The organism is Nocardiopsis sediminis, from assembly GCF_042650565.1.
Classification (GTDB): domain Bacteria; phylum Actinomycetota; class Actinomycetes; order Streptosporangiales; family Streptosporangiaceae; genus Nocardiopsis_B; species Nocardiopsis_B sediminis.
On the sequence record NZ_JBHSBH010000004.1, the window covers coordinates 206260 to 263930 of the forward strand.

Below are 57671 nucleotides of genomic sequence, written 5' to 3' on the forward strand. Positions count from 1 at the left end.
CCGGGGCGGCGGACCAGATCCCCGACGGTGAGCACGGTTCGGCCTCCTCGAAAGCGGTGCGGCGGCCGCCGATCGGGCGGGATGTGCGGAGTGCACATGAGTCGCAAACTGAATTGTACGGATTATCCCGCGCCTTGCGTCGCTCCGGTGTCTACCGTCACACCAGCACCCGAATTCCCCGGATCGATCCGGAAACCAGCAGGTCACATGGGGTGAAACCCACGACCGCCGCACCGCACGCACCCGCCGGCCCGCACCCCGCGCCCGGCACCGTCCCACCGCCGCGCACCGCACGAACCCGCACGGAGTAGCCATGTCCCACCGCCTGCCCCAGGGGTCCCCCCACCCCGCCCGCGCGGCGATCGCCGCCTTCGTCGGCACCACGATCGAGTGGTTCGACTTCTACGTGTACGCCACCGCGGCCGCGCTCGTGTTCGGTCAGCTGTTCTTCCCCGCGGGCACCGACCCGCTGATCGGGCTCATGGCGTCGTTCGCCACCTTCTCGGTGGGCTTCTTCGCCCGCCCGCTCGGCGGGATCCTCTTCGGCCACTTCGGCGACCGCCTGGGACGCAAGTCCGCCCTGGTCACGACGTTGCTGATGATGGGTGTGGCGACGTTCGCCGTGGGCCTGCTGCCCACCTACGAGCAGGCCGGGTTCCTCGCGCCGCTGCTGCTGGTGGTGCTGCGGTTCGTCCAGGGCATCGCCGTGGGCGGAGAGTGGGGCGGCGCGGTCCTCATGGCCGTCGAGCACGCCCCCGAAGAGCGCAAGACCTTCTACGGGTCCTTCGCCCAGCTCGGCAACCCGGCGGGCGCGCTGCTGGCGAGCGGCGCCTTCAGCATCATCACCGCCCTGCCCGGCGACGTGCTGCACACCTGGGGCTGGCGCGCGCCGTTCCTCGCCTCGATCGTGCTGGTCCTGGTCGGCCTGACCATCCGGCTGAAGGTCGAGGAGTCCCCGGTCTTCAGCGCCGTCCAGGCCGAGGCCGGCACCGCGGCGGCGGCGCCCGCGGAGATGCCGCTGCGCGAGGCGGTCCGCACCTCGTGGCGGACCCTCCTGCTCGGCCTGGGCAGCCTGCCCGTCGCGGTCGGCGGCTACTACATCGTCACGACATTCCTCCAGGCCTACGCCACCACCGAGGTCGGGGTGACCGAGCAGGTCATCCTCAACGCGCTCGCCGTTGCGGCCGCTGTGGAACTGGTCGCCACCGTGGGGGTCTCCTGGCTGGGCGACCGCATCGGCACCAAGCGCGTGGTGATCGGCGGCCTGCTGGCCGTCGCGGTCCTCGCCGTCCCGCAGTTCCTGGCCATGGGCGGCGGCACCGCCATGATCTTCCTGTCGCTGGCGGTCATGCGGGTGGCCATGGCGGCGACCTACGGCCCGATCGCCCGCATCCTGTCCCAGATGTTCCCGCCCAAGGTCCGCTACACGAGCGTGTCGCTGTCCTACCAGGTGGCCGGCGCGATCTTCGGCGGGCTCTCGCCGATCGCCTGCACCGCGCTGCTCGCCGCGACCGGCAGCATCTACCCGGTGGCGTTCCTGCTCATCGTGATGGCCCTGGTCAGCGTGGCCTGCCTGGTCAAGGCGCCGAGCTACCGCGACGACGAGATCGTCGCCGCCGGCGCCCCCTGAGGGGCGCACCCGCCGACAGCCGCCGCGCCCGGTGATGCACGCGAGCCCGGGCGCGGCGGCGGCCACGCCATAGCGCACCGCCGGTCATTCATCCCATAACCCCATCTCCCTCAAGGAGGCCCGTTGTCCGCGCTTCTCATCCGCAACGCGAAGATCCTCACCATGGACGACGCCCGGCCGCGCGCCGGCGCGCTGGCGGTCGCCCACGGGCGGATCGCGGCGGTCGGCGACGAGGACCAGGCGCGCGCCGCGGCAGGGCCCGGCGCCCGCGAGATCGACGCGGGCGGACGGACCGTGCTGCCCGGCTTCATCGACCCCCACAACCACCTGCTGTCCACGGCGGAGTCGCTGGCCGCGGTCGACGCGGGCTACCCGGCGGTCACCAGCGTCACCGACCTGGTCGAGGCCATCGCGGCCGAGGCGCGGCACACCCCCGCCGGCCAGTGGATCCGGGCCTTCGGGATGGACGACGCCAAGTACCCCGAGGGCCGCCCGACCCGCCGGCGGCTGGACGAGGCGACCACCGAGCACCCGGTGATCATCTACCACGTCTCCGGCCACCAGGCCGTGGTCAACACAACGGCCCTCCAGCGCGCGGGCATCTCCGAGGACGTCGCCGACCCCGCCGGCGGCGCGCTGCTGCGCGACGAGGGCGGGCGCCTGACCGGCATGGTGATCGACTCGGCGATGGAGCTGCTCCTCCCGCTCGCCGTGGACATCGGCTGCCACGGCCCCAACTTCCACACCGACCTGCCCGCCGACCAGCTCCTGGGCTGGCTGGCCGCCGCACGCGGCCCCTACCTTTCGGCGGGCCTGACCACCATCTGCGACCCACAGGTGTCCAAGCGGGAGCTGCGCACCTACCGCGCGGCGCGGGCGGCCGGGACGCTGCCGCTGCGCACCGTCGGACTGCCGCTGTCCCACCAGCTCGAGGAGTTGAGCGCGATCGGGCTGGCCGGCCCGTTCGGCGACGACTGGCTCCGCCTGGGGGCGATGAAGTTCTACTCCGACGGCACCCTGCTCGGCGGCACCGCGAAGTTCACCGTGCCCTACGGCGAGCACGGCCAGTTCGCCGGAAGCCTGTACTGGGAGCCCGAGCAGCTGCGCGACCTGGTGACGCGCGCGGCCCGCGAGGGGTGGCAGGTGGCCATCCACACCCAGGGCGACGCCGCCATGGAGCACACGCTCGCCGCCATCGACGCCGCGGTGAAGGTGAGCGGCCCCGACCCGCGCCCGCGCATCGAGCACTGCGGCTACCCGACGGTGGAGCAGGCCAAGCGGTTCACCGACTACGGGGTCATCCCGGTCAACCAGCCGAACTTCCTCCACGACAGCGGGGGCGACTTCCTGCGCCGCCTCGGCGACCGGGCCCACCGGTTGCAGCCGATGCGCGAGGAACTGGACCTGGGGCTGCGGCCGGTGCTCTCCAGCGACTCGTTCGTCTCCAGCCTGCGGCCCCTGGACACGATCGCCAACGCGGTGCGCCGGACCACGCGCGAAGGCGCCGAGATCGGTGCCGAGCAGGCGATCACGCTGCACGAGGCGCTGCGGGCCCACACTCTGGACGCGGCCTACGCGCTCGGCATGGAGGACCGGATCGGCTCACTGGCCCCCGGCAAGCTCGCCGATGTCGTGGTGCTCGACCGCGACATCGAGTCGGTGCCCGTGGACCGCCTGAACGAGGGCGCCGCCTGGGTGACCGTCCTCGACGGCGAGGTGGCCCACGATGCCCGGACCGCGGGGGTCTGACCCTCGCGGCTGAGCGGGAAGCCCCGATCGAGCGTGCCTGTGGGGGCGCGGCGGTGGCTGGACTGAGGAGCGGTGTGCGACCGAGGAACGAGGGAGCGCGCCGCGACGAGGGAAGCCGCCGCCCGGAAGCGCCCCCGCCGGCTGAGCGGGAAGCACAGCACCGCCGGCGGCCAATGCCGGCGGTGCCCGCAGCCAGTGCCAGGGGTTTTACCGCAGGAGAAATATTCGATGCCCCTACGAGCATAAGGTATCTTATACTCAGTGCAATTGCAATGCCACATGTGGCTTCGCGGCGGGGTGCGCGAGGCGTGGGGAAGCCCCGGCAAAGGGCGTGGGGGATGGCCGGGGCGTGGAACGGCGGCCGCCGGGATTGGACGATATTCAACCGGTTTTCCCGATCAGCGGTGTCGCCGCGCGGTGCGTCGGCGCGAGCCGGAATCGGGCGATGGGGCCGTCCGTGCGACCGCGTTCGTCGCCGGCATCGCCCTACAGGCTCCGCTGCGCGCGCCCTGCGGGCGCGGGCTTCCAGGTCGGGGATGGCGCGGATTCGCCGTGAGGGGAGCGGGGTCCGCGGTCCGTGGTCGGTCGGGTCGGTTCGCCGGGGTCGGCCGGATCAGCGGTCACTGATCCGTGTAGGTGGACGCCTCCGCCCGTGCTTTCGCCGCGCTTTCCGAACAGCGCCCGAGAAATTCGACGAGTTGTTCGGTCTCTTCGCGGGTGAATGCGTCGCTCAAATGCTGTTCGACGGCGATCGCCGCTTTATCCGCCTGCTTCAGCAAAGCGCGACCGCTTCGCGTCAGCCGGGTTTCGAGAATGTGCGTGTGAATCGGATGCGGCTTGCGCTCGATCAGCTCGCGCCGGTTGAGCGTGGCCAGGACCGAGGACATGGTCTGCGGGGTGACCAGGCACCTGCGGGCCAGGACCGCGCCCGACAGCCCGGGCTCCTCGGAGAGCACGAACAGCACGGTGTATTGGGGGACGGTGAGGTTGAATCGCCGCAGTGCGGCGTGTTTCGCGGCGATCATCTCCTGCTCGGCACGCTTTAGATGATGCCCGATCCTCTGTTCGATGGGGAGCTGCGTCATCCGGCCATGGTATATCAGTTTGCTTATCCTCCTATGGCATCGTGGTCCTCGGGGGGAATCGCTATTCGGTGACGGGCATGAGGGCATCGGGGTAGCGGGCGCCGGAGGTGGCCGCCGCGATGGAGTCGAGCCGGTCCAGATCGCCGGGCGTGAGCCGGAGATCCGCCGCCGCGGCGTTGGACTCCAGGCGCTCGCGCCTGCGGGTGCCGGGGATCGGGACGACCGCGGTGCCCCACACCTGTGCACGGTGGTGGACCCAGGCGAGCGCGACCCGGGCGGCGGGGACCCCGTGCGCGGCGGCGACCTGCTCGACGATCTCCAGCAGGCCGCGGTTGCGCTCGGCGTTGCCGCCGCTGAAGCGCGGCATGTTCCGGCGGTGGTCGCCCGGGGCCAGCCGGTCGGGTGAGGTGGCGGTGCCGGCGAGGAAGCCGCGCCCCAAGGGGGAGTAGGCGACGACGCCGATTCCCAGCTCGGCGCAGAGCGGGACGACGTCCTTCTCGATGTCGCGGGTCCACAGCGACCACTCCATCTGGACCGCGGTGATCGGGTGCACCGCGTGCGCGCGGCGCAGCAGCCCGGCCGACACCTCCGACAGCCCCAGCCGGCGCACCTTGCCCTCGGCCACGAGCCCGGCCATGGCGCCCACGGTCTCCTCGATCGGCACGCCGGTGTCGAGTGCGCGGTGGATGGTGGCGGTGGACTCGGTGTCGTCGCCGGGGCCGTAGAACTCGCTCATGCCCATGCAGCCGAGGCCCTGGGCGGACACGTGGGGGCCGTTGCTGCCGAGTGTGACGACGGTGCGCATATGCGCTTCCTCCGATACGGCCTGGACGCGGCTGGTGGATCCCGGAATCGGAGACTCACCGTATGGTGCGGGCCATATGCGGAATGTGATCACATTGTGCGTGCCTGCACCGATCCCGGAGATGCACCGGCACTTTATCATAAGGATTCGTATAGTCCATCGAACCCTGTTGATCTCCGCCGGTGTGCAGGGCCGGGAGCGGGGCGGCCGCCACCTGTCACGGGTGGCGATGCGGGGGAGGAGCGAAGGCGTGCCGTGCGGGCCTGTCCGGGGGTGCGGTGCCGGGGCCCGTCCGATAGCGGGCCGCCGGGGCCGCGGCGCCGCTGATCGAAAGGGTCATGCCCGCTCGGCGGTCAACGCCGGGGTCTCCTCAGGGCCGAGGGTGTATTCGCGCAGCCGGCCGACCGCGACGACCTCGAACAGTTCGGGTTCCTTCTCCAGCATTCGCGCCAGCCCGAAACTTCCGGTGACGACGTGGTGCCGGATCCATTCACAGGTGTAGGGGTCGGCGTCGACGCCGGGTTCCACACGCACGCGCAAATGCATTCGCGCGTTCTCGGTTCCCGGTTCCATCAGGACGACCTCGGCTTCGCGGACGGTTTCGAGTTGCAAGGCGAGTTCCACCAGGTCATCGGGTGAAACGAGCTGATTGAGGAGTTCGAACAGCGAATCGGTGCGCTGGGAAACCCGGATCGCGCGGTCTGTACGGCCGCAGGTGCAGGTTCCCCAAGAACCGGCCACACCGATGTCGTAGCGGATCAGCGGTACGACGGAATCGTCGTGCAGGGTGGTCAGCAGGAGGCGGCCGTTGTCGATCTCCACGTGTTGGTGGGGGAGCACATGGAAGGTGTTGCGCGCGCACTCAGGTCCGATATGGCCGATCATCCAGGTCTCGGCCGAACCGTAGAGCCCCCACGCCTGCACGTGCGGGAACTGCCGCGAGAGCAGTTCGGCGGTGGCGTCGTCGAACCCGGTTCCGGCCCACAGCAGCTTGTGCAGCCACGGCAGCCGCCGCCCGGTCGATGCGCAGAACCGCAGGATGCGGCGGATGGCATCGGGTGTGGCCGCCAGGGCCGTGGCGCCCAGGCCCTCGTAGAAGTCCAGGCAGCGGCCGAGTTCGGCGTCGTCGGGGGTCTCGAACGGGATGGTCGATGCCCCCGAGCGGCGGCCCAGCGCGTTGTGGAAGTAGTGCGCCGACCACATGTGCCCGGGTGAGAAGAGGCTGATGAGCAGGTCGCCGGTGTCGAGCGGGTTCCAGCGGGTGCGGATCTCGGTGAGGAACATGTCCTCGGGGACGATCCCTAGCCGCGGCTCCGACATCGTGCCGCCCGTGACGTTGAGCAACGTGCCTTCCAGGCGCCCCGGATCGCGCCGGAGCAGATGGTCGATGGCCTTATTGACATCCTCCCTGGTGAGAACCGGCAAATCCCGCAAGGTGGGAACCGTTCGTGAACTGCGGGCGGCGGCATACTTGTCACTCAGAGCTGGCATTCGCATGGCCCGTTCGAGAATCGGGCGCAGCCGGGCCGGATCGGGATCGGCGGGGCCGCGCTTGATCGTTCTGGGCGCCATGAGCATCACACCTTCCTGAACTGATACTGGGCGAACAGGATGTCGAGCCCTTCGGGCCTTGAAAACCTACCTGACTCTTTGTAGGGAAAGGTGGTGATCATATTAACTTTGTGCGGCGGAAGGCACACCTTTCTGCGAGATGCCGTTCCACCTGGTATATCGCCCACGCGGTGCGTTTGGTTCGCCGTTCGCGAGGCCGAATGTGGCCCCCGGGATTTGATCGATCATCGCAACCCGGTCGTACCGGGTAGTAACTGAAGTGCATTCACCGAATGTGATTCTGCGGGAAACGCGCTTGCCGTATCGGCGATCGAACCGGACTCACTTGTCCGATTAATGGTCACGGGCCGAACGGCCACGTCAGAGGCCCCACCGCACTCCGGGGCCTAGGACGGGAACTTGGGAATGGTGCGCGCCTCGCGCGCCGCCGCGACGACCGCCTCCAGTGCGGCGCCGCCGTTGGCGGTGGCCACCGCCGCCACGGCACCCTCCACAAAGGGGGCGTCGACCACCACGACGTCCGCGCGCGGCTCGTCCTCCAGCACCAGGCGGGCCGTGAGCACGGCGCTGCCGATGTCGGGCAGGACCACCACGCCCGCCCCCTGATCGGCCTCGGCGATCGCCGCCCGGATCAGGTCGTGGCTGGTGCCGATCCCGCCGTCGTCGGTGCCGCCCGCCACGGCCACCGGCGCGGCGCCCGATCCCAGCTGGGCGAGCAGGTCGCGCAGGCCGCCCGCCAGGCGATCACTGTGCGACACGAGGACGATCCCGACGCGGCTCTCCATAAAGAACTAGGCTACGACCATGAGCACTTCGTGACCCGTGTCACGCGCCGCGACACCGATCAGCCTGGGAGTCCGATCGTGAAGAAGTTCCTCAACTCCGCAGACTCCTACCTGTCCGACGCCCTCGCCGGCTTCGCCGCCGCCCACCCCGAACTCAGCGTCGACCAGGCGAACCGCGTGGTCACCCGCGCCCGCGGCGCCGTCGCCGGCAAGGTCGGCCTGGTGTCGGGCGGGGGCTCGGGCCATGAACCGCTGCACAGCGGGTTCGTCGGCGAAGGCATGCTCGACGCCGCGTGCCCCGGCGAGATCTTCACCTCCCCGGTGCCCGACCAGCTGCTGGCCGCCATCCGGGCCGCCGACTCCGGCGAGGGCGTCCTGCTGATCGTGAAGAACTACACCGGCGACGTCATGAACTGCCGCCTCGCCGCCGAGCTCGCCGCCGAGGAGGGCCTGCGCGTCGAGACCGTCCTGGTCGACGACGACGTCGCGGTCCAGGACTCCACCTACACCGCCGGCCGGCGCGGTACCGGCGCCACCCTGCTCGTGGAGAAGATGGCCGGCGCGGCCGCCGCCCGCGGCGACTCCCTGGCCGCCGTTGCCGAGGTCGCGCGCCGGGTCGACTCCGCCTCGCGCTCGTTCGCCGTCGCCCTCAGGCCCGGCACCACACCGGGCACCGGGCGCCCGGGGTTCGACCTCGCCGAGGACGAGATCGAGGTCGGCGTGGGCATCCACGGCGAGCCCGGCCGCCGCCGCGAGAAGCTCCGCCCCGCCCGCGAGATCGTCCGCGGCATGGTGCTGGCCCTGCTCGACGACCGCCCGCTGGAGCGGGGCACCGACGCCATCGTGATCGTCAACGGGCTCGGCGGAACGCCGCTCAGCGAGCTCTACCTCGTCTTCAACGAGGCCTCCGGCCGGCTCGCCGACTCCGGCGTGGGCATCGCGCGCAACCTGGTCGGCAACTACATCACCAGCCTGGACATGGCCGGCTGCTCCCTCACGGTCTGCACCGCCGAGGACGGCTTCCTCGACCTGTGGGACGCCCCGGTGAACACCCCCGGCCTGCGCTGGGGGTGCTGACCCGCGCCCGCGGCCGCCGCGGGGGCCCGCCCCCGGCGACCCGGCGGCCACCACCCGTACCGGGCCCGGATCCACCGGCCCGCACCACGCCGACACGCACCTGGAGGAGCCGGTGGACACCGATCTCGCCCGCGCCTGGATCACCGCCATCGCGGCGTCCGTCGTCAACGAGAAGCAGCACCTCACTGACCTGGACACCGCCATCGGCGACGGCGACCACGGCAACAACCTCGAACGCGGGTTCACGGCCGCCGTCACCGCCCTCGCCGGCGAGGATGCCGCCTGCCCCGGCGACGTCCTGGTGCGGACCGGCAAGACGCTGATCGCGCGCGTGGGCGGCGCCGCCGGCCCGCTGTACGGCGTGGCCTTCCGCACGGCGGGCGAGCGGCTGACCCGGCCCGAGGCCGATCTCGGGGCGCTCGCCGAGGCGCTGACCGCCGGGGCCGACGCGCTGCGCACGCTGGGCGGCGCCCACCCCGGCGACAAGACCATGCTCGACGCGTTCGTGCCCGCGGTCGACGCGCTGGACGCGGGCGCGGCCGAGGGCTCCGGCCTGGCGGCCGCCGNNNNCCGACACCGCCGCCGCGGCGGCGGAGGAGGGCGCGCGTTCGACCGTGCAGATGCAGGCCCGCAAGGGCCGCGCCTCCTACCTCGGTGAGCGCAGCATCGGCCACGAGGACCCCGGCGCCGCCTCGACCGCCGTCATCTTCCGCGCCCTGGCCCGCGTCACGGCCTGAGAGCCGCGGCACCGCGGGGGCGGGCGACGGCCGGCCCGAAAGCCCCGGCGCCGTCCACGCCGGGGCGGTCCTGAGCGCGCGCGGCGTCAGGGGACCGGGGCGTCGTCGGCCGCGGGTCGGCGGGCTGAGGGCGACGGACCGTAGGTGAGGCGCCGCAGGGCGGTCTCGGCCGGGCCGCGCCGGTCGGCCCGGCTCAGCAGCTCGGCCAGGACAACGGTGGCCAGCCAGACCGCGGCCCCGATCCCGACCGCCTCCAGGCCGTTGATCCCCCCTGCCAGGTCGAGCGTGTAGGGGGTGAACAGGACCAGCCAGGCCAGCGATTGCAGCAGGTAGCAGGTCATGGAGCGCTGCCCGCAGGCGGCCAGCGCACGTGTCGCGAGCCCCCGCCTGTCGCCGATCGCCACCGCGGCGAGCGCGATCAGCGCGGCGTAGCCGAACCCTCCCGCGTACCCGGTCAGGGTGTGCAGCCACCCGGTGGCCAGCGACGCGGCGACCGGGGGCTCGGCCCAGGCGCCGATGGCGATGAGCGCCTGGGGCAACCCGCCGAGCGCGCCCACCGCGATGCCGATCAGGGCGGTCTTCGTCAGCAGCCCGGTGTGCCGTGCGGGTTCGTCCAGGAGCCGGCGGCGGCCGGCCCACACGCCCACGAGGAACGGGAACACCGCGGTCAGCAGGAACAGCGGAACCGTGACCGGCCAGGACACCAGCCGGACCGCCATGTCGGTGAACGCGTCCTGCGGCGGCGCGGTGCCGGAGGAACCCCCGACCGCCCCCAGGAGCAGGTGGTACAGCACGGAGTAGAGCAGGGAGCCCGCCACGCCCCACGCCGCGGCATGGGCGAGGAGCCGGCGCCCGGGGAAGCGCAGCACGGGGGTGAGGAGCAGGGCGATGACCCCGTAGACCGCCAGGATGTCGCCCGAGAACAGCAGCGCGGTGTGGGCCAGGCCGAAGAGCACCAGCCAGCGCCCGCGGCGGCGCAGCAGGCCGCGGACCTGCGGCCAGTCGCGCCCGGACGCCTGGGCCCGGATCAGGATGCCCGCCAGGCCGTAGCCGAAGAGGGCGGCGAACATCGGGTAGCCGCGCGCCTCTCCGAACACCACCATGGCGAGCGTGGCCAGGGTGTCGGGCGGGGCGGCGGCCGCGCCGGTGCCGGATTGCAGCTGCCAGATCATGTGGGCGTGCACGGTCGCGATGAGCAGCAGCATGACCCCGCGGGCGAGGTCGGGGGCCAGGGAGCGGCCGGACGCCGGGAGCGCGCGCTGTGTCTGCGGTGGCCCGGCGGGCGCGGGGGGTCGCATGAGAAGGTTCCTTTCCCGGCCGCACCGAGAGGTCGGCGTACGATGGAAATTGGATACGTTGTCGTATCTAACGCTAGCACGATTGGATACGCGTGCGTATCCAATGAGGGGTGTGGGGACGTGGACGAGAGCGGCGGGGGGCGGCGCGCCGGAACCCGGCGGCGCGGTGACGAGCTGATCCGGGCCATCCACGAGGCGGCGATCGCCGAACTCCTGGAGACCGGGCTGGGGCGGCTCACCATGGAGGGGATCGCCCGGCGCGCGGGCACCGCCAAGACCTCGCTGTACCGGCGCTGGTCCGCACCGCACGAGCTGCTGCTGGATGCGTTCCAGCGGGAGTTCCCCCAGGAGGTCCCGTCGCCGTCGGCCGACGACCTCCGCGGCGACCTCATCCGGTCGCTGAAGCTGATGCGCGACTGGATGGGCTCACCGATGGCGCGCGCCGTGGCCGCGGTCGTGACCGAACGGGAGCGCCACCCCGAGCTCGTCGACGCCGTCTACCGGCAGGTGTTCGACGCCAAAGGCGGCCGCTTCACCCGCACCGTGCTGCTCCACTACGCCGAGCGCGGCGCGTTCGACCCGGGCCTGGTCACCCCGGTGGTGGCCGACATCGGGGAGGCGCTGCTGTTCAAGCAGGGCTTCGACTCCGACGCGCTGCCCGGCGACGACGTCATCGCCGCCATCGTCGACCAGGCCATCCTGCCCGCCCTGGGCCTGGGCCCGCGCGCGGCGGGCGGCCCGGATCCCGGCTGACGGCTCGCGGGGCCGGCAGGGCGGTCGTCGGCGGGCGCGGGAGAAAAACCCTTGCCCGCGCTCTTATCCTGTAATCCGGTATGAGAACCCCGCCTGCGAGATCACCCCTCGCCGAACTCCGCGACCGCCTGCCCGAGCTGATGCCGGCCGACCGGCACCGGCTGCGCCGCCGTATCGACGGACTCCAGAAGATCCGCGACGACCGCAAGCGCACCGCCGTCGCGACCCAGATCGCCTCCGACATCGACCTCGCCGAACTCCGCCTGGAGCGGCGCCGCGCCGCCGTGCCCTCGATCACCTATCCCGAAGCGCTGCCCGTCAGCCGCCGCAAGGACGAGATCGCCGAGGCCATCCGCGACCACCAGGTGGTCATCGTCGCGGGCGAGACCGGGTCGGGCAAGACCACCCAGCTCCCCAAGATCTGCATGGAGCTGGGCCGCGGGGTCCTCGGCACCATCGGACACACCCAGCCCCGCCGCATCGCCGCGCGCACGGTGGCCGAGCGCATCGCCGAGGAGCTGGCCACGCCCATGGGCGAGGCGGTCGGCTACAAGGTCCGCTTCACCGACCACTCCGGCGACGACACGCTGGTCAAGGTCATGACCGACGGCATCCTGCTCGCCGAGATCCAGCAGGACCGCATGCTGCGGCGCTACGACACCCTCATCATCGACGAGGCGCACGAGCGCAGCCTCAACATCGACTTCCTGCTCGGCTACATCAAGCAGCTGCTGCCCCGCCGCCCCGACCTGAAGGTCGTCATCACCTCGGCGACCATCGACCCCGAGCGCTTCTCCCGGCACTTCGGCGACGCCCCCGTCGTGGAGGTGTCGGGCCGCACGTTCCCGGTGGAGGTCCGCTACCGCCCCATCGAGGGCGACGCCGAGGACCCCGGCCGCACCGGCGAGGACCGCGACCAGGTCCAGGCCATCCTCGACGCCGTCGACGAGCTCCGGGCCGAGGGCAACGGGGACATCCTGGTCTTCCTCAGCGGGGAGCGGGAGATCCGCGACACCGCGGAGGCGCTGGAGAAGCAGCGGCTGCGCGACACCGAGATCCTGCCGCTGTACGCCCGGCTCTCGGCCGCCGAGCAGCACCGCGTGTTCGCCGCCCACCGCGGGCGGCGGATCGTCCTGGCCACCAACGTCGCCGAGACCTCCCTGACCGTCCCCGGGATCCGCTACGTGATCGACCCCGGCACCGCGCGGATCTCCCGCTACAGCCACCGCACCAAGGTGCAGCGGCTGCCCATCGAAGCCGTCTCCCAGGCGTCGGCCAACCAGCGCAAGGGCCGCTGCGGGCGCGTGGCCGAGGGCATCTGCATCCGGCTGTACTCCGAGGAGGACTTCCTCTCCCGGCCGGAGTTCACCGACCCGGAGATCCTGCGCACCAACCTCGCCTCGGTCATCTTGCAGATGGCGTCGCTGGGCCTGGGCGACATCGCGGCGTTCCCCTTCGTCGAGGGCCCCGACCGCCGCCAGATCAAGGACGGCGTGACCCTGCTTCATGAGCTGGGCGCGCTCGACACGGCCGAGGACGGCCCCCAGCGCCGCCTGACCCCTATGGGCCGCAGGCTCGCCCAGCTCCCGGTCGACCCCCGGCTGGCCCGCATGGTGCTGGAGGCCGAGGCCAACGGCTGCGTCCGCGAGGTGATGATCATCGCGGCGGCCCTGTCGATCCAGGACCCGCGCGAGCGCCCGGTCGACAAGCAGCAGGCCGCCGCCGAGAAGCACGCCCGGTTCGCCGACAAGGAATCGGACTTCCTCGCCTACCTGAACCTGTGGTCCTACCTCCAGGAGCAGCAGAAGGAGCTGTCCGGCAGCCGGTTCCGCCGGCTGTGCCGCGACGAGTTCCTGAACTACCTGCGGGTGCGCGAGTGGCAGGACATCTACAGCCAGCTCAAGCAGGTCGCCAAGACCATGGGGATCACGCTCAACAGCGCCGCCCCCGACCCCCGCAACGTGCACATCTCCCTGCTGTCGGGCCTCCTGTCCCACATCGGCCTGAAGGACCCCGAGAAGCACGAGTACCTGGGCGGGCGCGGCGCGCGGTTCGCCGTCTTCCCCGGCTCCTCGCTGTTCAAGAAGCAGCCCCGCTATGTCATGGCCGCCGAGCTGGTCGAGACCTCGCGGCTGTGGGGCCGCATGGTCGCGCGCATCGAGCCCGAGTGGGCCGAGCGGCTCGCCGGCCACCTCGTCAAGCGCACCTACAGCGAACCCCACTGGGAGAAGAACCGCGGCGCCGTCATGGCCTACGAGCGCGTCACCCTCTACGGTGTGCCGATCGTGGCCCAGCGCAAGGTGGGCTACGGCTCGGTGGACCCCGAGGTCTCCCGCGAGCTGTTCATCCGGCACGCGCTCGTCGAGGGCGACTGGCAGACCCACCACCGCTTCTTCCACGACAACCGCCGCCTGCTGGCCGAGGTCGAGGACCTGGAGCACCGCGCGCGCCGCCGCGACATCCTGGTCGACGACGAGACGCTCTTCGCGTTCTACGACGAGCGCGTGGGCGACGAGGCGGTGTCGGCCGCGCACTTCGACGCCTGGTGGAAGCAGGCCCGCCGCAGCGACCCCGACCTGCTGTCGTTCGAGAAGTCGATGCTCATCAACGAGGGCTCCGAGGCGGTCCGGGAGGAGGACTACCCCGACTCCTGGCGCCAGGGCGACCTCGTCTTCCCGCTCACCTACCAGTTCGAGCCGGGCACCGAGGCCGACGGCGTCACCGCGCACATCCCCCTCAAGGTCCTCAACCAGGTCGGCTCCGAGGGGTTCGACTGGCAGATCCCCGGCCTGCGCGCGGACCTCGTCACGGCGCTGTTGCGCTCGCTGCCCAAACCGCTGCGCCGCAACTTCGTGCCCGTGCCCGACCACGCGGCCAAGGTGCTGGGCGCCCTCACGCCGTACAGCGAGCCGCTGACCGAGGCGCTCGGCCGCGAGCTGGGGCGCATGAGCGGGGAGCGCATCTCGCCCGCGGACTTCCAGCTCGACCGCGTCCCCGACCACCTGCGGATCACCTTCCGCGCGGTGGACGACCGGCAGCGGACCCTGGCCGAGGACAAGGACCTCGACGCCCTGCGCGGCCGGCTGCGCCCGCGGTTGCAGAAGGCGATCGCGGCCGAGGCCAAGGGCATCGAGAAGACGGGGCTCACCGACTGGGACTTCGGCCCCCTCCAGCCCGTCTTCGAGCGCAAGTCCGCCGGCCCCGCGGTCAAGGGCTACCCCGCCCTGGTCGACGACGGCGACAGCGTGGCCATCCGGATCTTCGACACCGAGGCCGAGCAGCGATCGGCGATGCGGGCGGGGGTGCGGCGGCTGCTCCTGCTCCAGGTGGACTCCCCGGCCGCAAGGGTCCTGCGGGGCCTCGACAACACGGCCAAGCTCGCGCTCGGCCACAACCCGCACGGCGGCGTCCAGCGGCTCCTCGACGACTGCCTCCGGTGCGCCGTCGACTCCCTCATGGCCGAGGCCGGCGGGCCGGTCCGCGACCCCGAGGCCTTCGCCGCGCTGCGCGACCACGTGCGCGCCGGGCTGCCCGATGCCCTGGAGGCGGTGGTGGCCGGCGCCGCGCGCGTCCTGGCCGCAGCCCACCGGGTGGGGCGCAGCCTGAAGGGGACCACGAGCCTGGCCGTCCTGCCCTCGCTCAACGATGCCCAGGGCCAGCTCGCCGGGTTGATCCACGCCGGGTTCGTCACCGAAGCGGGCCTGCACCGCCTGCCCGATCTGGAGCGCTACCTGCGGGCGATCGACATGCGCCTGGCCAAGCTCCCCGAGAACCCCCGGCGCGACCAGGTCAACATGGCCAAGGTCGAGCAGATGCGGCTGGCCCGCGAGAAGCTCCTCGCCGGCCTGCGGCCGGGCCGCGCCGACGACCCCGACGTGCGCGAGATCCGCTGGATGCTGGAGGAGCTGCGGGTCAGCTTCTTCGCTCAGGAGCTGGGGACCGCCTATCCGGTCTCCGAGAAGCGCATCCTGAAAGCGATCGACGCGGCCGGCGAGGCATAGGGCGCGCACCGGCCGCGGGCCGTCCCGGAGCCGCGCACACTGTGTGACGGACGGCCCCGCCGGGCCCGGCGTGCGGCCGGACCTGGGGTGGGGTGCGGCGGACCGGGGCACGCACCAGAGATGTGATTTTGCTCATATTTCGCCGAAAGGGTATCCCGGCGGGTTCCGCCGCCGGTCACGCCGTCGCAGGTGCGCCGACCAAGATCACTTTCGCGGGCGCCGTGAATCGGGCAGGCGCCCCTTGCGCCCCACGGGAGCCCTGATTGCGCAAGGCTTTCTGTGCTAGCGTGACCGCCGATTCGTTGAGATTAAGGCGGTATTCCCGGCGGTTCGCCCGTCGCGGCCGTGATCACGCAGCGCGATCGGTCTCCCTTGCGGCCCGCTGTTCCCCGGCCGTCCGGAGGACGCGGTGCACCCGGCGCCGACCGAGACGCGTACGCGCGGCCCACCGTCCGACAGTTCCCCCCGTATACGAGGAGATGTGCTGTGGCGCAGGCGCCATCATCGACTGGGCAAGGGAATCAGCCCCAGATGCAGCAGCCATCGGCTGGACAGAACGGGGAGCACCCCCTCACGCACATGATGCGCGCAGAGGGTACCGGCGCCGCTCCGCCGCCCCAGCGCGGACGCTGGAGGCGCTTCACCGAGCGCCTCGGCTTCGGCCGCAGCTCCCGGCAGTCCGGCCAGATGACCGCACAGGAGCTGTTCAACGCGCAGCAGCGGCTCTACGCCCAGCAGCTCGCGCAGCAACAGCAGTACGTGAACCAGCAGCAGGCCGCAGGCCAGCCCTACCCGCAGGCGCCCTACGGGCACCCCCAGCAGCCGCAGCAGCCCGTGGCCTACGTGCCGCAGCAGCAGCCGGTCTACCCCTACCCCCAGCAGCAGCACCAGCCGCAGCAGGCGTGGGGGCAGCCCCAGGCCCAGGCGGCCCCCGCTCCGGAGCAGGCCGCCGCGCCCGCGCCGGTGTCCGACACCGGGCCGCAGCCCGCCGAGCCGGCCGCGGAGAAGGCCGGCCCCGGGCAGCAGGAGCTGGTCACCGGCACCCTGGCCGGGCTGGCGCTGCGCGACCTCGCGCTGGTCGACTCCCTCATCGAGGTCGTCGAAGAGCTGGAGGACAGCAGCGAGGACCCGGAGCTGCTGGAGAAGCTGTTCAAGATCGACAACCTCGCCACGCGGATGCGCCGCAACGGCGAGAACCTGCTCGTCCTGGCCGACCAGGACAGCGGCGACACCTCCACCGAGCCGGTGCCGCTCCTCGACGTGGCCCGCGCCGCGATCTCCGAGATCAGCGAGTACCAGCGGGTCCAGCTGGGCCGGCTCCCGGAGCTGTTCGTCGCCGGCACGGCCGCCGACGACATCAGCCACCTCCTGGCCGAGCTCATGGACAACGCGACGGAGAAGTCGCCCGAGCACGCGCAGGTCGTCGTCAGCGCCCAGCGCATGGGCAGCGACAAGCTGCTCATCACCGTCGAGGACGAGGGCATCGGCATCCCGGCCGCGCAGCTCGAATCGCTCAACTCCCGGCTCCGCGGTGAGCCGGTCCTCGACGACCAGGTCATCCGGCACATGGGCCTCTACGTCGTCAGCCGCATCGCGCACCGCCACGGTGTCCAGGTGCAGCTGGAGGCGCGCGCCTTCCGCGGCGTCAGCGCCCACGTCGTCCTGCCCGTCGACCTGTTCGGCACGACCGGGCCGCGCCCCGCGGCCCCGCCGTCGGAACCCCGCCCCGCGCCGCGCCACGTGCCGGCCGGCCAGTCCCCGGACCACATCGCCCCCCCGGCCCAGCCCGCTCCCGTCTCGCACAAGCAGGAGAAGAGCAGCGCCATGGACTCCTCGGTGACCGCGGCGGGGCTGCCGCGACGCAGCGCGCACAAGAACACGGCGCCAGTGCCCATGGCGCCACCCACAGAGGCCACACCGGCGGCCGATCCCGCCGACCCGGCCGCAGCAGCGGCGCAGGACGCCGCCGAGGGCGAGGCCGCCGGATCCACCTCCCGCGCCGAGCGGATCCGCGCCGACCTGGAGGGCTTCCTCGAAGGCCAGCGCGAGGCCTCTGCGGATGAGTAGGGCGTTCCCGCAGGCCCGCGCGTTCCTGACCGAATCGATCGAGAATCTGGACGGATATGGACAACCGCTTGAGTGAGAGCGCTGAGAACTTCACCTGGCTCATCTCCAACTTCGTCTCCGAAGTCTCCGGGGTCGAGCACGCGGTGGTCGTCTCCTCCGACGGTTTGCTTCTCGCCGCCTCCCGCGACTTCCCCGACGAGTACGCCGAGCAGCTCGCCGCCATCGCCAGCGGCCTCCAGAGCCTGGCCGACGGCACCGCGCGCATGTTCGGCAAGGGCGACACCGATCAGCTGATCCTGCGCATGCAGCACGGTCACCTGTTCGTCATGTCCATCAGCGACGGCTCCTCGCTCGCCGTGCTCACCAGCGGGGACGCCGACATGAAGATCGTCGCCTACAAGATGACGCTGCTGGTGGAGAGCGCGGGCCACGCGCTCACCCCCCAGCTGCGCAACCAGCTGCGTGAGGTCATGGCCCCGTGACCCAGGCCATCGCCACCGCAACGCCGAGCCGTGCCCGCTGTGTGAAGAGGGAGCCGCCGCAATGAGCATTCGCAGGAGAAGGGGTACGCGGATCCGCCCCTACACCTTCACGGGCGGACGTACGCGCTCCCGTCACCCGCTGATGGTGCAGACGCTGGTGTCCACCGCGGACGCCGGCGCCTCGACCCCGGCGAACCTGCTGCCGGAGTCGCAGAACATCTACGAGCTGTGCCGGGAAGCGCGTTCCGTCGCCGAAATCGCCGCGGAACTGAAGATCCCCATGGGCGTGACCCAGGTCCTCTTGAGCGACCTCGCCGACCAGGGGCTCGTATACATCCACCCGACCATCACGGGCCACAGCCCGTCGGAGAATCAAGTTCTGGAGAGGGCGCTGCGTGGACTCGAACGTCTCTTCCAATAAGAGCAACGCGTCGCTGGTTTCCACCAAGATCGTCATCGCAGGTGGATTCGGCGCGGGCAAGACCACCCTCGTGGGCTCGGTATCGGAGATCCCCCCGGTCTCCACCGAGGCCGTCATGACCGAGGCCAGCGTGGCCCACGACGACACAACGGCCACGCCCGGCAAGGTCACCACCACCGTCGCCATGGACTTCGGTCGGCTCACCCTGGAACAGGAGCTGATCATGTACATGTTCGGCACCCCGGGGCAGGCCCGCTTCTGGTTCATGTGGGACGACATCGTGCGCGGCGCGGTGGGCGCCGTGATCGTCGTCGACAGCCGTCGGCTCGCCGACTGCTTCGACGCGATCGACTACTTCGAGAAGCACCAGAACATCCCCTACATCGTCGCGCTGAACAAGTTCGACGGGGAGCTGGGCTACACCGCCGACGAGATCCGCGAGGCGCTGGAGATCGCGCCGGACATCCCGATCGTCGACTTCGACGCGCGGGACCGCCGGTCCTCCGGTACCGTCCTGCGGCGGCTCTTGGAGTTCACCCTGTCCCGCCCCAGGCGCGCCGAGCTCGTCGGCTGACCGGCGGGCAGGACTGCGAGAGGCGCGCGACCGGACCGGTCGCGCGCCTCTCGCATCTTCACGGTGTCGCCCAGGGGCTGGCCCCGGGGTCTCCGGGCTGTCCGGTCAGCCCCCTGCGACCGCCGTCAGCAGGCCCGACGCCAGCGCCACCTGGTGCGGGGTCGCGCTGATCAGCACGTGCTCGTCGCGCGAGTGCGGGCCCGCCCCCGCTGCGCCCATGCCGTCCAGGACGGCCCCGCCCATGGCCGAGACGAAGTTGCCGTCGCTGGCCCCGCCGACGGAGACCTGCTCCAGGTCGCCGCCCAGGCCCTGTGCGACCGCGCGCGCCGTGGCGAACATCCGCTCGGTGGCCGGGTTGGGGTTCATCGGGGGACGGTTCCAGCCGCCGGTGAGGCGCAGGCGCACCCGCGGGTCGGCGGGCGCGAGCGCGGCGAGCCCGGCGTCGACCCGGGGCATCTCCGCGGGGTCCTGGATGCGCACGTCGATCTCGCAGGTCGCGCGCCCGGCCACCACGTTGCGGCCGGTGCCACCAGCGATCACCCCGATGTTGACCGTGGTGCCGCGTGCGGGGTCGGCGAGGGCGGTGATCGCGGGCACCAGGCCGGCCAGGGCGTGCACGGCGCTGGCCCCGGCCTCGGGGTCGAGCCCGGCGTGGGACTCCACGCCCAGCACCTCCAGGTCGAACAGGCCCATGCCCTTGCGCCCGGTCTTCACCCGGCCCTCGCGGCTGGGCTCCAGGACGAGCGCGAGGTCGGTGCCCTTGGCGGCGCGCTCGATGTGCGGGCGCGACGCGGGGCTGCCGATCTCCTCGTCGCCGTTGAGCAGCACGCGCACCGTGGGCGTGGGCAGGCCCAGCTCGCGCAGGTGGCGCAGGGCCCACACCCCTTGGACGATCCCGGCCTTCATGTCAAAGCACCCCGGGCCGGTGAAGCGGTCGCCGTCGACGGACACCGGCCACTCGGCCAGCGTGCCCCGCGGCCACACCGTGTCGTAGTGGCACAGGAACAGCACCTCGCCGGACCCGGTGCCGGGGTAGACGGCCTCCAGGACGTCGCCGTAGGCGCCGCCGTCGTGGCGGGTGCGCTCGGCCGGGGCGCCGAGCCGTTCGGTCAGCCACGCCTCGAGGCCGTCCAGCCCGGCGTCGAGCAGTGCCTTGTCGTTGCTCGGTGTCTCCAGCTCCACCAGGCGGCGCAGGTCGGCCAGGACCTCGGGGAGGTCGCGGCGGGCCGCTTCGGCCAGGGCGGGGAGGGGGCTCACGTCGTCGTCACCTTCTGTTCTCTCGGGATGGGGTTGGGGCGGGACGGGCGCCGGGCGGCGCCGGGGTCAGCGCACGGGGACGCCGGGCCCCAGCGGGATGCCGAGGGCCCACCAGGCCAGGAAGAGCAGGGTCCAGCCGACGAGCAGTGTCATCGAGATGGGCAGGGTCAGCGAGAACAGGGTCCCGATCCCTGCCTTGCGGCTGTAGCGCTGGAGGAAGCCGAGCGCCATCACGAAGTACGCGCTCATCGGGCTGATGACGTTGGTGGTGGAGTCGGCGATCCGGAACACCGCCTGGGTGGTCTCGGGCGACACGTTGAGCAGCATCATCATGGGCACGAAGATCGGGCCGATCAGCGCCCATTGCGCCGAGCCGCTGGTGATGAGCAGGTTCATCAGGGAGATGATCACGATCATGCCGAGGAAGAGCACCACCGGGTGCACGCCGGCGGCGTCGAGCACGCCGGCGCTGCGGATCGCGATGACCTCGCCCAGGCCGGTCCAGCGGAAGTAGGCCAGGAACTGCGAGGCGGCGAAGAACAGGACCAGCACCGGGGCGAGTTCGCGGACGCCGCCGACCATCGCCTCGGGGATCTCGCGTGCGCGGGTGATGCTGCCGGTCACCCGCCCGTAGACGGCGCCGGCCAGCAGGAACAGGAAGCCGAGCACGTAGGCGATGCCGGTGATCACCGGGGAGCCGAGCACGTCGCCTTCGGGACCGCGCAGCGGTGAGGAGGCCGGGGTGAGCGCCGCGGCGAGGACGGCGGCCACGCCGAGGACGGCCAGCCCGGACAGGGCCAGGCCGCGGCGCTCCACCGGCGACAGCTTCAGGTCGCCGAGTTCGGCGTCGGCGTCCTCGCCGTCGATCGCCAGGCCCTCCACGCGCTTGGCGAGGACGAACTCGGCGACCAGCGTGACCAGGACCGCCAGCAGGATCGAGCTGACCGCGCTGAAGTAGTAGTTCGCCACCGGGGTGACCACGTATTCGGGGTCGATGACCTGGGCGGCGCTGGTGGTGAGCCCGGACAGGATGGCGTCGGTGGGGGTGATGAAGATCGAGGCGTCGTAGCCCGCGGAGATCGAGCCGAAGGCGACGACCAGCCCCAGGATCGGGCTGCGCCCGGCCGCCTTGAACACCATGGCGCCCAGCGGGATGAGCACGACGTAGGCGGCGTCGGAGGCCACGCTGCCACAGACCCCGGCCAGGGCCAGCGAGAACGTGAGCAGCTTGCCGGGGACGCGGGTGACGCTGCCGCGCAGCAGCGCGTTGAGCATCCCGCTGCGCTCGGCCACCGCGACGCCGAGCATCACCACGACGATGAGCGCGAGCGGCGGGAACTCCGCGTAGTTGGTGATGGCGTCGCCGATGATCGTCTGCACGCCTTCGGCCGACAGCAGGCTCTTGACGGCGATGCGCTCGCCGTCGACGGGGGACTCGGCCCCGACGCCGAGGCCGCTCAGGACGGCGCTGAGCACGATGACCAGCCCGGCCATGATCGTGAAGAGCCAGAACGGGTGCGGCAGCTTGTTGCCCGCGCGTTCGATCGCCTGGAGGGCGCGCAACAGGGGGGATTCCGACCGTTCGGTCGGCGCGGATTCGGGCCTGGCCACGGGTACTCCTTCGATCCACTGCTGTCCGTGGTGGTGTGGGTCGCCTCCCGCCCCACGCATGACCAGTACATTTGACGGCCCATGGTGTGATTTGTCAACGCTTGGCCGTTGCATGGGTGAATCATTCACATTAAGTCGGTTTGATAGTGCGTATCATCCGATTGTGCGCGACCCCTCTCTGGACGACCTCGATCTGGACCTGGTGGCGGCCCTGCAACGGGCGCCCCGGGCGCCGATCAACGTCCTCGCCGACGTTCTCGGCAGCTCGGCGAGCACCATCGGCCGCCGTCTCCACCGCCTCCAGGCCGAGCACCTCCTGCGCGTCGTCGGCCAGGTCGACTGGGCGGTGTTCTCCGACGCCAACCCGCGCCACGTCTGGCTCCGGACCGACCCCGGGCGCTCGGTCGGGGTCGCCCAGCGCCTCGCCGAACGGCCCGAGACCCAGCTCGTCGCGCTCACCAGCGGCGAGGCCGACGTCTACTGCGTCGTCCACCCCACCGGCCGCGACCAGGTGCGCGACCTGCTCACCCGCGTCATCCCGTCGGTCGAGGGCGTGCGCTCCACCCAGTCCGACCTGGTGCTGCGCCCGGTCACGCGCGCCGACGCCTGGACCCTGGACCGGCTCTCCGGCCGCCAGACCGCCGACCTCGCCCGCTATGGCCACGTCACGGCCGCCGCGGCGCCCGCCGATCCCGCCGAGCCGCCCTCGGCCCATGAGCGGGCCGCGGCGCGGCTGCTCTACCGCGACGCCCGGATCGGATCGGGGGAGCTCGCCCGCGAGCTGGGCGTCAGCCAGTCCACCGCCTACCGGGTCGCCCAGTCGGTGCTGGAACGCGGCGTGATCCGGCCGCGGGTCGAGGTGGAGCCGCCGCTGCTGGGGATGCGCCTGGAGGTCATCCTGTCGCTGACGACCCACCCCGGCGCGATCACCCACGTGGCCGACCAGCTCGCCCGCCACCCCTCGGCGCGCTACGTCTCGGTGGTGGCCGGCGCCGGGTCCGTGATCCACCACGGGGTCTTCCGCGACGAGGCGGCGCTGGAGGGCTTCCTGTCGGCGGACCTCGCAGCGCTGCCCGGCGTCACCGGCCTGCGGGTGTCCATCATGCTCGACGTGCTGCGCCGCTACTGGATCAAGCGGACGGGGGTACGCCTGGGCGCCGCGGGCATCCCCTTCCCCGGCGCGACGGTGGCGATGGAGGAGGCGGAGGGGGCATGATCGTCAAAAGAGCGTGGCGCAGCGGTGTCCCCGAGCGGAAGGGCGGCCCATGGCCGAGCGGAGACTGTGGATCGGCACCTACACCCGCGGGTCCGTCCCGGCCGGATCGGGGGCGGGCGTCCACCGCGTCCTCCTCGACACCCGCACCGGAGAGCTGAGCGGCGGCGCGCCCGCCATCGCGGTCGAAGGGGCCTCCTTCCTGGCCGCCCACCCGCGCAGCGGGCTCGTCTACGCCGTCAGCGAGGTGGACGAGGGGCGGGTGACCGCGTTGTCGGTCGGCCCCGATGGCGTGCCGGCCGCGGTCGGATCGGCGCCCACGGGCGGCGGCTCGCCCTGCCACGTGGCCGTGCACCCGGCCGGCGGCCACATCGTCACCGCGAACTACGCCGACGGCGCGGTGGGCGTCCACCGCCTGGACGCCGCTGGCGCCCCTGGGGCGCCCCAGGTCCTCACCCACAGCGGTTCCGGCCCGCGCGCGGACCGGCAGGAGGGGCCGCACGCCCACAGCACGGCGGTCGCGCCGGGCGGTGCGCACCTGCTCATCGCGGACCTGGGCACCGACGAACTGCGCGGCCACGCCTTCGACCCCGGCGCCGCCGACCCCGCCGGCCCGGGGTTCACCGCCGCCCGCCTCGCGCCCGGAACGGGCCCCCGGCACGTGGCGGTGCACCCCAGCGGGCACGTCTACGTCGCCGGCGAGCTGGACGCGCGCGTGCACGTCCTGCGCTGGGACCGGCCGACGGCCACCGCCGCCGCGGTGGCGGGCGTCCCGGCGGGGGCCGAGGACGGGGACTTCCCGTCGGAGATCGCGCTGTCCGCCGACGGGGAGCGCCTCTACGTCGCCAACCGGGGCAGCGACACCATCGCGGTCTTCGCGGTCACCGACGGCGGGGCGGCCCTGCGGCCCCTGGGGCACGTCCCGGCCGGGGGCGCCTGGCCGCGCCATTTCGCCCTGGTGGGCGACTTCATCGTGGTCGCCGCCCAGCACGAGGGCGTCCTCGCGGTGCTGCGGACGGATCCGGAGGGCGGCCTGCCCACCGACACCGGGCACCGCCTGCCCGTGCCCGACCCCGCCTGCGTACTTCCGGCGGGGTGAGGCGCCGCCAAGGCGCGCGAACCGTCGTCCGGGGCCGTCGGGGCGCGAGGGCGCGGGCCGGCGAATCCACGGGCGTCGACGTCCACCGGGAACCCCGGCGGCGATCGGCCGCCGGCGACGGCCGCGCGGGATTCCGCGGGCGGCGGGTATGACGCCGCCCCCGGGGCGGCGTCCTCCGGTCCCGGATACCGACGGCCGCCCGGCCCTCCAGGCCGACCGCCATGGCCGCGTGGCGGCGATCGCCGCTGCCGGCCCGCCTGCCCGGCCACCGGCGGCCACGCGGGCGATCCCGCCGGTGCCCGGACTCGCCACTTCCTGTGGGGATACGGGCGCGGTGGACAATCGCGGAAACCCACAACTTCCAGCGGGGCGAACTGTCGCCGCCGCCCCCTTCCCGTGAACCGGGCATAGCGGACAATGGGAAGTGCGGTTCCGCCCTCCATCACCCCGGCACGATGGGAAGAGCCATGCCCGACACCCCTGCGCCCGCGGCCCGCCGCCGCGGGCTCACCGCCCGCGACCTCGCCCTCATCGCCATGTTCGCGGCGCTGCTGGCCGTTCTGAGCATGCCGTTCGCCATCCCCGTCGGCCCCGTGCCCATCACCCTCCAGACCCTCGGCGTCATGCTCGCCCCCAGCCTGCTCGGGGCCAAGCGCGGGGCCCTGGCCGTCCTCGCCTTCCTCGCGCTGACCCTGGCCGGGCTGCCCCTGTTGCCCGGCGGGCGCGGCGGGGTCGCCCCATTCCTCGGTCCCACCGGCGGCTACATGCTCGGCTGGGTGGCGGGGGCGCTGGCCATCGGGCTGATCGTGGGGCGCCTCCTGCCCCGCTACCGCTTCTGGCCCGGGCTCGGCGCCAATGTGCTGGGCGGGATCGGCGTGGTCTACCTCGTCGGCGTCCCGTGGAGCGCGGTCGCGCTCGGCGACGGCCTGCTGGCCTCGGTGGTCGGGGTGGGCGTCTTCCTGCCCGGCGACCTCGCCAAGGCGGCGCTGGCGGCGGCCATCGCCGCGGCGGTCCACCGCTCCTACCCGATCCCACCGGCCGGCCGCCCCGTCGACGCCGCCGCGCGCGAGGACGCATAGGCTGCCACCGGGGCCCGGCACCCACCGAAAACCGACCTGACCAGGAGCGATACCACCCGATGCTGCGCGTGGAGAACGTGACGCACGCCTACGACGGCCGCCCCGTCCTGCGCGACGTCTCCCTGGACCTGGCCGAGCGCCGCATCGGGATCATCGGCGCCAACGGGTCGGGCAAGTCGACGCTCGCCCGCACCCTCAACGGCCTCGTCCTGCCCGACTCCGGGCGGGTCCTGCTCGACGGCCGCGATACCCGCCGGCACGCCCGGTGGGTCCGCAGCCGGGTCGGCTTCGTCTTCGCCGATCCCGCGGCCCAGATCGTCATGCCCACGGTCGCCGAGGACGTGCGCATCGGGCTGCGCGGAAGCGGCCTGGGGCGCGCCGAGACCGACGCGCGGGTGGACGCGGTCCTGCGCCGCCACGGCCTGGAGGGGCACCGCGACCACCCGGCGCACCTGCTCTCGGGCGGCCAGAAGCAGATGCTGGCGCTGGCGTCGGTGCTGGTCACCGAGCCCGATGTGCTCGTCTGCGACGAGCCCACGACCCTGCTGGACCTCCACAACGTCCGGGTGGTCGAGCGGGCGCTGCGGGCGCTGCCGCAGCAGGTCATCCTGCTCACCCACCACCTCGGCACGCTCGCCGGGTTCGACCGGGTCGTGGTCATGGACGAGGGGCGGGTCGTCTTCGACGGTGTCCCGCAGGCCGCGATCGCCCACTACACCGCGCTGATGGACGCCCGCGCCGAGGACCCCGCCCCGGAGGAGCACCCGACGTGAGCATGCTCGGGCTCTACGTCCCCGGGACCTCGCCCGCCCACCGGCTGCCCGCCGGCGCCAAGCTCCTCGCCCTGGTAGTGGCGGTCACCGCGATCGTCGCCGCCGCGAACCTCTGGGTCGCGCTGGCCGCCGTCGTGGCCGCGCTGCTGCTGCACCCGCTGTGCGGGCTGGGCCCCCGAGCGGTCGCGCGGACCCTGCGCCCGCTGCTGCCCTTCCTCGCCCTCATCGCCGCCTTCCAGGCGCTGGCGGGTGACGGGCCCGCGGCGGTGCGGGTCTGCGCCCAGCTCGCCGCGGCGGTGCTGCTCTCGGGGCTGGTCACCATGGTCACCCGGGTGAGCGAGATGCTGGAGCTCTTCGAGCGGCTGGCCCGCCCTCTGCGCTTCGCCGGCGTGCGCCCGGAGCGGGTGGCGCTGCTGCTCGCCCTGACCATCCGGTCCATCCCCATGGCGGCATCGGCCTGGCGCGCCTCGCGCGAGGCCTACATCGCCCGCGGCCTGCGCGGACGCCCGCACCTCATGGTGGTGCCGGTCATCGTGGGCCTGATCCGATCGGCCGAGGCGATGGGCGAGGCGCTGACCGCGCGCGGCATCGACTGACCACGCGGGGATTGCGCCACGCGGGTCAATTCCACGACCATTCTTCGCCATTTTGTATATAAGGCCCACCCGGTAGCTTCGGCATGGAGTCGCGTGGGACGTGGTCAACGCTGCGCACCCACGCGGACGGCCGGGCCGCCCCGACCCCGCGGACCACTGGGACCCACGGAGGTGAGCCGTGATGCACCGCCAGACCCACCCCAGCCGCGCGCATCGGCAGCGGCCGACCGAGGAACCGCTCCGGCGGCTCCGCCGACGGGTGTCGACCCCGGCGGCGGCGCTCCTTCTCGGCGCGCTCCTGGGTGCCGGCTTCCCCACCGCCGCGCTCGCCTCGGCGCCCGGCGCGTCCGGCGACCAGCCCGCCGTGGGCCAGGGCCCTTCGCGGGAACCGGAACCCGGCGCCACGTCCCGCATCACGCAGGAACTCGACGCCGACCTCGCCGGGATGCGCGCGGGCACGCACCTGTCCGTGTCGGTGCAGGAGCTCGGCAACGGGACGACGTACGACTACCACGCAGAGCAGCGCTTCGTCACTGCGAGTGCCGTCAAGGTGGACCTGCTGGTCCTGCTCATGCTCAAGGCGCAGGACGAGCGCCGCGCGCTCACCAAGGACGAGCGCGACCTCCTGTCCCCGATGATCCGCTCCAGCGACAACGACGCGGCCGCCGAGGTCTACGACCGCATCGGCGGCGCGGCGGGCTACCGCGAGGGTGCCGCCCGGCTGGGCCTGACCACCACGCAGCCCGGCCCGGACGACCATTGGGGGAAGACGGAGACCACCGTCGGCGACCGGCTGCGCGTCCTGCGCACCGTCTTCACCGTCGACAGCCCACTGAGCCAGGAGCACCGCGCCTACGCGGTGGAGCTCATGGGCACCGTCGACCGCGACCAGGCGTGGGGCGTGTCGGCGGCCGGTGACCCGGGCGGGTCAGAGGTGAAGAACGGCTGGGTGCCCCGCAGCGCCGACCACGGGAAATGGGCGATCAACAGCACCGGCCACATCGAGCACAATGGGCGGTTCTACCTGGTCGCCGTGCTCTCCGACCACCACCCCGACGAGGCCACCGGCATCAAGCACGTCGAGCAGGCGGCCACCACCGCCGTCGACGGCCTCGACCGGTCGCTCAGCGGGCCCGGGGCACGCGCGCCGCACGCGGCGCTCTAGGGTGGGGCCGACACCTCCATACCGACAGGGAACGGGGCCTCGCCATGATCGATCTTCGGTCCGACACAGCCACCCGGCCCACACCCGAGATGCGGCGTGCCATGGCCGGGGCCGAGGTCGGCGACGACGTCTTCGGCGAGGACCCCACGGTGCGGCGGCTGGAGGAGGAGACCGCGGCGCTGCTGGGCAAGGAGGCCGCGCTCTACGTGCCCTCGGGGCACATGTCCAACCAGATCGCCGTGTACGTGTCGGCCGGCAGCGGCGAGGAGCTGTGGGCGCACGAACGCTCCCACGTCGTGGCCAACGAGCAGGGCGGCACCTCCGTGCTGGCGCGGGTGCTGCCCCGCACCTTCGACGCCGCCGAAGGCCACCCGTCACAGGAGCTCCTGGAGCGCTGGGCGGCGGGCGCCGACGACGTCCACCGCGCCCGGCCCGCGCTGATCAGCCTGGAGAACACCCTGACCGGCCTCGTCGTGCCGCTCGCCGAGCAGCGGCGCGTGGCCGACTTCGCACACGCCCACGGCATGCGCCTGCACTTGGACGGCGCCCGGCTGTGGAACGCCGCCGTCGCCCTCGGGGTCGCGCCCGCCGAGGTCGCCGAGGGCGCCGACACGGTCTCGGTGTGCTTCTCCAAGGGCCTCGGCGCCCCCGTGGGGTCCGCCCTGGCCGGAGACACCGACACCATCCGTCGCGCGCGCCGCGCCCGCAAGCTCTTGGGCGGCGGCATGCGCCAGGCCGGCATCATCGCCGCCGGCGCCCTCCACGCCCTGCACCACCACGTGGACCGCCTCGCCGAGGACCACGGGCGCGCCGCCCGCCTGGCGGAGGCCATCGCGACCGTCCCCGGACTGGGCGCGCAGGCCCGCACCAACATGGTCATCCTGGAGGCGCCCGAGGGACGCGCCCCCGAACTCGCCGCCGCTGTCACCGGCCACGGGGTCGGCTGCGTGCCCCTCGGCCCCTCCCACATCCGGTTCGTCGCCCACCTGGACATCACCGACACCGACATCGACGAGGCCGCAAAACTCATCGCCGCAGCGGCCGCCACCCTGACCGGAAAAAACCCCTGAACCGAACGCCGTGGCGGCCGGGGAGCCCGGCCGCCGCGCGGTGTCCGGTTACAGTGCGGCCGGCGGCAGGTCGGCCAGGCGGGCCAGCGCCAGGCGGTGGCGGTCGGCGGTGCCGAGGGCGATGGCGTCGCTCTTGGCCCGCTTGAGGTACAGGTGGGCCGGGTGCTCCCAGGTGAAGCCGATGCCGCCGTGCAGCTGCACCGCCTCCTCGGTGGCGCGCACCGCCACCCCCGAGACGAACGCCTGGGCGAGGGACGCGCCCAGCTCCGCCTCCGGGCCACCGCCAGCGGCGGCCCCCACCGCGTTGCGCACCACGGCGCGCGTCTGCGAGACCGCCACCCACAGGTCGGCCAGCCGGTGCTTGAGCGCCTGGAACGAGCCCACCGGACGGCCGAACTGGTGGCGGGTCTTCAGGTAGCCGACCGTCGTGTGCAGCGCCCACTCCGCCACGCCCAGCTGCTCGGCCGCGAGCAGCGCCGCCCCGGTGACCAGCGCCGACCGCAGCACCTCCTCGGCGCGCGGCCCCGACGCCAGCAGCCGCGCCGGGACGGAGTCCAGCGCGACATCGGCCAGCGGGCGCGTGAGGTCCAGGCTCACCACCGGCGATCGCACCGCCGCCGCGGCGTCCACCAGGTAGATCCCGGGCCCGTCGGCGCCGACGGCCGGCACCACCAGGAGGTCGGCGGTGAGGGCGTCCACCACCCCCGCCACGGCACCCGTCAGCGCCCCGCCGGACTCCCGCACCGTCGCGGGGAACGCCGCGTCGGGCCAGGTGCCCAGCGGGACCGCGACCGTGGCGGTCGCCTCGCCCGACGCCAGCGACGACAACGGGGATGCCGCCGCATCACCCGCGGCCAGCAGCGCCGCCGTGGCCAGCACCGCACTGCCGAGGAAGGGCACCGGGGCGACCGCCCGGCCCAGCTCCTCGGCGACCACCGCGGCCTCGCGCAGGCCCGCTCCCGCGCCCCCCAGCTCCTCCGGGACCGGCAGCGCCGCGCAGCCCAGGTCCACCAGCCCCTTCCACAGAGCGAGGTCGGTCACCCGGTCGCTCTCGACCCGGGCCAGGACGGCCGGGGCCGGGCTCTTGTCCGACAACAGGGCACGGACGCTCGCCCGCAGCTCCTCCTCGACCTCGCTGTAGAGCAGGTCGGGCATGGTCTCGCTCACTTGGGCAGGTCCTTCCAGGCGACGTCCTTGTCGACCCGGATCTCGGCGGGCAGGCCGAGGATCCGTTCGGCGATGATGTTGCGCAGGATCTCCGAGGTCCCGCCCTCGATGGAGTTGCCCTTGCTGCGCAGGTAGTGGAAGCCCGCGCCCCGCTTGGCGAAGTCGACGCCGTCGGGGCGGCGGAACGACCAGTCGTCGTAGACCAGCCCCTCCTGGCCCAGCAGCTCCACCTCCAGGCCGGAGATCTCCTGGTTGAGCCGGGAGTAGGAGTACTTGGCCGCCGACCCCTCGGGCCCGGGCTGGCCGACCGCCAGCTGCTGGCGCAGCCGCTCCTTGGTCAGCCGCGCGGCCTCGGCCTCGACCCACAGCTTCAGCAGGGCGTCGTGCATGCCCGGGGTGCGCAACTCGGGGCGGGAGCGCCAGACATCGGCGACGACGCCGATCAGGCCGCCCTCGCGCGGTTCGGCGTTGCCCCCGATGGAGACGCGTTCGTTCATCAGGGTGGTCTGGGCGACCTTCCAGCCCTCGCCGACCGCCCCGATCCGGTGGGAGTCGGGGATGCGCACGTCGGTCAGGTAGACCTCGTTGAACTCCGCCTCGCCGGTGAGCTGGCGCAGCGGGCGCACGTCGACGCCCTCGGCGCTCATGTCGCAGATGAAGTAGGTCAGCCCCTGGTGCTTGGGGACGTCGGGGTCGGTCCGGGCCACCAGGATGGCCCACCGGGCGCGGTGGGCCAGCGACGTCCACACCTTCTGCCCGTTGACGACCCACTCCTCACCGTCGCGCACCGCGCGCGTGCCGAGGGCGGCCAGGTCGGAGCCTGCGCCGGGCTCGCTGAAGAGCTGGCACCAGACCTCCTCGCCGGTGTAGAGCGGCTTGAGGAAGCGTGCGCGCTGCTCGGGGGTGCCGAACGCCAGGATGGTGGGGGCGGCCATGCCGAGCCCGATGATCAGGCCCTCGCGGCCGGTCGGGGCGGCGCCCCGCTCGTCGAACTCCTCGTCGACGACGGACTGGAGCGACCGCGGGGCACCCAGCCCGCCCAGCCCTTCGGGGAAGTGCACCCACGCCAGTCCGGCGTCGAAGCGCGCGGCGAGCAGGTCGGCCTGGCCGGTGGCGGCGGGGTCGTGTGCGGCGACGAAGTCGGCGACTCGTTGTCGCAGAGCGGGGGCGTCGAGCTCCCTGCCCGATGGATCCGATGTCATAGAACGCGAACCTCCGTTGGAACGGCGGCGGATTGAGGGGAGCCGTGGACCGGACCCGCGGGAGCCGGGGGCGCCGGGCGCCGGAATGGGGCCGCGCCGCGGCGCGCCCCGGCCCGCGATCAGTCCAGTGGACCGCCCGCGACATAGATGACCTGGCCCGAGACGAAGCCGGCGTCCTCGCTGGTGAGGAAGGAGATCGTGGCGGCGACGTCGGCGGGCCGGCCGGTGCGGCGGACCGGGATGCTCTCGGCCGCGGCCTTCTTGAAGTCCTCGAAGTCCATGCCCACGCGCGCGGCGGTCTGGCGGGTCATGTCGGTCTCGATGAACCCGGGGGCGACGGCGTTGGCGGTCACCCCGAACTTGCCCAGCTCGATGGCGAGGGTCTTGGTGAACCCCTGGAGACCGGCCTTCGCCGCGGAGTAGTTGGCCTGGCCGCGGTTGCCCTGAGCCGAGCTGCTCGACAGGCAGACGATGCGGCCCCAGCGCTCCGAGGTCATGTGCGCCTGGACGGCGCGGCTCATCAGGAACGCGCCGCGCAGGTGCACGCCCAGCACGGTGTCCCAGTCGTTCTCCGTCATCTTGAACAGCAGGTTGTCGCGGATCACGCCGGCGTTGTTGACCAGGATCGTGGGCGGGCCCAGCCGCTCGGCGACCTCGGCGACGGCCGCGGTGACCTTGTCCGCCTCGGTCACATCGGCACCCAGCCCGATCGCCGTTCCGCCCTCGGCGGTGATCTGGTCGGCGGCCTTGCGGGCGTCGGTCTCGTCGAGGTCGACGACGGCGACCGAGTGGCCGTCGCCGGCGAGTCTGCGGGCCGTGGCCGCACCGATGCCGCGGGCACCTCCCGTGACGATCGCGACGCGGGCGGTCTGAGACATGGCAACCTCCGGATGGGTGGTCCAGAACACACTGGGGGGATCCTATCCGTCCCATACCGACCAGGTGGTATGTGGTCGGGAATGGGCACCCCGCAACGGGTTACGCGTCCGTGACCTGCCGGGTGACGGGCGTGCGGCCGCGGATCCGGCGGTGCCGCCGGCGGCCATGGGCGCTACGGTGGTCACCCGCACCCATCCCGCTCAGCGCGGCGGCCGGGGCACGGACGTCCCCCGCGGCCCGCACCGCCCGCTGCACCCCGGCCGAATCGAGGCGATGGCGCTGTTCGACGCCCACCTCCACATCATCGATCCCCGGTTCCCCCTCGCCACCGGGCAGGGCTACCGGCCGGAGCCGTTCACCGCCGCCGACTACCTCGCCCGCAGCGAACCACTGGGCATCAGCGGCGGAGCCGTCGTGGCCGGCTCCTTCCAAGGACCCGACCCCGCCTACCTGGTCGCCGCGCTGCGCGAGCTGGGCCCCTCCTACGTCGGCGTCGCCGAACTCGCGCCCGACACCTCCGACTCCGCGCTGCGCGACCTGCACGCCGCCGGCGTACGCTCGCTGCGGCTCAACCTCTACCGCGGCTCGGCCGGGGACCTGGACGCCCAGATCCACCTGGCCCGGCGCGCCGCCGAACTGCTGGGCTGGCCCTGCGAGCTCTACGTCGACTCCCGGGAACTGCCGGCGCTCGCGCCGCGCATCGCGCCGCTGCCGCGCGTCAGCATCGACCACCTCGGCCTGTCGCGCGAAGGGCTACCCGCGCTGCTGGACCTCGTGGCCGGGGGAGCGCGGGTCAAGGCCACCGGGTTCGGCCGCGGCGACCTGGACGTCCCGGTCGCGCTGCGCTCCATCGCCGCGATCAACCCGGGCGCGCTGATGTTCGGCACCGACCTCCCGTCCACGCGGGCGCCGCGCCCCTTCCGCAGCACCGATATCGACGTGATCACCGAGGCGCTCGGCCCTGGACCGGCGGGCCCGGTCCTGCGCCGCAACGCGCTGGACTTCTACGGCCTGGCCGCCACGGGGGGCGTACGCACCGAGTCCCCATCGGGCCCGGCGCCCTCGGCGTACTAGGCCTGCCCTGGGGCCGCGGGCCCGCGGCACCCCGGTGCAGGGCGGCCCCGGCGGCCCGGCGCGTCGGATCACGCTCCGCGGGCGCGGACACCGCCTTCGTCACCTTATGTTTCCGATCCGATGCGCCGTGTGCCCGATTGTGCCCGGACGCATGGACCCCTTTCCCCATGCGGGTGTGCGCCCTACCCCCCGTGTGGTGCCCCCACCACGGGCGTCGCGGGGGCGGGCCGGTCAATACCCACAGTGACGAAAACTTGGCGTGGTGCGGGGTATCGTGACGCTACGAGAGCGCTCACGGTGGGCGCCGAGCCGGTCCCGGCTCCCGGGGCGGTCCGCGCAGGGCGGTCCGCGGGCCCGCCGGGGACGTCGAAGGGGGCGGTGGGCGATGGCGGCCGTCGGAGTTCGCAAGCGGGTCGCGCCGGGGTCCATTCGGGCATCGGGCGCGCGGACCCGCGCATCGGGTGAGTGCCCCCGTCCACTGCCGGCCCGGGGCGCGGCCGCCGGGCCGCGCCGGTGATCGTCGTGGCGCACCGCGGGGCCTCCGCGTATGCGCCCGAGAACACGCTGTCCGCGCTGCGCCTGGCCCGCCTGCACGGCGCCGACATGGCGGAGATCGACGTGCGCCAGACCGCCGACGGCGCGTTCGTCGTCGTCCACGACCCCACGCTGCGCCGGACCACCGACGTCGCCGAGGTCTACCCCGACCGCCGCTCCCTGCGGGTCGCCGACTTCACGCTCGCCGAGATCCGCCGCCTGGACGCCGGCTCCTGGTTCGGCGACGCCTTCGCCGGGGAGCGGGTGCCCACCCTGGAGGAGGCGCTGGCGGTGCTGCGCGAATGCGGCCTGGGCGCGCTCGTCGAGCTCAAGGTGGAGCGCCGCGACCCGGAGATGCGGCGCCGCCTCGCCGACCGGCTCAACGCCGACTCCCATTGGCGCCGCGGCCAGGGGCGGCTGATCCTCCAGAGCTTCGACTGGGTGACCCTGAGGGCGGTCGCCGAGGCCGTCCCCGGCCTGCACACCGCCGTCCTGGGCAAGACCTACGGGCGGCTCGGCCTGCGCCGGATCGCGCGCTATGCCCGCCAGATCCACCCCCATCACCTCCGCGTGACCGCGCCCTATGTGCGGCACGCCCACGCGCAGGGCCTGGCGCTGTTCGGATGGACCGCCAACAACGACACCGCGATCCGGCGGCTCATCCGCGACGGCGTCGACGGGATCATCAGCGACTATCCCGACCGCGTCGCGGCGCACCGGCTCTCCGCCGTGTGAGCGGGCCGGGTGGCTTTTCCGGCGCTCCGGGGGAGACTCTCCGGAGAACTCCGGCTTTCCCCCACCGGCGGCCCATCGTTGTCCTAGGATGCGTGCATGAGGAGAATGCACGTGCATATGGTCCATGCGCTTGCTCTCCCCCCAGAGGTGCCGGCGATCACCCGAGCCGGTGCCGTTCGATCGAGACGACGGCAAGGGGATCGCGGTGACCGGACAACGAACCCGGGGAGCACGAGGAAGGATCGGCGCATGGGGATGTACGGCGGCTTCCGCCGTGGCCGCCCCCCGGGGGTGGTGGTTCAGCGTCCTCCACGACAAGGCGGCGGCGCCGCGCGAGTGCCCGGCGGGCGGGCCGCGGCAGGACGCCCTCTGCTGGACGCTGGAGGCCGGGCCCGGTGCGGCGGCCGGCGCCCGGGAGGTCGCCGCGGGTGCCCTGCGCCAGTGGTCGATGGGCGGCTTCGCGAACGACGCCGAACTCATCCTGTCCGAACTCGTGACCAACGCCCTGCGGCACGCATCCCGGCCCGCCGAGGCCGCAATCGGCCGCCGGGACACCATCGAGGTCTGCATCCTGCGCCACGGCGGCGAGCTGATCTGCGCCGTCCGCGACGGGAGCGACCTGCTGCCCGCGCGGCGCGAGCCGGACTTCATGCTGGAGACCGGGCGCGGCCTGCACCTCGTGGCCTGCTTCGCGACCGATTGGGGGGTCGTGCCGGTCCGGCCGGCGGGCAAGTACGTCTGGGCCCTGCTGCGTTGACCGCCGCGGCGGCGAGGGGGCGGTCGCGCCGCCCCGCCCGCGTGCGCCGGGCATTTCGCCGTCCAACAACGGGGAATCGCGGTGCCCGCGAGCCGAGTAGCGTGCGCATCGGCGATATCGTGTAGGCGTACAGGTAGGCCATATGGCGCCATAGCGGGCGTCGGCGGCGGGATTTCGAGCGCGAGATCGACGGGTGGGGAGGCAGCGACTGTGGACATTGCTCGTCTACAGAGGGGGAGCGGTCCCACGGTGCGCCGGATGCTGCTCGGTTCGGAGCTGCGCAAATACCGCGAAGCCAAGGGGATCAGCCGCGGCGAGGCCGGGCATCACATCCGCGGGTCGGAATCCAAGATCAGCCGGATGGAGCTGGGCCGGGTCGGGTTCAAGGACCGCGATGTCGAGGACCTGCTGCGGCTGTACGGGGTCACCGATCGCGAGCTGATCGCCACGATGTCGCAGATGGCCCGCGACACCAAGAAGCCGGGCTGGTGGCAGCAGTACGGCGAGGCGCTGCCCAACTGGTTCCAGGTGTACGTGGGGCTCGAGGAGGCCGCCACGCGGATCCGGGTCTATGAGGCCCAGTTCGTGCCCGGTGTCCTCCAGACCGAGGAGTACGCCCGCGCCATCATCACCGGCGGCGGAGCCACGCCCGACCCCACGGCCGAGCCGAGGATCACCGTGCGCATGCGGCGCCAGCGCCACATCGAGCGCGGCAACGGGGTCAAGTTCTGGGCGATCCTGGACGAGGCCGCGGTCCGCCGCCCGGTGGGCGGGGTCGAGATCATGCGGCAGCAGCTGCACCGCCTGATCGAGTTCTGCGACCACCCGGACATCACGCTGCAGATCATCCCGTTCAGCGCGGGTGCGCACGCCGCCGAGGCGGGGTCGTTCACCATCCTGCGCTACCCCGACTTCGGGCTCTCCGACATCATCTACCTGGAGCAGCTGACCGGATCGATCTGCCTCGACAAGCGGCAGGACATCGACGCCTACACCATGGCCATGGAGCGGCTGAGCGTGATCGCCCAGCCTCCGGCCGACACCAAGGGCATCCTCAAGCAGATGATCGACGAGCTGTAGCCGCGTGCCCGCGGCCGGGTGGGAGCCCCACCCCGGCCGCGGTGTGGAGCCCCCGGGGGACCGGTGCGCCCCGCTCCGGTGCGCGGCCGGTGCGGGACGGAGCCGTGCCGGGTCAGCCCAGCAGGTTGTCGAAGTCTCCGTCCTTGGCGCCGAGGATCAGCGCGTCGATTTCGGCCTGGGTGTAGACCAGGGCCGGGCCGCTGGGGAAACGCGAGTTGCGCACGGCGATGGAGCCGTCGGCCAGTCTTGCGAGCTCGACGCAGGCCCCCTGGGAGTTGCTGCGCGGGCTCTTCTGCCATGTGACGTTCTGGAGTTCGGATGCCGAGATGCCGTTGTAGGGGCTCATTGGGGAAGCTCCTTGTCCACCAGAGGTTCGTACTCGGGGGAGTACCGATGCACCCGCGTATGCACGTGCATCGGCACCGTACTTTGGCCAGGATATCGCACGTGCACGGCCGTGGTCCTGGAGTTCGCGCAGATGTAGGCGGTATGCAAGCATGTGCAATCCCGTCGGCGTGACCGGGATTGCACATACGACAATGGGCGGCCCCGCACCGTGGCGGGGCCGCCCATAGGGCGGGCCGGGGGGCGTCAGGAGCAGCGCAGCGCGCCGGTCAGGGCCTCCAGGTTCGCGCGCATCACCGACGGGTAGTCGTCGCCGGGCGACTGGTCGGTGATGCCTTCGAGGGGGTCGAGCACCGCGGTCTCGGCGCCCGTCTCCGCGGCGATGGTCTCGGCGACCCGGGGGCTCGTGAGGGTCTCGGTGAAGACCGTGGTGATGCCGTCGTTCTCGACGAGTTCGGCGACCTCGGCCAGCCGCGCGGGCGAGGGCTCGGCCTCGGGGTCGATGCCGCTCACCCCGATCTGGTGCAGGTCGTGGGCGTCGGCGAGGTAGCCGAAGGCGGCGTGGCTGACGACCATGTCGCGGCTCTCGCAGTCGGCGAGGCCATCGGTGTACTCGGTCCCGATGTCCGCCAGCCGGCCCGCGACCCGCTCGGCGTTGGCGGTGTAGTCGGCGGCGTTGCCGGGGTCGGCCTCGCCGAGGCGCTCGGCCAGGCCCGCTGCCGCCTGCGCCATGCGGTCGGTGTCGAGCCACATGTGTGGATCGGTGTCGCCGTGCCCGTGGCCCTCTTCGCCGCCCTCATCGCCGTGGGCGTCCTCCGCGCCTTCGTCGGCGTGGGCGTCCTCATCGCCGTGGGCGTCCTCCGCGCCTTCGTCGGCGTGGGCGTCCTCGCCGGCGTGGGCGTCGCCCTCTTCCTCGGTGGCCGGGCGCAGGTCCACGATGTCGCCGACGTCGAGGGCGTTGTCACCGCCCTCTTGTTCGACGGCGTCGTCCACGGCCGGCTGGAGGCCGTGCACGAAGAACACGACGTCGGCGGAGGAGACGGAGCCGATCTGGCGCGGGGTGAGCTCGAGGTCGTGCGGTTCGGCGCCCGGCTCGGTGAGGTTGGTGACCTCGACGTGCTCGCCGCCCACCTGGCCGGCCAGCCACTCCAGCGGGTAGACGCCCGTGACCACGCCGATTCCGTCGCCGCCGTTGCCGGCTCCGGCCCCGCCGCCGCACCCGGCCAGCGCAGCCACCCCCGCCGCGCACAGCGCGGCCACCTTCACAGACCTCCGTGATCGCATGGCCATCATCATGGCGACAATGAAAACGATTGTCAATTTTTGTGGTGAATTGGGTGGTTAGTGGGGATTGGTCGGGATGGTCGGTTCTGCGGGCGGTCAGTTGATCTCCGCGAACCGCTCCACGTCGTCGGTCTTGCCGGCCACGACGATGATGTCGCCCTTCTGCGGCACGGTCTCGGCGGTGGCGTAGGTGAACTGCTCGCCGTGGCGCTTGATGCACACGACGGTGATGCCGTGCTTGGCCCGCACCCCGGTCTCGCCGAGCCGGCGGCCGATCATCTCGCGCGGGGCGCGGGTCTTGCCCAGGGCGAAGTTCTCCTCGATCTCCACGTAGTCCAGCATCCGGCCCGAAACCAGGTGGGCGACGCGCTCGCCCATGTCGTGCTCGGGCAGCACGACGTTGTGCGCGCCGATCTGCTGGAGGATGCGCCCGTGGCGGCGGCTGATGGCCTTCGCCCAGATGCGCTGGACGCTCATGTCCACGAGCAGTGACGTGGTCAGGATGCTCTCCTCCAGGTGGCTGCCGATCGCGACCACCGCACGCGAGAACTCGTGCGCCCCGATCTGGCGCAGCGCCTCGTCGTCGGTGGCGTCGGCGACCACGGTGTGGGTCAGCGAGTCGGCGTAGGCCTGGACCAGGCGCGGGTTGGAGTCCACGCCCAGGACCTCCCAGCCGTGCGTCACGAGTTCCAGGGCCAGCGAACTCCCGAACCGGCCCAGCCCGATGACCAGGACGCGCTTGTCCTGGGGTTTGCTCCGCTGCACAGTGTGCTCCTCAGATGTCGTCAACCGATGATCGGCCGCGCCTCGGCCAGATCGTAGCGGCGGGTGTGCTCCCGCAGTGCGAGGGCCGAGGCGAAGGTCACCGGGCCGATGCGGCCCGCCAGCATCAGGAGCACCAGCAGCCCCTGCGCCAGTGGGGGGAGGTCGGGGGTGATGCCCGTGGACAGCCCGGCGACCCCGGTGGCCGAGACTACCTCGAAGAGGATCTCGACCAGGGTGTAGCCGGTGCCCACCAGCAGGACGACGGTGGAGCCCACCACGACCGTCATGGACAGGAAGGTCAGCGAGAGCGCCTGGCGGATGACACCGGGGGAGAGCCGCCGGTCGAACACGTGGACCTCGGCGTGGCCGCGGATCTCCGCCCACACCACGAGGAAGAGGACCGCGAGCGTGGCGACCTTGATGCCGCCGGCGGTGCCGCCGCTGCCGCCGCCGACGAACATCAGCATGATCGTGATGAGCAGCGTGGCCTCGTCCATGGCACCCACGTCCACCGAGTTGAACCCGCCGCTGCGCGGCATGATGCCGTGGAAGACGCCGTTGACCAGCTTGTCGCCGATCGGCATCGGGCCCAGGGTCCCGGGGTTGGACCACTCCAGGACGGTCACCGCCAGCGTGCCACCCGCCAGCAGCAGCGCCGTCGTGGCCAGCGTGATCTTGGTGTGCAGGCTCCAGGCCCGGTGGGTGCCCATGTGCCGCCGGATCTCCAGCAGGACGGGGAACCCGAGCCCGCCGATCACGGTGGCCAGCCCGAGGGGGAGCAGCACCACCGGGTCGTCCGCGTAGCGCATGAGGCTGTCGTCGTACAGGGCGAGGCCCGCGTTGTTGAACGCGGAGACCGAGTGGAAGACGGACGTGTACAGCGAGCCCACGAACCCCATGTCGTAGGAGGCCCAGAAGCGCGGCAGCATGACTGCGGCGATCACCGCCTCGATGGCCAGGCTCATGGTGACGATGCGGGTGACCATCCCGCGCACGTCGCCCACCGCCATGCTGCGGGTCTCGGCCTGCACGCTGAGCTGCATGCGCAGCCCGAACCGGCGGACCACCACCGCGCCCAGCACCGACGCCAGCGTCATGATGCCGATGCCGCCGACCTGGATCAGCACCATGACGACCAGTTCACCGAACACCGACAGGTCGGTGCCGATGCCGATCACCGCCAGCCCGCACACGCACAGCGCCGACGTGGCGGTGAACAGGGCCTGGATGAAGGTCAGCCCATGGCCCTCTGTGTGGCTGATGGGCAGCAGGAGCAGGCCGGTGCCGGTGAGGTCGGCGATGAGGAACAGCGCGACGAAGATCCGCGCCGGGCGGGCCCACGCCGACTGGGTGGGGCCGAGAGCCGATGTGAACCTGGTGCGCCCCCAGTTCAGCAGCCGCGACAGGCGGCTGCGCGCGGCGGTCGTCAGCAGAGGCATCGTTGGTCGGCCATCCCGTCATCACCTGCGATCGAGAGAGATGTTCCCACAGAAAGGCCGCGGCAGCGGGCCCGGCGGACTGGTGAAGGCGCGGCAGCGGGCCCCCGGACCGGTGAAGGCCGCGTGGCCCGGCCCGGCGGACCGGGGCCCGTCCCCGGCGCCCATCCAACCGTGTCCGCGCCCCTGCCGGGCGGCTCCGCCGCACGGCGTGTCGCCGTGCGGCGGTGTCAGGTGCGTCCCGCGCCCGGCCCGGCGGCCGGGGCCGCGGTGCCGGTGCCGGCGAGCCGCCGGTAGTGGGCGCTGCGCCAGCCCAGCACGATCGTGGCCAGGACGGTGGCGATCAGCGACGCCAGCAGGACGCCGCCCTTCGCGTCGGACATCATCTGCGGGTCGTCGGGGAACGACAGCTCCGTCACCAGGAGCGACACGGTGAAGCCGATCCCCGCCAGCAGCGACATCCCCGCGATGTCGATCCAGCTCAGCGACGGGTTGAGCTCGGCTCCGGTGAGCCGGGTGGTGAGCCACGACCCGCCCAGGATCCCGATGAGCTTGCCCACGACCAGGCCCACGACGGCGCCCAGGGCCGCGGAGTCGGCGAGCAGCGGCCCGATGCCCGGGAACACGACGCCGGCCGACATCAGCGCGAACACCGGCAGCACCACAGCGGTGGTCCACGGGCGGATGAGGTGCTCGGCGTGGTGGCTGGGCGAGAGCTGCTCATCGGACCGCGGGGTCGTCCGCATGAGCAGCCCCATGGCGACGCCGGCGATGGTCGCGTGCACCCCGCTGGCGTGCATGAACGCCCAGATGGCGAACGCGATCGGCAGGTAGACGGCCCAGCCGGGGACGGGGGAGCGGCGCAGCACCGCGCCGAGCCCGCGGCCGGTCTGGAGGTGGCCGAACAGCGCGAGCAGGGCGAAGGCGGCCAGCAGCGGCAGGAAGGAGAGGTGGTCGGTGTAGAAGACCGCGATCACGACGATGGCCCCGAGGTCGTCCACGATGGCCAGGGTGAGCAGGAAGGTCCGCAGCGCGGGCGGCAGGTAGCGGCCGATCACCGCGAGGACCGCGACCGCGAATGCGATGTCGGTGGCCATGGGGATGCCCCAGCCCCGCAGTGCGTCACCCTGACCGAAGTTGATGGCGGTGTAGATCAGGGCGGGCACCGCCATGCCGCTCAGGGCGGCGACGATCGGCAGCATGGCCCGCCGGGGGTTGCGCAGCTCGCCGTGGACGAACTCCTGCTTCAGCTCGTTGCCGACGACGAAGAAGAAGATCGCGAGCAGGCCGTCGGCCGCCCACGCCTCGACCGAGAGGTTCAGGTGCAGGCTCTCGGGGCCGAAGGTGAAGGTGCGGATGGCCTCGTAGGCGGCGTTGCCGGGGGAGTTGGCCCAGATCAGGGCCGCGACGGCGCCCAGGATCAGCAGGAAGCCGCTGACCGCGTCGGAGCGGAGCAGGTCGATCAGATCGCCCGGGCGGCGTCGGTCGGTCATAGGTCGTGGTCCCCCCGTGTGCCGGCGCCATCGGCGCACGCCGATGGCATCGCCGACCAGTCTTCCCGGCACACCTGTGCCCGCGCATGAGCCGTGGCCGAGGCGCGGGCATGGGCCGTCGGCCCGGAGGAACTATGCCAGAGTGCGCCGAGGTGTGTCCAGGTCATCCGCCTTCGTGTCGCTTGCCGTCCGATGGGCGGTTCCCGGGGGGGCGGGGGTCGGGGGCGGCCCGTCAGTCGTGCCGCGCGCCCTCGTGGTCGGCGTGGCCGGCGGGCTCCAGCTGGAGGGTGGAGTGCTCCACGTCGAAGTGCCCGGACAGGCAGGCGTGGAGCTCGTCGAGCATGCGCCCGGCGTCGGCGAGCCGGCCCTCCTCGACCACCACGTGGGCGGACATGACGGGGATCCCCGAGGTGATGGTCCACGCGTGCAGGTCGTGCACGTCCAGGACGCCCGGCTGGCGCAGCAGGTGCAGGCGGACCTCGGCGAGGTCGACGTTGCGCGGCGCCGCCTCCAGCAGGACGTGCACGGCCTCGCGCAGCAGGCTCCAGGCGCGGGGCACGATGAATGCGGCGATGGCCAGCGAGATCAGCGTGTCGGCACGCTCCCAGCCGGTGAGCCAGATGAGGACACCGCCGACGATGACGCCCACCGACGCCAGCGCGTCGCTCAGCACCTCCAGGTAGGCGCCGCGGACGTTCAGGCTCTCCTTCTGCCCCGAACGCAGGATGAACACGGCGACGATGTTCATGGCGAGCCCGAAGCCGGCCACCAGGACCATGCCCTCGCCGGCGACGGGGCGGGGGGTGATCAGCCGCTCGACGGCCTCGATCGCGATGAAGGCGCACAGGCCGAACAGGACGAGCGCGTTGACCGCCGCGGCGAGGACCTCCGCGCGCTGGTAGCCGAAGGTCCGCACGGTGCTGGGCGGCCGCGCGGCGAACCAGACGGCGATGAGCGCGAGGAGCACCCCGAAGGAGTCGGTGACGGTGTGCCCGGCGTCGGCGAGCAGGGCGAGGCTTCCGGCGCCGTAGGCGCCGGCGACCTGGACCGCGGCGACGACCAGCATCAGCGCCAGGACGATGGTCAGCCGGCCGCGGTTGGCGGCGGCCGCCGTCGCGTGCCCGTGTCCGTGGCCCATGTGCGTCTCCTTCGCCGACCGCCCAGCGAGGCGGCCGCGCTCGATAGTTCAGCCTCCAGTGTTTATACAGCGATGAGTGTCTATACAGCAAATGCTGTAAAATGGTTTTCATGTTGACCAGCGAACAGCGCCTCTCCGCCATCCAGCGTCTCGGCCGCGCTCTCGCCGACCCCACCCGCTGCCGGCTCCTCCTGGCGCTGCTCGACGGCCCCGGCTACCCCGCCCGTCTTGCGGAGCAACTGGGTCTTACCCGGCAGAATGTGTCCAATCACCTGGCCTGCCTGCGGGAATGCGGGCTGGTGACCACCACCGCCCGCGGCCGCCAGGTCAGCTACGAACTGGTCGACCCCGCCCTGGTGCACGCCCTCGACGACCTGCTGCGTGTGGTGTGGGGGGTCGCCGAGGAGCACCTGCCGCCCGGCGAGACCACCCCCGTCGCCGCCGGCTGACCCGCTCCGGTCACGCCGCCCCGGGGCGGCCCCCGGGCGAGTTCCCCGGAGCGTGTCCGGAAGCGGACCGACGATCCGGAGCCGCTGCCGTCAGCGTCAGCGGCAGCGGCGGGCACGGTGATCAATGCCCAGCTCGCGGCGGCCGGTCGGCCCGCTGACATATCGCTGACACGGCCCTGACGGGTGTCCCAAGTCGCCCTATTCGCGGTGATGCATCGGTGATCGGCCGCGTATCGTGTAATTCGCGTGCCCGGCACTACCCCGTGCGGCCCCGTCTTGCCGCACGGGTCGACAACCCTCGACCGCTCGTCGCAGCGGTGCCGTTTGCAGCGCAATCACGCCATCTGAGGAGCGACAACTCTCATGTCCAGATCGGCCAAGACCTTCCTTGGCGACCCCTTCGCGTCCCCGCGGCCGGCCGGCACGCCGCACGACCGGAGGACCCCGTGAACCGACTCGCGAAACTCTCCCTCGGCAACCGGGCACTCATCCTGCTGATCACCCTCGCGGTGGTCGTCTTCGGCCTCCTGGCCACCGTGTCGGCCAAGCGCGAGCTCATGCCGTCCTTCAGCGTGCCGATGGTCTTCGTCAGCGCCCAGTACCAGGGCGCCTCCCCCGAGGTGGTCGAGAGCGAGGTCGTCGAGCCCCTGGAACAGGCGGTCAAGGGCGCCGACGGCATCACCTCCTACACCTCCACCGCCGCCGACGGCTCCGCCTCGATCATCGCGGAGTTCGACTACGGCGACGACACCAGCGAGGTCGTCCGCGAACTCCGCCAGGCGGTCGAGCAGGTCGCGCCGATGCTGCCCGACGACGTCGACCCCGACGTCTCGGCGTTCGGCGCCGACGACATCCCCGTGGTGATGCTCGCCGCCGGCGCCGGCGACGGCGACGAACAGGCGCTGGCCGGCCCGCTCCAGGACCAGGTGGTCCCCGAACTGGAGTCGATCCCCGGCGTGCGCGCCGCGACCGTCTCCGGCGTGCGCGGGGAGACGATCACCGTCTCACCCGACGAGGACGAGCTGGAGGACGCCGGGCTCACGGCGTCCGACCTCACGTCGGCACTGGAGGCCGGCGGCGCCCTCACCCCCGGCGGTGAGATCACCGAGGACGGCCGCACCCTGACCGTCACCACCGGCGGCCGGCTGGAGTCCGTCGAGGACGTCGAGAACATGTGGCTGCTGCCGGCCGGCGGATCCGCGCCCGCATCCGCCTCCGCCGCGGCCGCCGCACCGGGCGCGCCCGCCGCCGCCCCGGCGGACCCGGTGCAGCTCAAGGACGTCGCCGACGTCGAACTGCGCGCCGACGACGTCACCAGCATCACCCGGACCGACGGCATCCCGAGCCTCGGCGTGATGATCACCAAGACCGCCGAGGGCAACACCGTCGAGATCTCCGAGGAGGTGCAGGCCCAGCTCGAGGAGCTGCGCCCGCTGCTCGGCGAGGACGCCGAGATCTCGGTCGTCTTCGACCAGGCCCCCTTCATCAACGACTCCATCGTGGCCATGGCCGAGGAGGGCCTGCTCGGGCTCGCCTTCGCGGTCATCATCATCCTGGTGTTCCTGCTGTCGCTGCGCTCCACGCTGGTGACCGCGGTGTCCATCCCGGTGTCGCTGCTGGTGGCGATGCTCGGCGTGCAGGCGTTCGGCTACTCGCTGAACCTGCTCACGCTGGGCGCGCTCACGGTGGCGGTGGGCCGGGTGGTCGACGACTCCATCGTGGTGCTGGAGAACATCAAGCGGCACATGTCCTATGGCGAGGAGCGCTATACGGCGGTGTTCACCGGTGTCCGCGAGGTGGCCACCGCGATCACCGCCGCGACCCTCACCACGATCGCCGTGTTCCTGCCGATCGGGTTCGTCAGCGGCCAGGTGGGCGAGCTGTTCCGGCCCTTCGCCGTGACGGTCAGCCTCGCGCTGGCGGCGTCGCTGCTGGTCTCGCTGACGATCATCCCGGTGCTCGCCTACTGGTTCATGCGGCCCAAGGTGGTGCCGCCCGAGGAGCTGGAGCGGGTCAAGGCCGAGGAGTACCGGCGCGAGCTGCGTACCCCGTTGCAGCGCGCCTACCTGCCGGTCGTCCGCTGGGCCACCCGGCACCGGGTGATCACCCTGGCCGCATCCGTGCTGCTGCTGGCGGGGACCGTCTTCCTGGCGGGCAACCTCCAGACCAACCTGCTCGGCGACCAGGGCCAGAACAACTACAGCGTCACCCAGGACCTGCCCGTGGGCACCTCCCTGGAGGAGGCCGACGCCGAGGCCCTCAAGGTCGAGGAGCGGCTGGGCGAGCTGGAGTGGATCGACTCCTACCAGTCGTCGTTCGGCTCCGGCGGCGGTGGCGGCGGGATGGGCATGATGATGGGCGGCGGCTCCGCCGACAGCATCAGCTACACCATCACCGCCGACCCCGACGGCGACCAGGCGGTCTACCAGGAGCGGCTGCGCCAGGCGCTGGCCGAGGTCGACACCGACAACGAGCCGCGCCTCCAGGACGCCGCGGCCGGCATGGGCGGCTCCGCCCTCGAGGTCGAGGTGCAGGCCGACGAGCGCGCCACGCTGGAGGAGGCCACCGGGATCGTCGAGGACGCCGTCCGCGACATCCCCGGCGCCGACGACGTGGAGAACAGCCTCGCCGCCGCCCAGCCCGCGCTGGACGTCCGGGTCGACGCCGAGACGGCGGCCGACGAAGGGCTGACCGAAGGCCAGGTCGGCCAGGCGGTCACCGGCGCCTTCCAGGGCACCACCGTGGGCAGCGCGACGATCGACGACGCCGAGCGCGACATCGTCGTGCGCGTCAACGACGCCCCTGAGAGCGTGGCCGACCTGGAGGACCTGGCCATCGCCACCCCGGCGGGCGACGAGATCCGGCTCTCGGAGATCGCCGACGTCGAAGAGGTCGCCCAAGCGCCCGAGCTGTCGCGTACCGACGGCGTGCGCAGCGCGACCATCTCGGCCACGCCCACCGCCGACGACCTGGGCGCGGTCAGCGCCGAACTGGTCACCACGCTGGACGGCCTGGACCTGCCCGACGGCGCCACCGCCGTCATCGGCGGCGCCAGCACCGAGCAGGACGAGGCGTTCGCCCAGCTCGGGATCGCCATGCTGGCGGCGGTCGCGATCGTGTACCTGATCATGGTCGCGACGTTCAAGAGCCTCATGCAGCCGCTCGTCCTGCTCGTGTCGATCCCGTTCGCGGCGACCGGCTCCGTGGGGCTGCTGCTGATCACCGGCGAGCCTCTGGGGCTGCCGGCCATGATCGGCCTACTGATGCTCATCGGCGTCGTCGTCACCAACGCGATCGTCCTCATCGACCTGGTCAACCAGTACCGCGAGGAGGGCATGGAGCTGCGCGAGGCCGTCGTGGAGGGCTCGCGGCACCGGCTGCGGCCCATCCTCATGACCGCGCTGGCCACGGTCGGCGCCCTCACCCCGATGGCGCTGGGGATCACCGGCGGCGGCGCGTTCATCTCGCAGCCGCTGGCGATCGTGGTCATCGGCGGCCTGATCACCTCGACGCTCCTCACGCTGATCCTGGTCCCGGTGCTCTACACCATGACCGAGGGGCGCAAGGAGCGGCGCGCGGCCAAGCGTGCGGCCAAGCGCGAAGCCAAGATCGACGCCGTCCGGGCGCAGACCCGGACCGCCGAGAGCGCGGCATCGGGGGCGGACACCGGCCAGGGCTGACCGGACGTCCACTCCGACACGGCCACCGCGGTACATCCGCGGTGGCCGTTGTTGTGTCGTGTAGGGGTGCGGTGCCCCCGGGGTCGCGGAGGACACAGAAAACCCACGCCGGAAATATCACCGATCGTCCGAAATCGTTGCTGATGGCGCAACTCCCGCACACGGATTTGTTAACCGCTGCCTATGGCGGGCAAGCTGCCCGTATGGAGAGCAACGACACCGATCTCGACCGGCTCGTACGCGAGGAGCTCGGCGAGGAGCCGTCCCAAGAGGCCAAGGACTACGCCCGCGAGCTGTACGAGAAGTACCGGCTCCCGGCCGCGCCCGCCCCCACCCCGACCGCCCCCGAGGAGGATCGATAGTGCAAGGGCTCGCGCCCGACCACACCCACCGAACCGCACACGAAAACCCGACACGGCGAAACAGGGGCCTCCCCGCCGGGGAGGCCCCTCGTGCTTTCCCGCTCAGCCGTCGTCCGGCGCCGGGACGGCCTCCCAGACCAGTTCGAACCAGACCATGCGGCCCAGCCCGTCGCTGCGGGGATCGGTGCCCCACTTGGCCGCCAGCGCCTCGACGAGGTCGAGGCCTCGGCCGTGCTCGGTGACGTCGTGGGGATCGCGGTGCTGGGGCCGCGGTTGCTCGGGGCTGCCGAGGTCGCGCACCTCCACCCGGCTCCACCCCTCGGCGCAGTAGACCGTCACCTCGAACTTCCCGCCGGGCGAGCCCGACGCGCTGTGGGTGATGGCGTTGGTGGCGAGCTCACTGGTCAGCAAGGTGGCAGTGGTGATCTCGGGGCAGGTCCCGAGGACCCGCGCGACGAACCGGCGGGCATGCTGGATCTGGTGGGCCATCCCGGGAAAGCGGCGCCGGGTGGGCGGGCCCAGGACATCGGGTGGGGGTCTATGGCGCTCTTCCACGGGTTTCGCCGGACGTCCGGTGGGCAGGCCGAGCCCACCCGGCCGCTCGGACGGGCCTGCGGTATGCGCGCCGTGCTGTGACCTGGCCGCGGGGGTATCGGTCATGTGTTCTCACTCCCCAGTGACATAGAGCGGCGCCACGCCGGAATCGGACCGCGGTGACGTGCGTTGAGCGGGGCCTCCGGAGGTGCGTTCGATGCCCGGCGACGGGTCACGACGCGATCGGGGGATTTCGGGGGTCCCACCCGTGGGGTAGTGCGTTGGGGTTCGTGCAGTACTGGACATCCGCGGGGTGCGCGGAGACAAGCCTCACAGCAGTCGGGGTCGCATCCACGCCCAGAATACGCGGGTTGGCTCGTGGTGAACCAGGTGGGGGTGAGAACCGCCGCCGATCTGGGGATGAACCAGGTCGCACAGAGGCGGAGCGGTGGCAATCCGGACGTACCCGGTGGAGCAGGCCGCGGCGACCGGCGCTCGGGGCCACCCCGGCACCGCCGGTCACCGTGCGCGGCGCCCGGGTGACCCACCGGCGGCGAGGGGCGGGAGGCGGCGTGCTTGCCGGAGGAATTGGCGGTGCATTCACCGCGGATTCACGCTCCCGAATGCCGCATAGGCCAAGGTCAGGAGCGTTCGGGCAGCCACCATTCCGCGTACCGGCGACCGCCGCCGCAACCGTGCCCCCGGCAAGGGCCGGTGCACGCGACCGCCCGACCATCCCCGCACGTTCAGGAGGACCCGTGTCCCAATCCGCGCCCCGCCGACTGCTGCCGCTTCTCGGCCACAACGGGGGTAGATCCCGCGTCACGTGCCGCTTCCGCTGCGGCGACGCCTGCTTCCACGACGCACCCAACACCAGCGCCAACGCCTACTTCGGCGACATCTTCGCCACCGCGCTCTCGCGGCGCAACGTGCTGCGCGCAGGTGCGATCGGCGCCGGCGTCTCGGCGATCGGCCTGAGCAGCATGTCCACCGCCGCTGCGGAGCCCCAGGCCGCCGGCCGGGGCAACCCGCGGCTGGGCTTCACGCCCGTGGCCCCCAACAACGACGACGTCGTGACCGTCCCCGAGGGCTACGAGCACAACGTGATCATCCGTTGGGGCGACCCCGTGCTGCCCGACGCGCCGGAGTTCGACTTCGAGAACCAGACCGCCGAGGCGCAGGAGAAGCAGTTCGGCTTCAACAGCGACTACGTCGCCGTCCTGCCGATCGACGAGGACCGCGCGCTGCTCTGGGCCAACCACGAGTACACCAACGAGAACACGATGTTCGCCGGCTACACCGACGGCAACAGCGCCGACCTGGAGCAGATCAAGGTCAGCATGGCCGCCCACGGCGGGTCCGTCGTCGAGATCGAGCGTGTCCGCGGCACCGGCGCCTGGCGCGCCGTCACCGAGGGCGAGCGCCCCTACAACCGGCGCATCACCATGAGCACCCCGATGCAGTTCTCCGGCCCGGCCGCCGGCCACGAGCTGCTGCGCACCGAGGCCTCCCCTGAGGGTGTCGAGGTCAGCGGGATGAACAACAACTGCGCGGGCGGCACCACCCCGTGGGGGACGATCCTCAGCGGCGAGGAGAACTTCAACCAGTACTTCGTGGGCGGCGAGGCCGCCCCCGATGACGCCAAGGCCGCGCTCAAGCGCTACGGCATCGCCGTCGAGGGCGACACCCGCGAGGACAACCGGCGCTTCGACCGCGCACAGGAGCGCTTCGACCTGTCCAAGCACGTCAACGAGGCCAACCGCTTCGGCTGGATCGTGGAGATCGACCCGTTCGACCCCACCTCCACGCCCCGCAAGCGCACCATGCTGGGCCGCTTCAAGCACGAGGGCGCCACCACCCGCCTCACCCGCGACCGCCGGGTCGCCGTCTACATGGGCGACGACGAGCGCTTCGAGTACATCTACAAGTTCGTCAGCGACGGGAAGTACCGCCCCGGCTCCGCGCGCCACAACGCGACGCTGCTCGACTCCGGCACCCTGTACGTGGGCCGCCTCACCGGCAACAGCCCCGCCGAGGAGATCGACGGCTCCGGCGAGCTCCCCTCGGACGGCGAGTTCGACGGCGCCGGCGAGTGGATCCCGCTGTGCAACGCCAGCGAGAGCTTCGTCGAGGGCTTCACCGTCGCCGAGGTCCTGATCCACACCCGCCTGGCCGCCGACGCCGCCGGCGCCACCAAGATGGACCGGCCGGAGGACTTCGAGCCCAACCCGGTGACCGGCAAGGTCTACTGCGCGCTCACCAACAACACCGCCCGTACGCCCGAGCAGGCCGACGAGCCCAACCCGCGCGCGGCCAACAAGTTCGGGCACATCCTGGAGATCACCGAGCGGCGCAACGACGCCGGGGCCACCACCTTCGGCTGGCAGGTGCCCATCGTCTGCGGCGACCCGGAGGACCCGTCGACCTACTTCGCCGGCTTCGACAAGTCGAAGGTGTCGCCGATCTCCTGCCCGGACAACGTCGCCTTCGACCGGCACGGCAACCTGTGGATCGCCACCGACGGCGCCCCCGGCACCATCGACAGCGCCGACGCCCTGCACGCCGTGCCCATGCACGGCAGGTACCGCGGTGAGCTGAAGACGTTCGCCACGGTTCCGGTCGAGGCCGAGTGCTGCGGGCCGTTCATCTACGAGGACAACCGCACCGTTTTCATCGCCCCGCAGCACCCGGGCGAGGACGGCACGGTCGAGGCGCCCACGAGCACCTGGCCGGACGACAGCCCCTTCCCCCGGCCCTCCGTTGTGTCCATCTGGCGCACGGACGGCGGGGAGGTCGGCTCCTAGCCGCACCGGTTCACCGGTCGCGCGCCCCCTCCCCGGCCCCGCCCGCTCCAGCCCGCCCCGCGCCCCCGCCCGAGGCCGGGCCGGGGCGGGCGGGGCTCGATGGAAGAATGGGGCACATGGTGCGAGAAGCAGACGTTCCCCGACTCGACGTCGCCCCCGCCGGCGTCCACGCCGCAGACCCGGCCCGCTACGACGGCCGGATGCCCTACCGCCGTTCCGGCCGCAGCGGCCTGGCCCTGCCCGCGATCTCCCTGGGCCTGTGGCAGAACTTCGGCGACGACCGGTCGCTGACCACCCAGCGCGCCATCCTGCGGCGCGCCTTCGACCTCGGGGTCACCCACTTCGACCTCGCCAACAACTACGGCCCGCCCTCCGGGTCGGCCGAGGTGAACTTCGGCCGCATCCTGCGCGAGGACTTCCGCCCCTACCGCGACGAGCTCGTCATCTCCACCAAGGCGGGCTACGACATGTGGCCCGGCCCCTACGGCAGCGGCGGCGGATCCCGCAAGTACCTGCTGGCCAGCCTCGACCAGTCGCTGGCCCGCATGGGGCTCGACCACGTCGACATCTTCTACAGCCACCGCTTCGACCCCGACACCCCGCTCGAAGAGACCATGTCGGCGCTGTCGGACGCGGTGCGGTCGGGCAAGGCGCTCTACGCGGGCATCTCGTCGTACTCAGCCGAGCGCACCGCCGAGGCCGCCGCTCTCCTGCGCGAGATGGGCACCCCGCTCCTCATCCACCAGCCGTCCTACTCGATGGTCAACCGCTGGATCGAGGACCAGGACCTGCTCACCACCCTTGAGGGCGTGGGCGCGGGCTGCATCGCCTTCTCCCCGCTGGCCCAGGGGCTGCTGACCGGCCGCTACCTCGACGGCGTGCCCGATGACTCCCGCCTGCGCGCGGGCAAGGCGTTCTCCTCCGCCTGGCTGACCGAGGGCAACCTGGACCGGGTCCGCGCGCTGAACGCGATCGCCGCCGAGCGCGGCCAGACCCTGGCGCAGCTCGCGCTGGCCTGGGTGCTCCGCGACGAGCGCGTCACCTCCGCACTCATCGGCGCCAGCAGCGTCGCCCAGCTGGAGGACAGCCTCGCCGCGGTCAGCGGGCCGCCGCTGACGGCCGGTGAGCTCGCCGCCATCGACGAGCACGCCACCGACCTCGGCATCAACATCTGGAGCGCGTCCAGCCGCCACTGACCCGTGCCGATGGAGCGCCGCCGCCCGGCCGGGCGGCGGCGCTCCGCCGTTTTCGTGCCCGCCGCCCCCGCTTCCCTTACGGCCGTGCGCGCGAACCGCGCGTGTCCGGCCGTCGCGCGCGAATTGCCGACGAGGCCACCCGCTATCCGAAAATGCGGGTAATGGGCGCGGCCTTTCCCGCCCGCAGCGGACCCCTGTTGACACTCCGGAAACACGGTGTTCGACTGGTCCGACCGATTCCCGGAACCCCGGCCTGCCTCCCGGGCTCTGCACGGCGCGACGTCGATCCCATCGTTCCCACGGAAAGGCCACCGCCACGATGAAGACACGAGCCGCCGCATTGCTGGAACAGCCAGGTCGCTGGGAGGTCATCGACATCGAGCTCGCCCCGCCCCGGTCCGAGGAGGTCCTCGTCCGGTTCAAGGCCGCCGGGCTCTGCCACTCCGACGAACACGTGGCGACCGGGGACATGCCGGTGGGCAGCACCCCGATCATCGGCGGGCACGAGGGCGCGGGCATCGTCGAGGAGGTCGGCCCCGGGGTGACCCGGTTCGCCCCCGGTGACCGGGTGGCCGCCAAGTTCGTCCCCAGCTGCGGGAACTGCCCGTCCTGCTACCGCGGCAAGATGAACCTCTGCGACCTCGGCATGTACGCGCTGACCGGCGGCATGCTCGACGGCACCTTCCGCGCCACCCACAAGGGCGCCGACGTCTCCCAGATGACGATGCTGGGCACCTTCGCCGAGCACGCCGTCGTCCCCCAGTACTCCCTGGTGAAGATCCCCGACGACGTCTCCTTCGAGGCCGCCGCGCTCGTGAGCTGCGGGGTGGCCACCGGCTGGGGGTCGGTGGAGTACGCCGCGCAGGTCGCCCACGGCGACACCGTCATCGTCATGGGAGTCGGCGGGATCGGCATCAACGCCGTGCAGGCGGCCGCCGCGCGGGGGGCGGCCTACGTCATCGCGGTCGACCCGGTGGAGTTCAAGCGGACGAAGGCGCTCGAACTGGGCGCCACGCACGCCTACGCCGACATCGCCGAGGCCGCCGACGCCGCCCGGCTGCTCACCAACGGCCAGGGCGCCGACGCCGCCGTCGTCGCCGTGGGGGTGACCACGGGCGAGCACGTCGCCCAGGCGTTCTCGGCCATCGCCAAGCAGTCGACGGTCGTGGTCACCGGGATCGGCGACGCCGCCGCGGTGGGGCTGCCCATCAACCTGTGGGAGCTGTCGATGATGGAGAAGCGCATCCAGGGCGTCATCTTCGGGATGGGCACGCCCGGCTTCGAGGTCCCGCGGCTGCTGGAGCTGTACAAGGCGGGGCGGCTCAAGCTCGACGAGCTGGTCACCCGGCGCTACCGTCTCGACGAGATCAACGCCGGCTACGCCGACATGTACGCGGGAAAGAACATCCGCGGAATCATCGTCCATTCGGAATAGCCGCGTCCGGTTCCGGTGGGCGGCGAAGGGCCGCCCACCGGGTGACCTTCCGTGTTTACGCGGAGTATCGTGAGGCGTACGCGACTCTTCGCGTACTTGTTGTCGGTGTATTTCGGTGAGCTGGGCTGATGTGGAGAAATCTTTCGCTCGTTGTGCTTTCTTGATGTGGCGGTGACCGGGCGGTGTCCCGGTATGCCGCAGACTGCTGGGAATTCGGATCACGGACCGTGAATCGGATCCATCGCGTTCGGACGCCTTCGCCGAGCCACCCTCCACGAAGGATCGGGACGGTCTTGGACCTCATGGCACATGAGGGGTACCGCTCCACCCGATCCCGCTCGGGCGGCGGACGGCGGCGCACCGCGACGGGTCCGGCACAGGGCGTTCTGGCGACAGGGTAGGGGCACCAATTGGGCATGTTCCTGGTCAGGAGACTGCTGAGCTATCTCGTCCTGATCTTCTTAGCCTCCACCTTCGCCTACCTGCTCGCCGCCACCACGCTGAGCCCGCGCACCAACTTCGAGCAGCTCCAGCCCCGGCCCAGCCAGGAGGCCATCGAGCGCGAGCTGACCAAGCTCAACCTCAACGACCGGACCCCGCTGGCCGAACGCTACGCCACCTGGGCAACGGGCGTCGCCAGCGGGGACTTCGGGCAGACCATCACCGACCAGAGCGTCAACGAGCAGGTCACCCGCAAGGCCGGGGTGACCCTGCGGCTGATCGTGGTCGGCACGGTCATCGGCTGCTCGGTCGGCGTGGCCATCGGCGCCTACGCCGCCGTCAAGCAGTACCGGGCCTTCGACAAGGCCTCCACCGCCGCGGCCTTCGTGGTGCTCGCCGTGCCCACGGTCGTCATCGCGGTGTCGCTGCGCGAGGCAGCGCGCTGGTTCAACGCCACCACCGGGCGACAATGGCTGCAATACGGCGGCGAGTACACCGCGGGCCTCGACGCCGGGTTCTGGGGGACCCTGGCCGACCGCCTCCAGCACGGCATCCTGCCCACCGCCACGCTCGCCCTCGCGCTCTTCGCCGCGTTCAGCCGCTACCAGCGCAACATGATGCTCGACGTGCTCGGGGCCGACTTCGTGCGCACCGCCATGGCCAAGGGGCTGACCCGGCGGGCCGCCCTGCTCAAGCACGCGCTGCGCACCGCGCTCATCCCGACGATCACCTACTTCACGTTCACGTTCGGGATCCTGCTGGCCGGCACCACCTTCACCGAGAAGATCTACGGCTGGCACGGCATGGGCGCGTGGGTGGTCGACTCCATCGTGCAGAACGACGTGAACGCGGTGGCCGCCGTCACGTGCTTCATGGCCGTCTGCGTCATGGCGGCGTCCTTCCTCTCCGACATCCTCTACGCGTGGCTGGACCCGCGGGTGCGGGTGAGCTGAGCGATGACCTCCTCCGCCGCCACCCCCGCCGCCGGGCGTGCGCACCCCGCGGGGTGCGCACGGCGCTGGCAGCCGGGCCGCCGCCCCCTCCCCGCCGACGTCTTGGAGACGACCCCATGAGCATGTCCGCCGAACGCGTGGCCGAGGACGCATCCGCAGGCGGCTCCCCCGACGACATCCGGGCCCCCGGGCGCTGGTCCGGCGTGCTCCACGAGCTGCTGCGCACCCGCCGCGTGCTGTTCGGGGCGGCCCTCCTCGTGCTGCTGACCCTCGCTGCGTGGGTCGGCCCGCTGCTGAGCCCGTGGGACTTCACCGAGGCCGACCTCCTGGCCCGCCGCGAGCCCCCCTCGCCCGAGCACTGGTTCGGCACCGACAGCATCGGCCGCGACATCTTCACCCAGACCATGGTCGGGCTCCAGAAGTCCATCATCATCGGGCTGTGCGCGGCCGTCCTCACCACCGCCGTGGCGGCCGTGGTCGGGGCGTTCGCCGGCTACTTCCTCGGCGCCACCGACCGGGTGCTGATGTGGATCACCGACCTCATGCTGGTCCTGCCGAACTTCCTGGTCCTGGCGATCCTCTACCCGGCGCTGCGCGACCAGGGCTGGCCCATCTTCGTCATCCTGCTGGCCGCGCTCGCGTGGATGGTCACCGCCAAGATGGTGCGCGGCATGACCATCTCGCTCAAGGAGCGCGAATACGTCCTCGCGGCGCGCTACATGGGCGTCCCCGACCACAAGATCATCTTCCGGCACATCATCCCGAACATGTCCTCGCTGCTGATCGTCGACGCCACCATCAACGTCAGCGCGGCGATCATCGCCGAGACCTCGCTGTCGTACTTCGGCTTCGGCGTCCAGGCCCCCGATGTCTCGCTGGGTTCTCTCATCGCCTCCGGGTCCACCCAGTCTCTGGCCTTCCCCTGGACGTTCTGGTTCTGCACGGCCCTGCTGGTGGTGCTGGTCATGGCGGTCAACCTGATCGGCGACGGGCTGCGAGACGCGCTCGACCCGCAGTCCAAGCGCAGGTCGTAGAAACGGGAGTTGGAGAGACATGACCGGCACGACCACAGAGACCGGCCCGGCCCTCAGCGAGCCCGGCGCGTCCGACACCCCCGTCCTGGAGATCACCGACCTCAGCGTGGTCTTCCCCGGCAGCGGGAAGAACCCCGACGTCACCGCGGTCCGCGGCGTCAGCTACAGCGTGCGCCGCGGCGAGATCCTCGGCATCGTCGGCGAATCCGGCTCGGGCAAGTCGGTGTCGTCACTGGCCACCATGGGCCTGCTGCCCGACTACGCCAAGGTCAAGGGCTCCATCCGGCTGCACGGCGAGGAGCTCCTCGGCCTCGACGACCGCGCCATGTCCGCCAAGCGCGGATCCACCATCGCCATGGTGTTCCAGGACCCCCTCTCAGGCCTGACCCCCGTCTACACCGTGGGCGACCAGATCGCCGAAGCCGTGCGGGTGCACGACCGCACCGTCAGCCGGGCCGCGGCCCTGGAGCGCGCCGTCGAACTGCTCGACCTCGTCGGCATCCCCAACGCCGCCCAGCGCGCCAAGGCGTTCCCGCACGAGTTCTCCGGCGGCATGCGCCAGCGCGTCATGATCGCCATCGCGATCGCCAACGACCCCGACGTCATCATCTGCGACGAGCCCACGACCGCCCTCGACGTCACCATCCAGGCGCAGATCCTCGACGTCCTGCGCACCGCCCAGCGCGAGACCGGCGCCGCCATCGTCATGATCACCCACGACCTCGGGGTGGTCGCGGGGTTCGTCGACCGGGTCCAGGTCATGTACGCCGGACGGCTGGTCGAGGTCGGATCCGTCGACGACGTCTACTACCGCACCCGCATGCCCTACACCATGGGGCTGCTGGGCTCGGTGCCGCGGCTGGACGAGGCCGAGAAGACGCCGCTGATCCCCATCACCGGCAACCCGCCCTCCCTCGGCGACCTGCCCCCCGGGTGCCCGTTCTCGCCCCGCTGCCCCCTGGCCGTCGACGCCTGCCGCGAGGCCGAGCCCGCGCTCGACCCCGTGGGCGCCGCCGGCCACCACGCGGCGTGCATCCGCGCCGGCGAGATCGAGCAGAACGACTGGACCGCCCGCGACGTCTACCCGGTCCCCGACATCCCCGAGGCCGGCACCGTCGGCGTCCCGCGCGCCGACCGCGCCACCGTGCTCAGCGTCGAAGGCCTGGTCAAGCACCACCCCCTGCTGAAGGGCGCGGTGTTCAAGCGCCGCGTGGGCACCGTCTACGCGGTCGACGGCATCACGTTCGACATCCGCGAAGGCGAGACCCTGGGCCTGGTCGGCGAGTCCGGCTGCGGCAAGTCCACCACGCTGATGGAGATCCTCAGCCTCGAGGCGCCCCAGCAGGGGACCGTCGTCGTGCTGGGCAAGGAGTCCGGCAAGGCCAGCGCCGCCGAGCGGTTCGCCATCCGGCGCGACGTCCAGGTGGTCTTCCAGGACCCCATGAGCTCCCTCGACCCCCGCATGCCGGTGTTCGAGGTGATCGCGGAACCGCTGCGCACCCACTCCTACCCCAAGGAGCGGCTGCGCGCCCGGGTACACGAGCTGCTGGCGCTCGTGGGCCTGGAGGCCGCCCACGCGGCCCGCTACCCCGCCGAGTTCTCCGGCGGGCAGCGCCAGCGCATCGGTATCGCCCGCGCCCTGGCACTCGAACCGCGCCTGCTCGTCCTCGACGAGCCGGTGTCCGCACTCGACGTCTCGATCCAGGCCGGCGTGATCAACCTGCTCGACGAGCTCAAGGCCCGCCTGGGCCTGTCCTACCTGTTCGTCGCGCACGACCTCTCCGTCGTCCGCCACATCGCCGACCGCGTCGCGGTGATGTACCTCGGCAAGATCGTCGAGATCGGCGACGTCGACTCCATCTACCGGAACCCGACCCACCCCTACACCCAGGCCCTGCTGTCCGCGATCCCGGTCCCCGACCCCGACAAGGAACGGGCCCGGAGCCACATCGTGCTCAAGGGCGACCTGCCCAATCCCGCCGCACCGCCGACCGG

Annotated in this window: 49 protein-coding genes (2 of these 49 only partly in view); 31 read left to right on the top strand and 18 right to left on the bottom strand. The window is 72.2% G+C overall.

The features are described 5' to 3' along the window. Window positions 1–35, bottom strand: partial view of a PucR family transcriptional regulator gene (locus tag ACFOVU_RS05040; protein WP_378530236.1) — the beginning only. The gene continues 1621 nt to the left of window position 1, outside the view; 35 of the gene's 1656 nt are visible here — the first part of the coding sequence; the start codon lies at window positions 33–35; its stop codon lies off the left edge, out of view. Between the two features lie 278 nt (window positions 36–313). Here ACFOVU_RS05040 and ACFOVU_RS05045 point away from each other — a divergent pair, with 278 nt between their 5' ends. Further along, a complete protein-coding gene (locus ACFOVU_RS05045) occupies window positions 314–1630 on the top strand; it encodes an MFS transporter (RefSeq protein WP_378530238.1) in 1317 nt (438 codons plus the stop codon). A 123-nt stretch (window positions 1631–1753) separates the two neighbouring features. Then, window positions 1754–3379 carry an amidohydrolase gene (locus ACFOVU_RS05050; protein ID WP_378530240.1) on the top strand — a complete coding sequence of 542 codons (1626 nt, stop codon included), beginning with the start codon at window positions 1754–1756 and terminating at the stop codon, window positions 3377–3379. Between the two features lie 620 nt (window positions 3380–3999). Here the strand turns inward: ACFOVU_RS05050 and ACFOVU_RS05055 are convergent. The 4 genes from ACFOVU_RS05055 to dhaM all read right to left on the bottom strand — a co-directional run bounded on the left by ACFOVU_RS05055 (window position 4000) and on the right by dhaM (window position 7626). Further along, window positions 4000–4464 carry a MarR family winged helix-turn-helix transcriptional regulator gene (locus ACFOVU_RS05055; protein WP_378530242.1) on the bottom strand — a complete coding sequence of 155 codons (465 nt, stop codon included), beginning with the start codon at window positions 4462–4464 and terminating at the stop codon, window positions 4000–4002. Window positions 4465–4525: 61 nt separating this feature from the next. Then, the gene (locus ACFOVU_RS05060; protein WP_378530244.1) at window positions 4526–5269 is read right to left on the bottom strand and encodes an aldo/keto reductase; all 744 of its coding nucleotides are present in this window, start codon (window positions 5267–5269) and stop codon (window positions 4526–4528) included. Window positions 5270–5605: 336 nt separating this feature from the next. After that, on the bottom strand, window positions 5606–6847 hold the full coding sequence (locus tag ACFOVU_RS05065; RefSeq protein ID WP_378530246.1) for an AMP-dependent synthetase: 1242 nt from the start codon (window positions 6845–6847) through the stop codon (window positions 5606–5608). A 380-nt stretch (window positions 6848–7227) separates the two neighbouring features. Beyond that, the gene (gene dhaM, locus ACFOVU_RS05070; RefSeq protein WP_378530248.1) at window positions 7228–7626 is read right to left on the bottom strand and encodes a dihydroxyacetone kinase phosphoryl donor subunit DhaM; all 399 of its coding nucleotides are present in this window, start codon (window positions 7624–7626) and stop codon (window positions 7228–7230) included. Window positions 7627–7704: 78 nt separating this feature from the next. Between dhaM and dhaK the strand changes: the two genes are divergently transcribed. The 3 genes from dhaK to ACFOVU_RS05085 all read left to right on the top strand — a co-directional run bounded on the left by dhaK (window position 7705) and on the right by ACFOVU_RS05085 (window position 9440). After that, window positions 7705–8703 carry a dihydroxyacetone kinase subunit DhaK gene (dhaK, locus tag ACFOVU_RS05075; protein WP_378530250.1) on the top strand — a complete coding sequence of 333 codons (999 nt, stop codon included), beginning with the start codon at window positions 7705–7707 and terminating at the stop codon, window positions 8701–8703. 112 nt (window positions 8704–8815) lie between these two features. After that, complete coding sequence (gene dhaL / locus ACFOVU_RS05080) at window positions 8816–9361, top strand: dihydroxyacetone kinase subunit DhaL (protein WP_378530252.1); 546 nt, start codon at window positions 8816–8818, stop codon at window positions 9359–9361. Next, a complete protein-coding gene (locus ACFOVU_RS05085; RefSeq protein ID WP_378531174.1) occupies window positions 9324–9440 on the top strand; it encodes a DAK2 domain-containing protein in 117 nt (38 codons plus the stop codon). The genes dhaL and ACFOVU_RS05085 overlap by 38 nt, the downstream gene beginning before the upstream one ends. Window positions 9441–9526: 86 nt before the next feature. Here ACFOVU_RS05085 and ACFOVU_RS05090 read toward each other — a convergent pair whose 3' ends face one another. Further along, entirely contained in the window at window positions 9527–10738 is a 1212-nt protein-coding gene (locus ACFOVU_RS05090; protein ID WP_378530254.1) for a DUF418 domain-containing protein, read from the bottom strand. Window positions 10739–10858: 120 nt separating this feature from the next. Between ACFOVU_RS05090 and ACFOVU_RS05095 the strand changes: the two genes are divergently transcribed. The 6 genes from ACFOVU_RS05095 to ACFOVU_RS05120 all read left to right on the top strand — a co-directional run bounded on the left by ACFOVU_RS05095 (window position 10859) and on the right by ACFOVU_RS05120 (window position 19036). Continuing rightward, window positions 10859–11491: a TetR/AcrR family transcriptional regulator gene (locus ACFOVU_RS05095; RefSeq protein WP_378530256.1), complete on the top strand. Its 633-nt coding sequence runs from the start codon at window positions 10859–10861 to the stop codon at window positions 11489–11491. Window positions 11492–11571: 80 nt separating this feature from the next. Then, complete coding sequence (hrpA, locus tag ACFOVU_RS05100; protein ID WP_378530258.1) at window positions 11572–15492, top strand: ATP-dependent RNA helicase HrpA; 3921 nt, start codon at window positions 11572–11574, stop codon at window positions 15490–15492. 531 nt (window positions 15493–16023) lie between these two features. Next, a complete protein-coding gene (locus tag ACFOVU_RS05105; RefSeq protein WP_378530260.1) occupies window positions 16024–17559 on the top strand; it encodes a sensor histidine kinase in 1536 nt (511 codons plus the stop codon). Window positions 17560–17615: 56 nt separating this feature from the next. Continuing rightward, a complete protein-coding gene (locus ACFOVU_RS05110) occupies window positions 17616–18041 on the top strand; it encodes a roadblock/LC7 domain-containing protein (protein WP_449289729.1) in 426 nt (141 codons plus the stop codon). Window positions 18042–18102: 61 nt separating this feature from the next. Further along, the gene (locus ACFOVU_RS05115) at window positions 18103–18462 is read left to right on the top strand and encodes a DUF742 domain-containing protein (RefSeq protein ID WP_378530264.1); all 360 of its coding nucleotides are present in this window, start codon (window positions 18103–18105) and stop codon (window positions 18460–18462) included. A 13-nt stretch (window positions 18463–18475) separates the two neighbouring features. Further along, window positions 18476–19036 (top strand): GTP-binding protein, encoded by a 561-nt coding sequence (locus tag ACFOVU_RS05120; RefSeq protein WP_378531176.1) that lies wholly within the window; start codon window positions 18476–18478, stop codon window positions 19034–19036. Between the two features lie 105 nt (window positions 19037–19141). Here ACFOVU_RS05120 and ACFOVU_RS05125 read toward each other — a convergent pair whose 3' ends face one another. Next, window positions 19142–20293, bottom strand: a complete 1152-nt coding sequence (locus ACFOVU_RS05125; RefSeq protein WP_378530266.1) for a M20 family metallopeptidase — start codon at window positions 20291–20293, stop codon at window positions 19142–19144. Between the two features lie 66 nt (window positions 20294–20359). Continuing rightward, a complete protein-coding gene (locus ACFOVU_RS05130) occupies window positions 20360–21904 on the bottom strand; it encodes an AbgT family transporter (RefSeq protein WP_378530268.1) in 1545 nt (514 codons plus the stop codon). 163 nt (window positions 21905–22067) lie between these two features. Between ACFOVU_RS05130 and ACFOVU_RS05135 the strand changes: the two genes are divergently transcribed. From ACFOVU_RS05135 to ACFOVU_RS05165, 7 genes are all read left to right on the top strand, one after another. Beyond that, window positions 22068–23120: an Lrp/AsnC family transcriptional regulator gene (locus tag ACFOVU_RS05135; RefSeq protein ID WP_378530270.1), complete on the top strand. Its 1053-nt coding sequence runs from the start codon at window positions 22068–22070 to the stop codon at window positions 23118–23120. A 49-nt stretch (window positions 23121–23169) separates the two neighbouring features. Then, on the top strand, window positions 23170–24216 hold the full coding sequence (locus tag ACFOVU_RS05140; RefSeq protein WP_378530272.1) for a lactonase family protein: 1047 nt from the start codon (window positions 23170–23172) through the stop codon (window positions 24214–24216). A gap of 467 nt (window positions 24217–24683) precedes the next feature. After that, window positions 24684–25295 (top strand): biotin transporter BioY, encoded by a 612-nt coding sequence (locus ACFOVU_RS05145; protein WP_378530274.1) that lies wholly within the window; start codon window positions 24684–24686, stop codon window positions 25293–25295. Window positions 25296–25354: 59 nt separating this feature from the next. Then, window positions 25355–26068 (top strand): energy-coupling factor ABC transporter ATP-binding protein, encoded by a 714-nt coding sequence (locus ACFOVU_RS05150; protein ID WP_378530276.1) that lies wholly within the window; start codon window positions 25355–25357, stop codon window positions 26066–26068. Then, on the top strand, window positions 26065–26664 hold the full coding sequence (locus ACFOVU_RS05155) for an energy-coupling factor transporter transmembrane component T family protein (RefSeq protein WP_378530278.1): 600 nt from the start codon (window positions 26065–26067) through the stop codon (window positions 26662–26664). The genes ACFOVU_RS05150 and ACFOVU_RS05155 overlap by 4 nt, the downstream gene beginning before the upstream one ends. A gap of 181 nt (window positions 26665–26845) precedes the next feature. Beyond that, window positions 26846–27829, top strand: coding sequence for a serine hydrolase (locus ACFOVU_RS05160; RefSeq protein WP_378530280.1), 984 nt, complete (start codon window positions 26846–26848; stop codon window positions 27827–27829). Window positions 27830–27873: 44 nt separating this feature from the next. Beyond that, entirely contained in the window at window positions 27874–28899 is a 1026-nt protein-coding gene (locus ACFOVU_RS05165; protein WP_378530282.1) for a threonine aldolase family protein, read from the top strand. A 48-nt stretch (window positions 28900–28947) separates the two neighbouring features. Here ACFOVU_RS05165 and ACFOVU_RS05170 read toward each other — a convergent pair whose 3' ends face one another. From ACFOVU_RS05170 to fabG, 3 genes are all read right to left on the bottom strand, one after another. Next, on the bottom strand, window positions 28948–30054 hold the full coding sequence (locus ACFOVU_RS05170) for an acyl-CoA dehydrogenase family protein (RefSeq protein ID WP_378531178.1): 1107 nt from the start codon (window positions 30052–30054) through the stop codon (window positions 28948–28950). Window positions 30055–30062: 8 nt separating this feature from the next. Continuing rightward, window positions 30063–31268, bottom strand: a complete 1206-nt coding sequence (locus ACFOVU_RS05175; RefSeq protein WP_378530284.1) for an acyl-CoA dehydrogenase family protein — start codon at window positions 31266–31268, stop codon at window positions 30063–30065. 119 nt (window positions 31269–31387) lie between these two features. Then, window positions 31388–32146, bottom strand: a complete 759-nt coding sequence (gene fabG, locus ACFOVU_RS05180; protein WP_378530286.1) for a 3-oxoacyl-ACP reductase FabG — start codon at window positions 32144–32146, stop codon at window positions 31388–31390. 166 nt (window positions 32147–32312) lie between these two features. On the opposite strand from fabG, the gene ACFOVU_RS05185 reads away from it, so the two are divergent. The 4 genes from ACFOVU_RS05185 to ACFOVU_RS05200 all read left to right on the top strand — a co-directional run bounded on the left by ACFOVU_RS05185 (window position 32313) and on the right by ACFOVU_RS05200 (window position 36327). After that, the gene (locus ACFOVU_RS05185) at window positions 32313–33221 is read left to right on the top strand and encodes an amidohydrolase family protein (RefSeq protein WP_378530287.1); all 909 of its coding nucleotides are present in this window, start codon (window positions 32313–32315) and stop codon (window positions 33219–33221) included. 465 nt (window positions 33222–33686) lie between these two features. After that, the gene (locus ACFOVU_RS05190; protein WP_378530288.1) at window positions 33687–34490 is read left to right on the top strand and encodes a glycerophosphodiester phosphodiesterase; all 804 of its coding nucleotides are present in this window, start codon (window positions 33687–33689) and stop codon (window positions 34488–34490) included. Between the two features lie 274 nt (window positions 34491–34764). Continuing rightward, complete coding sequence (locus ACFOVU_RS05195; RefSeq protein ID WP_378530289.1) at window positions 34765–35247, top strand: ATP-binding protein; 483 nt, start codon at window positions 34765–34767, stop codon at window positions 35245–35247. Window positions 35248–35505: 258 nt separating this feature from the next. Next, window positions 35506–36327, top strand: coding sequence for a helix-turn-helix domain-containing protein (locus ACFOVU_RS05200; RefSeq protein WP_378530290.1), 822 nt, complete (start codon window positions 35506–35508; stop codon window positions 36325–36327). A 112-nt stretch (window positions 36328–36439) separates the two neighbouring features. Here ACFOVU_RS05200 and ACFOVU_RS05205 read toward each other — a convergent pair whose 3' ends face one another. From ACFOVU_RS05205 to ACFOVU_RS05230, 6 genes are all read right to left on the bottom strand, one after another. Next, the gene (locus ACFOVU_RS05205; protein WP_378530291.1) at window positions 36440–36673 is read right to left on the bottom strand and encodes a DUF397 domain-containing protein; all 234 of its coding nucleotides are present in this window, start codon (window positions 36671–36673) and stop codon (window positions 36440–36442) included. Between the two features lie 245 nt (window positions 36674–36918). Then, a complete protein-coding gene (locus ACFOVU_RS05210) occupies window positions 36919–37956 on the bottom strand; it encodes a metal ABC transporter solute-binding protein, Zn/Mn family (protein ID WP_378530293.1) in 1038 nt (345 codons plus the stop codon). Window positions 37957–38052: 96 nt separating this feature from the next. Then, window positions 38053–38721, bottom strand: a complete 669-nt coding sequence (locus ACFOVU_RS05215) for a potassium channel family protein (protein ID WP_378530295.1) — start codon at window positions 38719–38721, stop codon at window positions 38053–38055. 20 nt (window positions 38722–38741) lie between these two features. Further along, a complete protein-coding gene (locus ACFOVU_RS05220) occupies window positions 38742–40160 on the bottom strand; it encodes a TrkH family potassium uptake protein (protein WP_378530297.1) in 1419 nt (472 codons plus the stop codon). A 227-nt stretch (window positions 40161–40387) separates the two neighbouring features. Further along, window positions 40388–41650: a Na+/H+ antiporter NhaA gene (gene nhaA / locus ACFOVU_RS05225; RefSeq protein ID WP_378530299.1), complete on the bottom strand. Its 1263-nt coding sequence runs from the start codon at window positions 41648–41650 to the stop codon at window positions 40388–40390. Window positions 41651–41882: 232 nt separating this feature from the next. Then, window positions 41883–42788 (bottom strand): cation diffusion facilitator family transporter, encoded by a 906-nt coding sequence (locus ACFOVU_RS05230; RefSeq protein WP_378530300.1) that lies wholly within the window; start codon window positions 42786–42788, stop codon window positions 41883–41885. 110 nt (window positions 42789–42898) lie between these two features. On the opposite strand from ACFOVU_RS05230, the gene cmtR reads away from it, so the two are divergent. The 3 genes from cmtR (at window position 42899) to ACFOVU_RS05245 (ending at window position 47279) form a co-directional block, all read left to right on the top strand. Beyond that, window positions 42899–43237 (top strand): Cd(II)/Pb(II)-sensing metalloregulatory transcriptional regulator CmtR, encoded by a 339-nt coding sequence (gene cmtR, locus ACFOVU_RS05235; RefSeq protein WP_378530302.1) that lies wholly within the window; start codon window positions 42899–42901, stop codon window positions 43235–43237. A 446-nt stretch (window positions 43238–43683) separates the two neighbouring features. After that, window positions 43684–46917 (top strand): efflux RND transporter permease subunit, encoded by a 3234-nt coding sequence (locus ACFOVU_RS05240; protein WP_378530304.1) that lies wholly within the window; start codon window positions 43684–43686, stop codon window positions 46915–46917. A gap of 203 nt (window positions 46918–47120) precedes the next feature. Then, window positions 47121–47279, top strand: a complete 159-nt coding sequence (locus ACFOVU_RS05245; RefSeq protein WP_378530306.1) for a hypothetical protein — start codon at window positions 47121–47123, stop codon at window positions 47277–47279. A 102-nt stretch (window positions 47280–47381) separates the two neighbouring features. On the opposite strand, the gene ACFOVU_RS05250 is transcribed toward ACFOVU_RS05245, so the two are convergent. Beyond that, complete coding sequence (locus ACFOVU_RS05250) at window positions 47382–47834, bottom strand: ATP-binding protein (protein WP_378531180.1); 453 nt, start codon at window positions 47832–47834, stop codon at window positions 47382–47384. 737 nt (window positions 47835–48571) lie between these two features. Between ACFOVU_RS05250 and ACFOVU_RS05255 the strand changes: the two genes are divergently transcribed. The 6 genes from ACFOVU_RS05255 to ACFOVU_RS05280 form a co-directional block, all read left to right on the top strand. Further along, window positions 48572–50617, top strand: a complete 2046-nt coding sequence (locus ACFOVU_RS05255) for a PhoX family protein (protein ID WP_378530308.1) — start codon at window positions 48572–48574, stop codon at window positions 50615–50617. Between the two features lie 116 nt (window positions 50618–50733). Further along, entirely contained in the window at window positions 50734–51813 is a 1080-nt protein-coding gene (mgrA, locus tag ACFOVU_RS05260) for an L-glyceraldehyde 3-phosphate reductase (RefSeq protein ID WP_378530310.1), read from the top strand. A gap of 319 nt (window positions 51814–52132) precedes the next feature. Beyond that, complete coding sequence (locus tag ACFOVU_RS05265) at window positions 52133–53248, top strand: NDMA-dependent alcohol dehydrogenase (protein WP_378530312.1); 1116 nt, start codon at window positions 52133–52135, stop codon at window positions 53246–53248. Window positions 53249–53658: 410 nt separating this feature from the next. Continuing rightward, window positions 53659–54642, top strand: coding sequence for an ABC transporter permease (locus ACFOVU_RS05270; protein WP_378530314.1), 984 nt, complete (start codon window positions 53659–53661; stop codon window positions 54640–54642). Window positions 54643–54758: 116 nt separating this feature from the next. Continuing rightward, window positions 54759–55676, top strand: a complete 918-nt coding sequence (locus tag ACFOVU_RS05275) for an ABC transporter permease (RefSeq protein WP_378530316.1) — start codon at window positions 54759–54761, stop codon at window positions 55674–55676. A 19-nt stretch (window positions 55677–55695) separates the two neighbouring features. Further along, window positions 55696–57671: the 5' portion of a dipeptide ABC transporter ATP-binding protein gene (locus tag ACFOVU_RS05280; protein ID WP_378530318.1), read on the top strand. 157 nt of this gene lie beyond the right edge of the window; the window shows 1976 of its 2133 coding nt (coding positions 1–1976); the start codon lies at window positions 55696–55698; its stop codon lies beyond the right edge, outside the window.

Coding starts and splice junctions, on each gene's coding strand:
- ACFOVU_RS05085 (WP_378531174.1), top strand. CDS start 9,324: ATGCAGGCCCGCAAGGGCCGCGCCTCCTACCTCGGTGAGCGCAGCATC.
- ACFOVU_RS05105 (WP_378530260.1), top strand. CDS start 16,024: ATGCAGCAGCCATCGGCTGGACAGAACGGGGAGCACCCCCTCACGCAC.
- ACFOVU_RS05145 (WP_378530274.1), top strand. CDS start 24,684: ATGCCCGACACCCCTGCGCCCGCGGCCCGCCGCCGCGGGCTCACCGCC.
- ACFOVU_RS05115 (WP_378530264.1), top strand. CDS start 18,103: ATGAGCATTCGCAGGAGAAGGGGTACGCGGATCCGCCCCTACACCTTC.
- ACFOVU_RS05150 (WP_378530276.1), top strand. CDS start 25,355: ATGCTGCGCGTGGAGAACGTGACGCACGCCTACGACGGCCGCCCCGTC.
- ACFOVU_RS05230 (WP_378530300.1), bottom strand. CDS start 42,788: ATGGGCCACGGACACGGGCACGCGACGGCGGCCGCCGCCAACCGCGGC.
- ACFOVU_RS05210 (WP_378530293.1), bottom strand. CDS start 37,956: ATGCGATCACGGAGGTCTGTGAAGGTGGCCGCGCTGTGCGCGGCGGGG.
- ACFOVU_RS05170 (WP_378531178.1), bottom strand. CDS start 30,054: ATGCCCGACCTGCTCTACAGCGAGGTCGAGGAGGAGCTGCGGGCGAGC.
- dhaM (WP_378530248.1), bottom strand. CDS start 7,626: ATGGAGAGCCGCGTCGGGATCGTCCTCGTGTCGCACAGTGATCGCCTG.
- ACFOVU_RS05220 (WP_378530297.1), bottom strand. CDS start 40,160: ATGCCTCTGCTGACGACCGCCGCGCGCAGCCGCCTGTCGCGGCTGCTG.
- ACFOVU_RS05185 (WP_378530287.1), top strand. CDS start 32,313: ATGGGCGCTACGGTGGTCACCCGCACCCATCCCGCTCAGCGCGGCGGC.
- ACFOVU_RS05140 (WP_378530272.1), top strand. CDS start 23,170: ATGGCCGAGCGGAGACTGTGGATCGGCACCTACACCCGCGGGTCCGTC.
- ACFOVU_RS05275 (WP_378530316.1), top strand. CDS start 54,759: ATGAGCATGTCCGCCGAACGCGTGGCCGAGGACGCATCCGCAGGCGGC.
- ACFOVU_RS05200 (WP_378530290.1), top strand. CDS start 35,506: ATGCTGCTCGGTTCGGAGCTGCGCAAATACCGCGAAGCCAAGGGGATC.
- ACFOVU_RS05110 (WP_449289729.1), top strand. CDS start 17,616: ATGGACAACCGCTTGAGTGAGAGCGCTGAGAACTTCACCTGGCTCATC.
- cmtR (WP_378530302.1), top strand. CDS start 42,899: ATGTTGACCAGCGAACAGCGCCTCTCCGCCATCCAGCGTCTCGGCCGC.
- ACFOVU_RS05045 (WP_378530238.1), top strand. CDS start 314: ATGTCCCACCGCCTGCCCCAGGGGTCCCCCCACCCCGCCCGCGCGGCG.
- fabG (WP_378530286.1), bottom strand. CDS start 32,146: ATGTCTCAGACCGCCCGCGTCGCGATCGTCACGGGAGGTGCCCGCGGC.
- ACFOVU_RS05165 (WP_378530282.1), top strand. CDS start 27,874: ATGATCGATCTTCGGTCCGACACAGCCACCCGGCCCACACCCGAGATG.
- ACFOVU_RS05090 (WP_378530254.1), bottom strand. CDS start 10,738: ATGCGACCCCCCGCGCCCGCCGGGCCACCGCAGACACAGCGCGCGCTC.
- ACFOVU_RS05205 (WP_378530291.1), bottom strand. CDS start 36,673: ATGAGCCCCTACAACGGCATCTCGGCATCCGAACTCCAGAACGTCACA.
- ACFOVU_RS05060 (WP_378530244.1), bottom strand. CDS start 5,269: ATGCGCACCGTCGTCACACTCGGCAGCAACGGCCCCCACGTGTCCGCC.
- hrpA (WP_378530258.1), top strand. CDS start 11,572: ATGAGAACCCCGCCTGCGAGATCACCCCTCGCCGAACTCCGCGACCGC.
- ACFOVU_RS05065 (WP_378530246.1), bottom strand. CDS start 6,847: ATGCTCATGGCGCCCAGAACGATCAAGCGCGGCCCCGCCGATCCCGAT.
- mgrA (WP_378530310.1), top strand. CDS start 50,734: ATGGTGCGAGAAGCAGACGTTCCCCGACTCGACGTCGCCCCCGCCGGC.
- ACFOVU_RS05175 (WP_378530284.1), bottom strand. CDS start 31,268: ATGACATCGGATCCATCGGGCAGGGAGCTCGACGCCCCCGCTCTGCGA.
- ACFOVU_RS05160 (WP_378530280.1), top strand. CDS start 26,846: ATGCACCGCCAGACCCACCCCAGCCGCGCGCATCGGCAGCGGCCGACC.
- ACFOVU_RS05245 (WP_378530306.1), top strand. CDS start 47,121: ATGGAGAGCAACGACACCGATCTCGACCGGCTCGTACGCGAGGAGCTC.
- ACFOVU_RS05265 (WP_378530312.1), top strand. CDS start 52,133: ATGAAGACACGAGCCGCCGCATTGCTGGAACAGCCAGGTCGCTGGGAG.
- ACFOVU_RS05055 (WP_378530242.1), bottom strand. CDS start 4,464: ATGACGCAGCTCCCCATCGAACAGAGGATCGGGCATCATCTAAAGCGT.
- nhaA (WP_378530299.1), bottom strand. CDS start 41,650: ATGACCGACCGACGCCGCCCGGGCGATCTGATCGACCTGCTCCGCTCC.